The following is a 55,748-nucleotide window of genomic DNA, read 5'->3' on the forward strand; positions in this document are numbered from 1 at the left end:
CGCAGAACCTCAATGCGCGTCTCGACGAGTTGCGCCGCAACGTCACCGGGGCCGAAAGGAAAGTCGAGGATTTCCGCCGCGAGAACGGCTTGCTGTCCGCCAATGGCGAACTCGTCAGCAATCAACTCTCGAGCGAACTCAATACCCAGGTCCTCGAGGCTCAGCAGCGCTTCATCCAGGCCGAGACACGCTACAAGCAGATGAGTGCCGCGATCGCGCAAGGACACACGACCAGTGCCTCGGTCTTCGAGTCCGCCGACATGACGAACCTGCGCCAGCAGTATAACGCCCTGCAGCAACAGATCGGTGCGATGCAGCTCACCTATGGCGAAAGGCATCCGCGCCTGGCCGCGGCGCGCTCGGAGCGCGCCACGCTCGAAGCCGCCATCAACCAGGAAGCGCGCCGCATCGCCGAGCGCGCCAAGGCGGATTTCGATCGGGAACGCTCTGCACTCGGCACCTTGAGGGGCAAGGCCGACGACGAACAGTCGAACGTTTTCACCGATAACGATGCGCAGGTCCATCTTCGCGACCTGGAGCGCGACGCGCGCGCCAAGGCGGCGATCTACGAAACCCATCTGGCGCGTGCCCAGCAGATCACCGAGCGCCAGCAGATCGACACGACAAATATCCGCGTCATCTCGCGTGCCATGCCGCCGAATTCGCGCAGCTGGCCGCCCCGAACCTCGATCCTGCTCATCGCCGGTGCCGCGTTCGGTCTCGCGGCCGGTATCGCGATCTCGCTGGCGCTTGGCCTGTGGGGCTATGTTCGCGCCCCGCGACCCACGGCGGGATAGGAGCGACGCCGGCAATGACCAGCGCTGCCTATGCGGAGACCAGTGCGCCGGACGCGGTAAGGGCGCGCGTCGGCGCCTTCCTCTTCATGGCAATGTTTCTCTTTCTGTGGGTGTCGATCACGCCCTATGTCGATCTGACGGGAGAGGCGATCCTTGATCCTTCCGCCGGCAACTCCAACCGCCTGAACCAGATATTGGCGCTGCTGCTTTCCGCCGGGATGCTCGGCTATGGGCTGCTCCACCCGATGCGGGGTATCATCCTGCAGCCGCGCCTGCTCCTCTCCATCCTCTGTTTTTGGTTCCTCCTCGTCTCGCTGATCTCCGCCCATCCGATGCTCGGCATCAAAGGCATCGTTCTCTCGACGATCATGACGGTCAATGCCAGCATCTATCTGCTGCTCCCCGCGTCCGAGCGCCACTTTGCCAAGATGCTGGGGATCGGCAGCCTGATCATGCTGGGGTTCGCCTATTACGGCATTCTCTTCAAACCGACGCTCGCCATCCATCAGGCGTCCGAACTACGCGAGCCGATGAACTCCGGTCTGTGGCGCGGCCACTTTCCGCACAAGAACAGCGCCGCCTCGGCGATGGTGCTCGCCGCTTTCTTCGGGCTTTTCGTCGCGAGCACCTGGTCGCGCATGGCCGGTCTTGCGATCTTCGCGCTGTCGTTCCTGTTCCTCGTCAACACAGGTGGCAAAACCTCGACGGCGATGCTTCCGGCAATCCTGATTCTCGGCTGGCTTTTCGAAAAGATGCGGCCGCTGCGTGCGCTGATCGTCATCGGCGGCGTCGGCCTGTTCAATCTGTTCGCCGTCGGCTCGGCGGTTTTCAGGCCGCTCGGAGAGTTCATCAGCGGTCTTGGCATCGATGCGACATTCACCAATCGCTCCGACATATGGCGGTTCGCTTTCTCGGCGCTCGCCGAGCGGCCGTTGACGGGCTACGGCTTCCGGGCGTTCTGGCAGACGGAGGAGCTGGTCTATAGCGGCGGCTCGGTCGAGACCTGGGCGGTTGCGGCTGCGAACGGCCATAATTCCTATCTGGACATTGCGCTGACGACCGGGTTCCCGGGACTGCTGCTGACGCTCATCTGGCTCATTCTGCTGCCGCTTCGCGATATTTCCCGCATCGCACCCGGCCGCGAGCACGCGCCTCTGACGCGGCTCTATATCCGCATCTGGCTTTACACGATCTTCCACGCCGGTCTCGAAACCCTCTTCTTCGAAGGCGGAAGCTTCGTCTGGTTCACCTTCGTCTTTGCCGTCTACGGACTCCACCTGCAATCGAGTGCCGTGCTGGCCGAAGGTGCCGTCCCCGAAAACAGGAAGCGTGTCGCTCATGCGTGACGTGGAAGTAAAGATCGGCGCGTTTGTCGACCGGCTGGCCAACCGGGCTATCTGGCAGTTCGCCCGAGCGCGACGCACCTTGGAAACCGAGGCTCCCCTCGTTTCCTTCACCTTTGACGACGTGCCGGACAGCGCGCTTCACGAAGGGGCGGCGATTCTCGAGCGATACGACGTTCGCGGAACCTTCTATATCGCCGGTGGACTGGCCGGACGAGTGGAGGATGACCGGACGCTGATCACGGCGGAGGGATGCGCAGAACTGCTGGGGCGCGGGCACGAGATCGGCTGCCATACCTTCGCGCACCACCGGGTGCGCAGCGCCGGCGGCCTCGCCGCCGATCTCGACCGCAACGCGGCATACCTGAAGAGCGTCGGCGTCGCGTCGCCGGCGCGCAACTTCGCCTTTCCCTACAACGCCGCCTGGCCCCTGGCGCGCCCCGAACTGCGCCGGCGGTATCGATCCTGCCGCGCCGGCGGCGAGGCGATCAACCGTGGATCCGTGGATCCGCTGATGCTCAAGGCCGTCGAGATTCGCCAGCCCGAGCAGCATGCCCAGATGCTGACCCGATGGATCGACGACGTCGTTGGTGAGCCCGGCTGGCTGATTTTCTTCACACACGACATCGCGCCGCGCCCGACGCCCTATGGCTGCACGCCGGAAACCTTCGACCACCTCGTCCGCTATTCCGTCGAAAAGGGCTGCCGCGTGCTTCCGGTCGATGAGGCGCTCGACCGGCTCGATTGGTAGGGGGCCGCAATGCCTGAGGTCGAGAAATCCGGGAAGCGCCTGCTGGCGATCAACAACTACTTCTATCGCCGCGGTGGAGCGGAGGCGGTCTTCTTCGACCATATGAGCATGTTCGGCGAAATCGGCTGGGACGTCGTTCCCTTCGCCATGCGGCACGACAGCAATGAAGCTTCGCCCTGGTCCGACTATTTCGTCTCCGAGATCGAGTATGGCCGGCAGACGGGTCTGTTTCGCAAGGCAATTCAGGCGGCGAGTGTCATCTATTCGCTCGAGGCCCAACGCAACATCCGTGGGCTGATCGAGCACACGCGCCCGTCGATCGCGCATGCCCACAATGTCTACCACCATCTCTCGCCGGCGATCTTCTCCACCTTGAAATCCGCCGCCATTCCGGTGGTCATGACGGTTCACGATCTCAAGCTCGCCTGCCCCTCCTACAAGATGCTCCGTGACGGCAACGTCTGCGAAGATTGTCGCGACGGGAAGATCTACAACGTGCTGCGCCATCGTTGCGTCAAGGACTCCGTGCCCCTGAGCGCCGTGGTGCTTGCCGAAACGATGCTGCATCGGCTGCTTGGCCTTTACCGCGACAAGGTGGATCGGCTCGTCGTGCCGAGCCGCTTCTATCTGGAAAAGCTCGCCGAATGGGGCTGGCCGCGCGAGAAAATGGTCCACATACCCAATTTCGTCGATGTCTCCACCTTTCGCACCGATTGGCAGGAGGGCGACTATTTTGTCTTCGCCGGCCGCCTGGCGCCGGAAAAAGGATTGGCGACCCTGATCAGGGCGGTCGCCCTTTCGGGAGAGCGGCTGATCGTCGCCGGGACTGGCCCCGAGGAGGCGAGCCTTCGTCAATTGGCGGGCGAACTCGGCGCCGACGTGACTTTTGCCGGTTATCTCTCCGGCGAGAAGCTGCATCGCGTCATTGGAGAATCCCGCGCCCTCGTGCTCCCTTCGGAATGGTACGAGAATGCGCCGATCAGCCTTCTCGAAACCTATGCGCTGCAGCGCCCGGTTATCGGCGCGGCGATCGGCGGAATTCCGGAAATGGTGAGGGAAGGCGAAACCGGGCTGCTGGCGGCTTCCGGGAAGCCGGAAGATCTGGCAAGGGCGCTGCGCGCAATGGCGGCGCACTCACCGGCGGCGCGCCGCCGCATGGGGTCCGAGGGTCGTTCGTGGATCTCCAGCGAATTTTCCGCCGCGGCCTATCGGGCGAGGACCCTCGACCTCTACGCGTCGCTGGGCGTCGCCTGAGATGCTCCCCGTCGCAAGGCGTTCGGAACGCCGGTGCGGAAAGCCGGGGCCCGACGTCTGGTTTTTGGCCAGTCGCCTAAAAGTTTAGCGATCTTCTTACGCCGGCCGAAAGTGTTCTGCTCGTAAATGCTGTCCAAAGGGAAACTTCCGGGGCAGGACAACCATGAGCAGTCAGACTGCAGTCTCGCGAGACGCTCCGCAGCAGGCGAGAGGTTCGGCGGCGTCGGTCCGCACCGCTCGCGGCGGCGTCGAGCGGTTTCCCGAAAAGCTGCTCTCGGTCCATGCGCAGGGCGGTGCGACGACCGCGCTGCTCGAAGGGCCATCCTCCGGCCTCGGCGGCGTGGCATTGTCGCCGGAGGACCGCGACGGGTTTCACCGGTCCATTGCTGGGCGTCCGCGCGTGGTGATGCTGGGACTGCGCGGCATACCGGACGTGCAGGGTGGCGTGGAGAAACATGTCGAGATGCTCTCCACCCGGCTCGCGGCCCTCGGCTGGAGCGTCGATGTCATCGGGCGGCAGCGCTATCTAGCGAAATCCTCCTCCTACTCTTGGGGGGAGGTTCGCGTCTTCCCGCTCTGGGCGCCGCGATTGATGGCGCTCGAAGCCATCGTCCACACTTTCGTCGGCGTCTGTTTCGCTGCGCTGCGCCGCCCGGACGTCCTGCATATCCATGCGATCGGCCCCGCCTTGCTGGTTCCCCTGGCGCGGCTGCTGGGCTTGAGGGTCGTGGTCACGCATCACGGCTATGATTACGACCGGCAGAAGTGGGGCACCTTCGCCAAGCGCATGTTGAAACTCGGGGAGCGCCTGGGCATGCGGCTTGCGCATGGGCGCATCGCCATTTCGAAGGACATCGTGGAGACGATGGGTGAGCGCTACACCGTGCCGGTGGCCCTCATCCCGAACGGCGTTGCCATCGCGCCGTGGCGCGCCGGAACGGGCATACTCGACGAGTTCGGCCTGACGCGCCGCCGTTATGTCCTGCTTGCCGCGCGACTCGTTCCGGAGAAACGCCAGACCGATCTCATCCGGGCTTTCGCGAGCCTTGGCGATACCGGCGTCAAACTCGTCCTGGCGGGGAGCGCCGAGTTCGAAACGCCCTATGCGAATGAGGTGAGGGCGATGGCCGAAGCCGTGCCCGGTGTCGTTCTGACGGGCTTTCAGTCGGGCGACAGGCTGGCGGAACTGTTTGCCGAGGCGACACTCTTCGTGCTGCCCTCCAGTCATGAAGGGATGCCGATCGCGCTCCTGGAGGCCATGGCCCACGGCTTGCCGGTTCTGGCCAGTGATATCGTCGCCAATCGCGAGCTCGGCCTGCCCGACGACGACTATTTCCCGCTCGGCGATATCGACGCCCTTGCCGCCGCGATTGCCAGGAAAATCGAAAATCCGCCGAGTGACGACGAGGTCCGTTCGCAGGTCGCCCATATGGAATCGACCCACAGCTGGGCGAGCGTCGCACAGAAGACCCTTGCGATCTATCGAGCGCTAGCAAGATGAGCCCGCCGCAATGCGGCGAGGTAGCCGAGAGCATGAGGCAGCGGGTGATGGATTTGAGGCGGGCTGCTACGGTGCTCGCATGGCTCTTGTTGGCGCTGATCGCCTACTCGACGCTGTCGCCGATCGGCATGCGTCCGCATATCGGGACGTGGGTTCACGTCGAACGGTTTGGCGCATACGCGCTTTTGGGTTTCCTCTTCGCGACCGCCTTTCCGCGGCGGATCCCGCTTATTCTCGCCATGGTGTTCGGAGTGGCGGCCGCTTTCGAATTGCTGCAGATGCTGTCGGCGGATCGCCACGCGCGCGTAGAGGACCTTGCGGTCAAAATGGCCGGGGCAGCAGGCGGGGGCGGTGCGAGTTGGTTCGCCGCCCCCCACTGGCGGCGTTTGCGAGGCTGGCAAAGTAAACCAAAATTCAAACCATCGCCGGTAGAAAGTTCAGCTTAGTGCATTCTGGCGGCATGGGCGCGGCGAGCGGAAGCACGGCGCAGCCTTCCTGGGGGCCCCCTTGGCGATATCCGTTATTATCAAGACCTTGAATGAAGAGAAGCGTATTGCCGCGACGATCGAGAGCGCCTTGGCGGCGCTTCGGGGCATGGGCGGCGAAGTCATCGTCGCCGACAGCGGATCGTCGGACGCCACGGTGGAGATCGCCGCGCAATATCCGGTCGTCATAGCGCAGATCACCCCGCCGGCGCTTCCGAGCTGTGGGATCGGGCCGCAACTCGGCTTTCAATATTCGCGCCACGACCATGTCTGCCTCATCGATGGCGACATGCTGCTGGATGCCGGCTTTCTCGGCGAAGCGGTCCGCTTCCTCGCCGACAATCCGGGCATTGCGGGTGTGACCGGCCACGTCGAGGAGATGCACGTCGCCAACCTCGAATTTGCGCGACGCGTCAATCGCAATGCCCCTGAAAACCGTACGGGGTCGATCGACCGGATGAATGGCGGCGGTGTCTACAGGCGCAGCGCCATCGAGGATGTCGGTTACCTCTCGGATCGCAACCTGCACGGCTATGAGGAGTTCGATCTCGGCATCCGGCTGAGAAGCGCCGGCTGGGGTCTTCACCGCCTCGATCGGCGGTTCGTCCAGCACTTCGGCCACACGGTCAATTCCTACCGGCTGCTGGTTCGTCGCTGGAAGAGCAAATATCTCTATGGCATCGGCGAACTCCTGCGCGCTTCGCTCGGCAAGCCCTATTTCCTCCGGCTCCTGCGCGAGTTGCCGGAACTCAGGCTGTGGGGGCTCGTGCATCTTTGGTGGCTGTTCTGCCTTGGACTGATCCTCTTCCTGCCGGACAAGCTTGTCGCGCTCGGCGCTGTCCTCGCCATGATCGCAGGGGTCGTCGCGCTGGCGGGCATCAAGAAGCGTAGCCTCGGCATGGGGCTCTACACAGTCGTCGCCTGGTTCTTTCACGCGGCGGCACTGCCCGTCGGAATGCTTAGAAGTCGCCGGCAGCCCGGCGAGCCGATCGAGAGCCGTATTCTCGGAAATCCGGCGTGACGATGCGTTCATGGCTTGCCGCAGCGGCGATCTTCCTCGCTGGATTTGTGCAGTGGGCCGATGCCTCGGACCAATGGGTGCCCGTCCGCGACGTCTCGCTCGAGGTCCAATCGGGAAGTCCACTGGATTTCTCTACCGTTCTGCCGAACGGCGCGATCGACGCGGATCACCGCCTGGTTGCGGGGGAGGGCGGCCGCCTCGCCTATGCAAAATCGCCGGAAAAGCCGCTGCGGATGCTCTGCGCCTCGCTCGCCTGGAGCCCGGCCTCAGGCGGCTTTCCCGATCATGACGGTGCGGAGCGCTATGCGCGCCAGCTGGCGCTTCACGGCTACAACATCGCCCGGCTGCATTTTTCCGATGCGAGCCTGATGGTCGGGCGGCAGAAGGATTTCGACTTCGATCCGGAGACCCTCGACCGCATCCACTACCTGCTCGCGGCGCTGAAGCGCAACGGCATCTACTGGATCATCGACGGACTTTCGTCGCCGCGCGGCGCCTATGGCGGGTATGACGACCGCTGGGACGCAAACGGCGATCTCAAGCTGCGCCTGCACCTGGATGAAGGGGCCTCCGCGCATTGGAGGACGCTGCAGGAGAAATTCCTGGGGCGGGTCAATCCCTATACGGGCGTCGCCCCCATTCACGACGATGCCTTGGCGCTGGTGATCCTCGCCAACGAAAACGGTATCGAGTTCGACAGCGTCGTGCACGAGCGCCCGGGCGAGCCCGCCTATGACAAGGCGCTCGCTGGACCGTTCAACGACTGGCTTGCAAAACGCTATGGTTCCACCGACGCGCTTAGCCGGGCCTGGGAAGGGATTGACGACGACGAACGGCTGGAAACGGGCACGGTTAGGCTGCCGCCCGATCGCTATGCCGACAGCACCCGCATGCGTGATCTGCAGGCATTCTTCAGCGACGTCGAGCGGGCATCGGCCGCACGGATGAGCAAGGTGCTGCGCGATCTCGGCTATCGGGGCCTGATCAGCACCTACAACAACTGGCCGATCGTGCAGACCGCCCTGGGCAGGCGCGATCTCGAAGCGGTCACGATGAACACCTATCATGACTGGGTCGGTGGGTACGCGCCGGGCAGCGCCCTGCTGCAGGTGAGCTCCATCGCCGACGGCGCCAATTACATGCGGATGATTGCCGCCGCGCGCTGGCTCGGAAAGCCCTTCATCGTCAGCGAGTATGACCACCTCTTCTGGAACCGCTATCGCTACGAGGCGGGGCTCGTCATGCCGGCCTATGCGTCGCTGCAGGGCTGGGACGTGCTTTGCCGGCACGGCCACGGGCCGATCGTGCTAGCCTATGGCGAACCCTATCCGCACAAGAAGGCGATGCTTCCATATGCGATCGCGCTCGATCCGGTGGCGCGGGCCGGCGAAACGCTGGCCGCCCTTCTTTACCGGCGCGGCGACGTGGCGACGTCCGGCATCAGCATTCCTTTCGCCGTACGCGGCGAAGAGGACCTTGGCGAGGACATGCAGGCGCGCGAGCCGGAGCGCCTCACCGAACTCGCCTTGATCGGCGGCATTGGCCTCGCCCCTGCCGACCGTGTCGACGACGCGGTCGGCGTTGCGCAGCCGCGTATGCAGGGCGCTGGGGAAGTGCTGGCCGCGCTTCGCGATAGCGGCCCGCTTGCTCACGACAATCAGACCGACACGGAGCGCGGCATCTACGAGAGCGACACCGGGCAGATCCGGCTTGATCGCCGCGCCGGGCAGTTGCGGGTCTCGGCGTCGGCCACCGAAGCGGCGGCGTTCTCCTCGCTTCGGGAGCCGATCGATCTCGGCGTTCTCCGTATCGAGCAGGCGGATGGAGACGGGCTCGTCGCCCTGTCCGCGATCGATCGCCAGCCGTCGCTCGCTAAGAGCCGCCGCATGCTGCTGATCTTCGCGACCGACGCCCGAAACAGCGGGATGGTCTTCCGCGACAGCGAAGAAAAGGTCATCGAGGATTTCGGTACCCTGCCGGTGCTGGTCCGCAAGGGCTATGTCGATCTGGCGCTTTCGCGAGGGGCCGCCAGGTGGAAGATATCACCGGTCGGCCTGGACGGCGCCGTCTATCCGCCGGTGCGCAGCCGCGCAGGACCTGTCGCCTTCCGCCTGTCGAACGATACGCCCTATGGGCCGACGACCTATTTCCTCCTAGAACTCGAGGACGGCTAAGTTCGTTGCGGTCGCTGACCCGCGGTGGACGCGGACTTAGCGATTGCATTTCCCGGCCCAACCTGATTTTGGTCCCCCATCGGCGGGGCGGTCGAACGACGCGCATCGGCCGTAAGCCGCATGGAGTGTTGCGAAAGAATGGATAGCTTGCCCGAAATCGTCGGCAAGACCTGGTGGCCCGAGCCGGGCAGCCGCCTCGGTGCGACGTTCTTCGTGCGCGAAGCCTTTCCCTGGCTCGGACGCTATTTCGGCGATCGGCCACTCGCCTCGACGCTCTCGCCGCGGATCGACGGCATCGTCTCCTGGGGCGGGCGCATCCCCGCAAAGACGGCGATGGCGGTCGCCCGCACGCGGCGGCTGCCGCACTGGCACCTCGAGGACGGTTTCCTGCGTTCGGTGGGGCTCGGCAAGGATGGAGCCGCGCCCGTGTCGATCATCGCCGACGATCTGGCATTGCCGGTCGACGGCGGCAGGGCGTCGCGGCTCGAGCTGTTGATCGCCGAGGCGGCCGGCGGCGAACATGATGCGTTTGGCCGGCGCATCCGCGAGCGAATGGTCGAACACAGGCTTTCCAAATACAACAACCTGCCGCATTGCCCACCCTCGATCGAGCCGAGCAGCCGACGGCGCATCCTCCTCGTGGATCAGGTTTTCGGCGATGTTTCGGTGGGACGGGCGCTCGGCAGCCGCCGTTCGTTCGATCGCATGTTGGACGACGCGCTGGCGAGCGGCGCGCAATGCGTCGTGCGGACCCATCCGGACGTGATGGCGGGCTATCGCAAGGGCTACATGACGGAGCGCGCCGCCAGGACGCCCGGCGTCATCCTGCTCGCCGACAAGGTGTCGGTCGCCTCGATCCTCGACGTTGTCGACGAGGTCTGGACCGTTTCCAGCCAGGTCGGCTTCGACGCCCTTCTAAGAGGAATACCGGTGCGCTGCTATGCGGTGCCCTTCTACGGCGGATGGGGGCTGACCGACGATCGGGTGAGCACCGGGGCAGAATTCGCATTGGCGCGCCGTGCCGTCGCAAGGTCGACGGCTGACCAACTCACCGCTGCCGCGCTGGGGCTCTATCCGAGCTACCGCAACCCGGCGAACTGGGAGCCGATGGATGTCTTTGCGGCGATCGATCTCCTGGTCGATGCGCTGTACGGAGCCTGATCGCGCGACCGCGCCGATATCCAGTTTACGCAGTATTGCTTCGCTTTAATCCGCCCCTGAGGTGCTCTTAACCATTCTGCAATCATAGACTGCAACTAAATAGTGTGGCGCAGGCATGATTGCCCCTGCGGCTAAGGCCATTTGGCATCGCGGCAATGCGCGGTGCATGGCACCTGTTTGATACGTGCCGACGCCGACTTTCGGCTTGCGGATAGTAGATTTTTACATTTGCGAGGGATCCCTGCGGGGGCAGGCATATTCGGGGCACACATATGAAACTCAATATTGCACGCGGCATGATTGTGTTTGGCGGAATCATTGCGATCGGACTGTTGGTCTCGATCGGCATCAAGACATACGCTTTCGACAAACTGCGGGTGAACGGCCCGGTCTACACACAGATCGTCTACGGCAAGGATCTCGTTGCCGATATCCTTCCGCCGCCCTTGTACACCGTCGAGTCCTATATGTTGGCAATGGAGGCGATCTCCAGTCCGGAACTCGTTGCCAGGAACCAGGAGAAGATTGCCGCGCTGAAACGCGCCTATGACGAGCGGCGGTCCTATTGGAAGTCTTCATCGGCGCCCGATGTGCTGATGAAGAAGTTGGAGGACGAGGTGCTTGCTCGGGCCGATGTCTTTTGGCAGGTGTTGGAAAAGCAGTTCCTTCCTGCGCTGCAGGCAAACGACCTTGCCGGCGCCGGTCAGGCGCTGAACGCCTTGAAGGGCAGTTTCCACCATCACGAGATTGCCGTGAACGAGCTGGTGCAGATGGCGGTCGCTTTCCAGGCTGGCGAAGAAGGCGCCGCGGCCGTGGAGACCGACCGGCTTTCCATGGCGGCGACGACGAGCTCGGTCATCTCGGTCGCGCTGCTCGCCGCCGGCCTGTGGTACCTCCGCCGCCGTGCCGTCCAGCCGTTGGCTACGATGTCGTCCTATATGGAGACGCTGGCGGCGGGCGACTACAGCCGTGCCGTACCCTTCTCGGATCGCAGGGATGAGATTGGCGCGGTGGCGAAATCCGTCGCGATCTTCCGCGAGGCGGCCATCGAACGCCGCACCATGCGTGAACGCGCGGAGGACGAACGCCGCCGGCGGGAAGAGCAGGAGGCGGTTCTCCGCGAGCAGAGGGCAGTGGAGGAAAGGGACCGGCGAACCGTCATCGATCAACTCAGCGGCGGACTGCGACGTCTGTCGACCGGCGATCTGACGGCGCAGATCGAGGCCGGCTTTGCTCCGGACTTCGAGCGGCTGCGCAGCGAATTCAACGGCAGTGTCGAGCGGCTTGCCCAAGCGATCTCTGGCGTCTTGCTGGCAACCGGCCGGCTGCGTTCCGGTTCGTCGGAGATCGCCGGCGCCACCGACGATCTCGCAAAACGCACCGAGCACCAGGCGGCGTCGCTGGAGCAGACGGCCGCCGCCTGTGACGAGATCACCGCGACGGTGCGCAACTCGCTGGAGCGTGCGCGGGAAGCAAGCCTGGTGATGCGGACTGCCAAGGACGGAGCGGAACGCTCCGCGGCCGTCGTCCGCGATGCGGTCGCGGCGATGGAACGGATCGCCGGTTCTTCGACACGCATCCGGCAGATCCTCAATGTCATCGACGAGATAGCGTTCCAGACCAACCTGCTGGCCTTGAACGCAGGCGTCGAGGCGGCCCGGGCCGGCGAAGCTGGCAAGGGCTTTGCGGTCGTCGCACAGGAAGTTCGCGAACTGGCCGGCCGTTCGGCCGCTGCCGCGAGGGAAATCAAGCAACTTATCGAAACCTCGGCGCGCGAGGTCGCGGACGGTGTCGAACTGGTCAACCAGACTGGTTCGGCGCTGACGGGTATTGAAGGACATATGCTGCAGGTCAGCGGCCTGATCGGCGCCATCGTCACCGCGGCCGACGAGCAATCCTGCGCGCTCGACGGCATCAATGCCGCTTTGCAGCAGATGGACCAGGTCACCCAGCAGAACGCAGCGATGGTCGAGGAGACGAATGCCGCATGCCGCGCGCTCAGCGAGGAGGTGCTCGATCTCGACAGGATTGCCGAACGGTTTCAGGTGAGGGCGAATACCGGGCGGGCACGCCGCGCCGCTTGATTGCATCAGCGGCTCAATTAGGAAGAGTTGCTTATCGGAACAATCCGAAGCGGAGGCGCGCCAGGTTTCGGAAAGCGTCGCCAGCGGCCGGAAGGCGGCGGCACGTGCCAGCGGCAAGCCAAGCCGCTGGCACGTGCCCAGGGCATCATGCCCAAGGCTGCCCTGCACCCACGAAAAGGAGTGTAAGCGGACTGGGCGGCGTTAGGCTACAGTTCGAAGATCAAATCCATATCCGCATTGCGCAGGAGCTGTACGGTTAACGCATAATTGCGTGAAGGTCATGGGGCGCGCGTAAGGCATATAGTAAAACATCAACAATAGGATGCAATGTTTCTGACTATGTATTAAATCGTGTAATTCGGCCTAGAGAAGGCAAAGATGCGGCGCAAACGCGGTTGGTCTATGTTCGCATTGTGGCGACCGGATATCAGAAAATTACTAAAATCTTCTCCCATGTCGTTCGGAACGACTTATCCGGCGGAATGATGTCTGTTGGCGAAGACAAATTCCTCAACGAGTTCAACCCACTATGAAGCGACACCGTGCGGTCTGCATGAAGCTTAACTATAGGTGATCGTGTTGCCGTTTCGTGGCCGGATGAAGAAGTGTTGGTCATATTCGTAAGCGCCGCCGTCGGTGAAGCTTTCGAAAAGGCTGGAGAAGATCGTATCCAGTTTGTATTGGACACGCGTCACCACCAGCTGCACGTCCTCGGTCCTTAATTCCTCCGGCACCTCGACGGGTGAGTCCTGCCCTGCCGAAAGAGCGGTCGTGCCATGGGCGGCCGACCAGTTCACGGTCGCCTTGCCCTTGCTGTCAACGTCGATGACACAAAGAAGGATCGTGAGGTCGTCGGTGTCATAGGGCTGCACGATGCTGCTGAGGCCGTCGAGGATCGACTCGACGCTCGCCTCCGTCCAGCTGCTCTGCATGGCGATGATCTCGCTGCTCGTCGAGGCGATCTGATTGATCTTTCTCTGCACCGTCAGGCCCTGGCCGAGATCGACCAGCCCGGCGAGCAGCAGCAGCATGATCGGGAACAGGAAAGCGAATTCGATCGCGGAAGCTCCATCGCGGCTTCGCATACAATGCCGCGACAGGGCGACTATTCTCTTGGCGATCGGTGTCATGCGGGTATCCTCAGAACGGTTCGTTGCGCAGCAGGACGGAGGCGCCCATCAGGTAACTGCCGTCTGCGAGCGTGGAGCTCGATAGGGAGTAGAGACTGACGATCGGCTTCCAGGGGAGGAAAGCCTGGACCATCACGTAGTCGCTGCCCTTGCCGATTTCGAAGCCTTCGGTGATCGAGACGGCGCCGCTGCTGTTGAGCGCCTTCATGGCGCCGGGGGAGGAGGAGTCGGTGAGTGTATCGACGGCCACGAGCAGCTTTTCGCCGCAGTCGAGCACATAGAGCAGGTTGCCGCAGACCTCCGTCTTGAAGCCGGTGATGGTCATATTGCCTTCGGCCGCCTTGCCGGTCCTGATGATCCGGGCGGCCTTGTGAACCGCCGCATCGAGCGCCGAGTCGATGAAGAACATCGCCGCACATTCGAGAATGCCGAAGATGATCATGAACAATGGCAGCGCGAGAAGCGCGAATTCGATGGCGGCGACACCCGACCTGTCGCGCAGCAGCCGGCGCAGAAGCGTGAATCCCTTGCGTCTCGTCATTGGGTGAGCCGCACCGAGGTCAGATACTGGTTGAAGAGGGTGGAGAGCCCGGCGGTGATCTCGTCCTCGGAGGCGGCGGAGATGAAGAGATCGGACGAAGAGGCGCAGTCCTGCAGCGCGATCGGGATATAGTCAAGCCTGCTGGTGCTGCTGCTTACGCCGCTATGCAGCGTTCCGCCCCAAGTGGAGGTCCACTTGCTATTGGCCATCGTGTCGTCAAGCGTTGCGTTATAGCCCCAGTCGAGCGGGATGGCCAAATACTCGGTGTAAAGTACGGCCATCGTGGCCTCGTCGCCCTTGAGGTAGTCGCACCAGTCGGGGTTGAGCGGCGTGACTTTGCCCCAGTTCTTGCCGTACTTGTAGCGGATGCAGGTGCCGTTCTTGTATTCGGTACAGGTCCAGGTGACGTTCTTGATGACCCAGTCGCGATCTGACTGCACGCCGTCAGTCAGCAGCAGGACAAGCTTGAGTGGTTTGTCGGCCGAACTGCCGTCGTAAGCCGTCCCGACCTTGTTCTGCAGAGCCTTTAGCGCAGTCTTGAAGTCAGTCGAGGTGGTGGAGGTTGCGCTCGTCAGGCCGGCGTCATCGTCGGAAAGTTTCTTCCGCGCAGTGCTGGTGGAATAGGTCGGCGCGAGGACCTCGGTGGTGGTTTCTCCGAGACTGTAGAGACCAACCTTGATCCTCGCATGGTCCTCGTCCGCCGCGTCGACCATGTCGAGCACCTCTTCGACGGCGTCGAGCGCCACGTCGGTGCGAAGTCTTACGCCAAGGCTTTCGATATAGTCGTAGTAGGTCGACGCGATGACCGCCGCGGTTTTGTTCTTTTTGACGGGGTCGGCGGTGCTGTGACAAGCGAACTCGCAGTTGATATTCTTGTCGGCACGCAACATTGCCTGGTCTTCACTCGTTGCTGCGAGCAGCATGGATGGCGACTTATCGATGACGATGTAGACTTCGAGATAGGAAGTCGCCGGCCCCTCGATGGCGCTGACGACGCCGACCGGAACGGTCTTGATATCGGCCAGGGTCATCAGCGTCGTCGGCACCGTTCCGCTTGCGGAGGCCCTGATCGTGTGGCCGGTCTTGTCGACCTTGATTTCCGTCAGGTCATAGGTGGCGCTTTGCTTCTCGGACTGGGCGTCGAACCAATCCTTGATTTTGTCGGCGATCTCGTCCTCGTCGTATTCATCGATCTCCTTTATGGCGGCGACCAGCGCGGCGTCGAGGTCCGATTGCATTCTGCTCTGAACGTTGTAGGCGCGCGTATAGTCGAGGCCGGCCCCGACGGCGAGGATCATCGGAATGATGCAGATGGCGACCGTCAGGGCGACATTGCCGCCCCTGTCGCTGAGCATTGTTGCCATTCGGCTGGCGATCAGCTGACGGAGAAAGCCGAAATCGAGATGCATGTTTTGGTGACCAGCTCTGTTGCTTCGAGTGCTGATCGTGCTTGGGAAATATTATTCGGGTGTAAATTAGCGTCGTGTTTGGCTAGCCGATTGACGCGGCGCTATCCGGATAGCGCAGGAAACGACTGTTGAGGTGCGAGACCGTTCGGCCGGCAGTGCGGGTTCGCCGCGTGCGACCTGAACAACACGCCGCCTTAGCGGTTCACGTCGGAGGGTGGTGAAGGCGCAACGCCGATGCCGCGGCGGCTATGAAGCTTGGCGGTTTCGGACGGCGACTGGCCGAAGGCGTCATGGTAGACTGCGGAAAACCGGCCCATATGGGTGAAACCCCAGGCGCGCGCCACCTGCGCGATCGAGAGCGTATTGGCATCGTCGCAAAGGGTCTTGCGGACACCCTCCAGCCGCAACTGGCGCAGAAAATTCAAGGGCGTTGTGTCCTTGAACTGCTGAAAGGCCGTCTGCAGGGCACGCACGCTCGTGCCGGCCTCCCGGGCGATATCGGCAACGCTCATGGGTTCGGCGATATTGGCGACCATGTATTCGATCGCCCGTTTCAGGTTTCGGGGCACGGCAGGGGACATGGGTTTGTGCAATCGCGCGCTGTAGTTGTGAGGAAGCGATTCAAGAATCATGACCATTGCCGCCTGGAAAAGATGCGTGGTGGCGGTCGTAGAAGCGCGGTCTTCGCCCGCTCCGTCGAAACAATCCCACAGCAAACTTCCGAGCGCGGCGAGCCGCGAGCCGACGGCTGAGTCCATTTCTAGGGTCGCACAAAGGTCGATATCTTCCAGAACAGGAGCGTCGAGGAGTTGGCTGAGCTGGCCGACCATCGCCGATTTGTCGAAGGCGATGCCGATATGGCCGCGATTCTCGTGGATGGTCAGCTTCTCGAAGTGCGCCATGTTGCCGACCATCGCGGTTCCCGGGGTCGACAGGAGGCGTTTGCGGCCGACGTCGATCTCCATGGCGCTCGAATGCGGCAAGTAGAGCACGAAGGCGTCGGACGGCTGCGAGAATGTGACTTTCATGCCCGAATGGCACATGCCGGCCCAGATGCTGAAGGGCCCGGCAGAATAGTGCCGATCCTCGACCGAGATACGCCCGCCACCTTCCAGAGGCTCAGCCTTGGCGGGTGATAACGTCCTTGCATAGTGCTCGGACATTTCGTCGGCGTCTGCTTCGAGGATGCGGAACGCGGGACGATGATGAACGTACCTCATCTAAGTCCCGAAAAAGCGCCGGCGCAGTAGAGGGTAGCACCCCGGCTGGCATTTTTGCGTATCAGGATCACGTCACCTCCCTTTCAAGGGCGCTTGCCGCGTCTGCAATAGTCGTACAATTAAGCCCTATATTAGCTTTGCCGCAAACGGATATGTGACTGCTGATATCCAAAAAACGAAAATCGCAGCCGGATTTCGCAGGAATTGGCGAGCCCGTCGCCTGGAGGAAAGCTTCTCGCCGGTAGTCCTGCGGGATAGGTTGTCCAGATTCCGCCGCCCCACCCCTGGCGTGGTCTGAACGCCGGGATTTTCGGCCAGAGTCGGCAAGATCAAGATCGACCTCAGCGTCCGACCGATCGAAGGCGCAGACGGCGCGACGAAGGCCATGGCGGGCAACGTGGCAGACCGACTCATTCGGGGCTGGCCAATCGGCGAGCCGCAGTGTTCGGGCCTATCCGGCAAGCATTAATGGTCACCCGGCGACTCTCCTCGCAGACGGAAAGCGTCGTCTTCGGGATAAGCCGTGCGCTATGCGGATACTGGAAAGCTTGTTTCCATATGTCTTTTGTAAGCTGCCCGACATATTCAAGGAAGTCGTGAATTTAAGTTGAAAACTACTCTCGCCGGCGCTGGCTTCTACTGAGCGTGGTGTCGTGCGGGGCAAACGACGGCGCTTTGATCATTGACGCAGGGCGCCGCAAAAAGGTGGGAACAAGGACGAATGCAGGTCAGACCGAACAAGAAAGAACCCCGTGCAATAGACATCCATGTGGGCAACCGCATCCGCTTGCGTCGATTGGCCCTGGATTGGAGTCAAACAAAACTCGGCGAGGCGCTCGACGTCAGTTTCCAGCAGGTGCAGAAATACGAAAAGGGCCTGAACCGCGTTGGCGCCAGCCGCCTCCAGCGCGCTGCCGAGGTCCTCAGCGTGTCGGTCTCCTATTTCTTCGAAGGCGGCCCCGAAACCTCGAATGGCGGGGAGCAGAATGCCGCGGTGACCTCCAGCGACGAGATGCTGCAGTTCCTTGCGACCGAGGAGGGCGTGGCTCTCAATCGGGCCTTTGCCCGGCTCAACGATCCGCAGGTCCGGCGGAAGATCGTGGCGCTCGTCAAGGCCCTGGCACCTTCGGACGCCGCCCTGACACCAGCGATGGCCTTCGAAGAATAAGGCCACCGACTGCGGACAGCATCGCCTGCCGCAAGGCGCTCCAAGATGCGCTCCGCAGGTCCGGCCCCTCGGCCTACAGCGCCGTGCGTCTTTCCAGACGCACAAAGAGCGCTGCAGCACTTTGAATTGCTGCATGTTTTATCCTTAAATCGGCTGCGATTTAAGGAAACATGCAGTAACTTGGTCTGACCGCCTTGCCGCCGCGACGCTCCGCGCGGCGGTGCGGATTGCCGTGAAGGTCATTCGGCGGCAATCGGTGTGGGGTGGGCGGCGCGGTCCTCGAGAGCCTGCTTGTGCGGCTCAGCGGTTTCGCCTTCCGGCGCGCGTGCCTTGGGCTCCCTGCCGAAGAACAGCGCGTAGCCGGCCGGCAGCACCAGGATCGTCAGCACCGTCGCAACAAGGATGCCGCCCATCATCGCATAGGCAAGCGGTCCCCAGAACACGCCGCGCGAGATCGGGATCAGCGCCAGCACGGCGGTCAGCGCCGTCAGCACGATCGGCCGGAAGCGCCGTACCGCGGCGCCGATGATCGCCTCGGAGCGCTCCATACCGGCCGCAATGTCCTGGTCGATCTGGTCGACGAGGATGATCGAATTGCGGATGATGATACCGAGCAGCGCGATGACGCCGAGGATGGCGACGAAGCCGAAGGGGGCGCCGCTGATGAGCAAGGCTGCAGCCGCGCCGATGATGCCGAGCGGCCCCGTTGCCAGCACCAGCATCGATTTGCCGAAGTGCTGGAGTTGCGCCATCAGGAGGATGACGATGACGAGCAGCATGATCGGCGCCTTGGCGGCGATCGACGCCTGGCTCTCGGCGCTGTCTTCCGCACCGCCCTGAATATCGACCTTGTAGCTCGGGGCAAGATCGTCCCTCAGACCCTCCAGCTCGTTATAGATCTGCAGGGTTACGTCGTTCGGCTGGATGCCGTCGGGCAGCGTTGCGCGCACCGTGATGGTCGGCAGGCGATCGCGCCGCCATTCGATGCCTTGCTCCATTACCGGAACCACTTTGGCCACCTGGGACACCGGCACGAAGCTGCCGAAGTCGGTCGGCACATAGACCGAGTTGACGGCCGAGAGCAGCTGGCGGTTGCCGTCCGGCTCGCGCGCCACGATCGAGACGGTCTCTTCGCCGTCGCGGAAATCGTCGAGCGGCACGCCGGACATCGCCGCCTGCAGCATCTGGCGGATGCGCTGCGAGGTGACGCCCAGCGCCCGGGCGCGGTCCTGGTCGATAACCAGCTTCATCGCCGGCACCGGCTCCAGCCAGTCGTCATGGACCGCTCCGAGCAGCGGATTTTCGCGGAACTTCGCCTTCACCTGATCGGCGATACGGCGCACCTCCTGGCGATCCGGCCCCATGACCCGAATCTGCACCGGCCAGCCGGTCGGCGGGCCAAGGAAGAGGCGGTCGACCTTGGCGCGGATCGATGGGAAGTCTTCGGCGAGGATCGTGCGCAGCTTGACGATCAGCCTTTCGCGGGCAGTCTCGTCCTTCGCCATGACGAGCAGTTGCGCGAAGTTGGGGTTGCGGAGCTGCTGGTCGAGCGGCAGGAAGAAGCGCGGTATGCCTTCGCCGATATAGGTGGCGATGAAGCGCTTGTCCTCGTCATCCATCATGCGCGTTTCGAGCGCCTTGGCCTGCCTTTCGACTTCCTTGATGCTGGTGCCCTCCGGCAGCCAGAGATCGACCAGGATTTCCGGCCGCGACGACTGCGGGAAGAAGTTCTTCGGAATGAACTGGAACGCCCAGAGGCTCGTCATGAAGGTCGTGAGCGTCAGGACGAGTACTATGACGCGGTGGCGCACGGCCCAGCCGACGGTCGCCCGGAGGCGCCGGTAGAAGCGGGTGTCGAACGCGTCGTGATGGCTACCTGCATGATGGCGCTGCTTCAGGATCATGTAACCGAGCCAGGGCGTGAAATAGACCGCCACGAACCACGACACGACGAGAGCGATGCCAACGACGTAGAAGAGCGAACGGACATATTCGCCAGCCGTCGATTCCGCGAAGCCGACGGGGATGAAGCCGGCCGTGGTGATCAGCGTGCCCGTCAGCATCGGAAAGGCAGTGGAGGAATAGGCAAAGCTCGCCGCTTCGATTTTCACCAACCCTTCCTCGAGTTTCCGCTCCATCATTTCCACAACGATCATCGCGTCGTCGACGAGCAGGCCGAGCGCGATGATGAGCGCCCCGAGCGAGATGCGCTGCAGGTCGATGCCGAGCTCGTACATGAGCGCGAATGTGGCGGCGAGCACCAGCGGGATGGCGATGGCGATCACCAGGCCCGAACGCCAGCCGATCGACAGGAAAGAGACGACGAGCACGATGATCAGCGCCTCGAGGAGCGCGTGGCTGAATTCGCTGATCGCCTCGGTCACGACCTCCGGCTGGTTGGAGATCTGTTCGACCGATACGCCGTAGGGAAGGGCCGACTCGAAGCGCTCATAGGTTGCCTCCACCGCCTTGCCGACGTCAGTGACCTTGTGTCCCTTGGCCATGACCACGCCGATCTGCACGCTGTCGTGGCCGTTGAAGCGGAATTTGCGCGAATACGGATCTTCGAGCCCCGAAGTGACGGTGGCGATGTCACCAAGCCGGATCGTCTCGTTGCCGGCACGCAGCCTCAGCTCGCGAATGTCCTCGGCACGCCTGACGTCACCGTCGACGGAGATGCGAACCGAGCGAAAGCCCGTCTCGACGGTGCCGGCGGGATCGACCGTATTCTGTCCGGCGACAGCGTTGCGCAGGTCATTGAGTGTCAGCCCGCGGGCGGCGAGCAGCTTGGACGAAACGTCGATATAGATCTTCTGCGGCTGGTCGCCGAGGATGACAACCTTCTCGACACCCGGCGTCGTCAGGAGCATGTCGCGGCCTTCGGTCGCGAAGCGCTTCAATTCGGGGTAGCTGTAGCCGTTGCCGCTGATCGCGTGGAGCGTGATGAACGTATCGCCGAATTCGTCGTTGAAATACGGGCCGAGGACGCCGTCAGGCAGTTCGTTGGCAATGTCTCCTACCTTCTTGCGCACCTGGTAGAAGGCATCGGCAACATCGTCGGCGTTCGTGTCGCCCTCGATCTGCACGGTGATGACGGCGCTGCCGGCTCGGGTGTAGGAGCGGACGAAATCGAGATGCGGCGCTTCCTGCAGCTTGCGCTCGATCTTGTTGACGACCTGGTCCTGCATCTCCTCGATCGAGGCGCCGGGCCAGACGGCCTGCACGACCATGGTGCGGAAGGTGAATTCCGGATCTTCGCGCTGGCCCATGCGAACGAGGCCGAGCACGCCGGTAATGATGATCAGTCCGAACAGGAAACGCGCGATGCTCGGATGCCCGATCGCCCAGCGCGACAGGTTGAACGGTTTCTTTTCCCCGGTGGAGGCGTGCATCGGCGTATTTCCGTTCTGCTGATTGGATTTTATCGGACGATTTCGCGCGTCTCGGCGCGTGCGGACTGCTGCTCTGCCAGAGGCAGCTTGACCTTCAAGTCCTCGGCCATGAACTGCGTGCCGGCTGCAACGACGAGATCGCCCGACCGCAAGCCCTCGGCGATGCGCACCTGATCGCCGGCGTAGTCGGCGAGCCGGACGGGGCGCGCGTGCACGGTCGAGGCGCTGCGATCGACCACCCAGACGATGTCCTTCCCGTCCTTCTGTGCAAGCGTGCTGAGCGGAATGGAGACGAGGCTCTCGGAACTGGCGGCAGCCGCCTCGATGGTGGCAGTCATGCCGAGCAGGACGCGGGGATCGTTGGGCAGGCTGATGCGCACCGCGAATGTTCTGGATTGCCGGTCTGCACTGCCGGAGACTTCGCGCACCTGGCCGTCGAGGGTGAGCATGTCGTTGGACCAGAACCGGGCACTTACCGCCTTGCCCGGCTTGAACTCGGCAATATCGAGTTCCGGAACCGCAACTTCGATTTCCTTCTCGCCGTCGACGGCGACGGTTACCACCGGCGTGCCGGTGCCGACGACCTGGCCGACATCGGCATTGATCGCCGTCACAATGCCGCTCTGGTCCGACTTGAGGTCTGCATAGGCCACTTGGTTCTTCGCCTGGCTCAGGCTGGAGGCGGCCGCGTCGCGCGTGGAGATAGCCTGGTCGTAGAGAAGGGTCGCCTGGTCCAGCTCGGCCTTTGAGGAGAAGGATCTGGTGAAGAGCTGCGCGGCACGCTCTTTGGTCAGGGACGTCGTCTGCACCTGCTTCTCGGCGGCGAAGAGGGTCGCCTCGGCGCTCTCCACGGCAAGCTGATAGTCGGTCGGGTCGATACGAGCGAGACGATCGCCCGGTTTCACCCGGTCGCCGACATTGACGAGCCGCTCGGTGATCTTGCCGCCGACCCGAAAGCCGAGATTCATCTCGGTGCGTGCCCTCACTGAACCGGCGTAGTCGAGCCGGCGCGCCTCACCCGTGCCGGCAATTTCGACCACCTTGACCGGCCTTATGATCTCCTTCGTTTCCGCCTTTTCCTCCGAGCAGCCGGATACCGTGACGGTAAGTGCGACCACGGCTAGGACCTGGGCAAAGCGCGGCCGGTAGTAAGCTTTCGGTGAAAACATCGTTCGGACTCCAAATCCGTATTTGGCGGCGGCGGCGCCGCTCTTATTTCTTCAGCGCTCTGACGGCGAATTCGATCAGCTCGTCGGGGGTGGGGCGGTTTTCCTTGGCAAGACACTGGGCGACGATCTGCGGGTGGCAGAGGGTCACGATGCTCGCACCGAAGCATCGGGCTGCCACCTCCGGATCCTGCCTGGCAAACTCGCCGGCCTCGATGCCCTCGCGAATGATGCCGGCAAGAAGCTTGTCGATGCGGTCGATGTGTTTCTGGATGACGTGCCAGTCCCGCTCGATCGCCACGACGACCATCTCATGGACCTTCTGCTCGTCCAACATGGTTTCCACGGTGAGCTGGTGCTGGCCGTGAACGTAGCGCCGCAAGCGCTCCGAGGCGCTCAAGGGCAGGCGGGAAATCTCGTCGGCCTGCTGATAGCTCGCCGCGAGCATTCGGTCGCAAAGGGCCTGGTGGATCTCCGTCTTCGAGGCGAAGAAGCGGTAGATATTGGCGGGCGACATTTCGAGGTCACGCGCGATGTCGGCCACATTCGTCTTGCTGTAGCCGTAGTGCCGGAAAAGCCGCTCGGCGGATTCGAGGATACGGGCGATATTTTCCTGCTTGGTCGTGTCGATGCTGCTTTCTGCCGGTTCGGTCATGGGCTCGCACTCGTGATTAGTGACGATTTTTGAATTTCGTCAGTCATAATCCGATAGGCGGCACTTGTCAATTGCAGGCATTGGAGGAGGGGTTCGAAGTCGCTGTGCGCGCGAGCTCCGCCAGATCAGGGTGATCTAGGGTCCAGGGGATCGGTTCTAAATGATGGGAGCGGAATGCGGGCGAAGAACCACACTCGGGTGGAAACAGGAATGCTGCTTCCACCGAGGAGCGCCAGGCTACTTCTTGGGGAGGCCGCCAGCGAAGCAGCGCGCCAGCGTTGCGAGATAGCGCTCCGGCCGCCACGTCAGCAAGGCTTCACTGCCGAGCGATAGAGGATGGCGGCCTTACCTCTGGCCCTAAAGGAGGAAGTAGCCCTTCTGCAGGGTGACGGCGTCATCGAGGCGGATCGCGAAGTCGGCCGTCTTGTCGCCGTTCACGTCGCCGTAGATATAGGTGCCCGATGAAGCGAGGTCGTACCGCAACTCGCCCTTCTTGCCGCTGAATGCTGCGGTCCCGACGAAGGTGAACGCCTGGTTGCCGGTCGCGGTCGTGTCGGCATCAATGGCGGAGAGATCGATCCGGTCGGATTGCGAAGCGAGGAAGTCGTAAATAACGTCGCGGCCCGAAGTGGTGACGGTGCTTTCCGCCAGTGTTCTGAACGCGAAGATATCACCGCCAGCGCCACCGTAGAGCCTATCCGCTCCGGTGCCGCCATAGAGCGCGTCATTACCTGCATCGCCCACAAGCGCGTCATTGCCACTGCTGCCGTAGAGCTTGTCCGAACCAACGCCGCCGTAAAGCACGTCATGGCCGGTGTCTCCATTCATAATGTCGTTGCCGGCATAGCCGTACAGCTTGTTGGCCGCCTGATTGCCGGTAATCGCGTCGTTGCCGGCGCCTCCCAAGACGTTCTCGATCAGCGACCGTGTGTCGCCATGATAGAGCAGCGCATTGAAGATATTGCCCACGGCAAAGCCATCGTTGGAGCCGCCGCCGAGCCAGGCAAGTTGATCGGCACTGAAGGTCGAGGCCTTGCCCGGGCGCAAGTCGATCTTGAGGCCGGTCTTGTAGGCGGTGAGGTCGTAGGTATCGCTGCCACCGCCGTCCCATATGGTTGCGAAGATCCGATTGGCGCCAGGAGAGATGCCGACTGCTCCGTTCACGAGTGTGGCGCCGCTGCCGGGCGTCCACTTGTAGACCGTATTGCCGCTATTGGTGCTGAAATCCGCGCCGTACATTTCCTGCAGCGCAGCGATGTCGGCCATCATAAAGGTCTGCGGCGCGCCGTACTGTTCATAGGAGTAGCCGTAGCCGCCGACAAAGCCGCGATAGGTCATGATCGAATATTCGATCGAGTCGTATTGGGAAGGCAGAGCTTTGAAGGCGCCCTCTACTTCGTGGCCGTGCTTCAGGCCAAGTGCATGGCCGAGCTCGTGCAGCATCGTGTGCCACGCGTAGTTTCCGGCAACCGGTTTGCGATTATCGGCAACTGTGCCGGCATAGGTGGTGCCGAACCAGATGTCGCCGGCCTGAGCATAGTCGCCCGGCAGGTAAGCCCAGGCGGTTTCCGGCTCGTTCGACTGCGCAAACCGGACCGTCGCACTGGATGCGCTCCCGGAAGTGAAGTTGGCGTTCGTGAATCCCTCGACCGAAAAGCCGTCATTGGCGGTCGAACCGTAGTCCAGCTCCATGGCGAAGCGTGCGGCATTTATCTGCGCCGACGAAATCTGAGCGAAGCCGTTGTCCTTCTCGCCGCTGTAGCTATAGCTGCTGCTTGAGCCCGGAAAGGCATAGGTGATCGTGCCGCTCCAGGCGGAGCCCGACAGCACGCCGTCGATCAGACTGCTGCCGGTCGTATTCAAGGTTTTGACGGTCTTGCCGGTGCCGCTCATGCTAAATACCCATCAGAAAAGCGCGGGCCATTGCCTCGGCTTCAAAAAACGCAGATCGTGCCGGCGACGTTAGGGTCGGAATGCCTACGATTTGTGTAACGAACTGACTAAGATTGGAGAGAATCGTGCCGTTCCTGAGATTGCTGTCGTGCCTTGCCGCTGTGAGTCTGGCAGCAATAATCTCCGCTCCTACTGCATCAGGCACGACAAAGGCAAGCGGGGTGGACATGCAGAAGCCTCCGGATCACGAGGCGGCCGTCCGGTCGGAATTCGAGCGGGTCAAGGCGGAGAATACGGTGGAAGCCTACGAGCGCTTCATCCGCCGCCATCCGGATCATCCACTCGTCAAGGAGGCGGCAGAAGCGCTGGCGCGGCTCAAGTAGAGCGAGACTTGGCGCGACGTTCCGGGTCGGCTCACGCCCGCGGCCTCAAGTGGATGCCGGCCAGCGTGCAGCGGACCGATCCGCCGGCCCTTTCGATGGTCGGAATGTCGAGCGCCACGAGGGTCGCGCTTTCCTCTATGGCGGCGATCTGCGCCTCGTCCAAGGCGGCAAGCGCTGTTGCCGACAAGGCAAGGATGCGGCCCTGCTGCCCCTGGAGTTCGAGCGCGTTGCCGGCGAAGCGGGCGATCTGGTCGTTGGAAAGCGCGATCACCCGACGGCCCGAGCGCTCCAGCCGGGCGACAATCTCCCGCCGCCTTGCCGGATCCGTCAACATGCCGAGGCCGATCATCGCGAAGTCGGTGGCGACGCACATCAGCACATTGGTGTGATAGATCGGGACGCCGTCGCCGTCACGGGCGTCGAACACCATGGGTTCGAAGTTGAAGTGTGTCGAGAAGCGTTCGAGCGCGATTGGGTCGGTGCGGTCGGAGCGCACCGCATAGGCGACCCGGTCGATGTGGTCGAGAACCATGGCGCGGTGCCTTCGAGGAAGAGCCCGTCCGGTTCGAGGCCGGAATAGTCGATGACTTCCTGCACCCTGTACCGGGCTTTCAGCATCTCGACGACGTCGCTGCGCCGTTCGCGCCTGCGGCTTTCGGCCTTCATCGGATAGATTGCGACATGACCGCCGGCGTGGGTCGAGAACCAGTTGTTGGGAAAGACCGAATCCGGCGTTTCGGTGCCCATATCCTCGAAGAGATGAACGTCCACGCCATGGCTTCTCAGCGTCTCGGCGGCGCGGCTGATCTCGGCGAAGGCGAGCGGGCCAAGGTCCTCGCCCGCTGCCCATCGGGCCTGGAAGCGATTGTCGGCCGCCGTTTCGGTATTGACCGTGAAATGGTGCGGCCGCACCATAACGACCGCGGCGGGAGCCTGGATGGAATAGGTGGAGCGGCCGGGCATCATCGCTTTCTCCGCTTACTTGGCGCGCTGCAGCATACCGAACAGATCGCGCGGATCGTCCGGATCGGCGATCATGTCGAGATTCTGAAAGAAGTCGGTGCCGGAGAGCCGGTCGCGCACGTAGCGGAGCGCCGAAAAGTCTTCGATGGCGAAGCCGACGCTGTCGAAAAGCGTGATCTGCCGTGCGTCGCGCCGGCCCGATGCTGCGCCGGTAACGACCTTCCAGAGCTCGGTCACCGGAAAATCCGGCGCCATCTGCTGGATCTCGCCTTCGACGCGGGTCTGCGGCGGATATTCGACGAAGACGTCCGAGCGGAGCACGATGTCGCGGTGCAGCTCCGTCTTGCCGGGGCAGTCGCCGCCGATGGCGTTGATATGGACGCCGGCGCCGACCATGTTGTCGGTGAGGATCGTCGCGAACTGCTTGTCCGCGGTGCAGGTGGTGATGATCTCGGCGCCTTCGATCGCCGCTTGGGCGGATGGGCAGGCGATGACATCGAGGCCGGAACCCGCGAGGTTGCGCGCCGTCTTCTCGGTGGCGCGGGGATCGATGTCGTAAAGCCGAACCGTGTCGATGCCGCAGACCGCCTTCATCGCCAGCGCCTGGAACTCGGCCTGGGCGCCGTTGCCGATCATCGCCATGATGCGCGCGCCCTTCGGCGCCAGGTGACGCGCGGCCATCGCCGAGGTCGCGGCGGTTCTGAGCGCCGTCAGCAGCGTCATTTCAGTGAGCAGCACCGGGTAGCCGGTCGAGACTTCGGCAAGCAGGCCGAAGGCGGTGACGGTCTGGAGCCCGTCGACGATGTTCTTGGGATGGCCGTTGACATATTTGAAGCTGTAGACGGCTCCGTCGGAGGTCGGCATCAACTCGATCACGCCGTCACGCGAATGGCTGGCGACGCGCGGCGTCTTGTCGAAGCTCTCCCAGCGGCGGAAATCTGCCTCGATCGCATCCGTAAGCTCCGCCAGGACCGTCTCGATGCCGAGATGGTGGACGAGGTGCATCATGTTCTCGACGCTGACGAAGGGGACCATGGCCTTGGCGGACGGGAGCGGTGAAAGCAACGAGGTTCCTCCTGCATGTGCTGAATATTCCAGGATGTTAGAGTCAGGCGCCGCTGGTCGAAAGGGCAAAGCTGTGCTATTTTCGTCATTCATTTGAGCAGTTTTGCCAGTCGAATTGTGCAGATTGTCAGCATGGCATCGAAAGAGACGATCATTGCGAAATATACGCCGGATGATCTGGATCGCCGGATCATCGCGCACCTGCGCGTCGACGGACGCGCTTCGCTTTCCAAGCTTTCAGATGCGCTCGGCGTCGCGCGTGGCACCGTGCAGAACCGCCTGGACCGTCTGATCGAAACCGGCACGCTGATGGGCTTCACGGTGCGCGTCCGCGAGGACTACGACCTCAACACCGTACACGCGGTGATGATGATCGAGGTCGTCGGGAAATCGACGACACAGGTGATCCGCAAGCTGCGCGGCATCCCCGAAATCCACACGCTGCACACCACGAACGGCAATTGGGATCTGGTCGCCAATATTCGCGCCGCGAACCTCTCCGAATTCGACCGGATCCTGCGCGAAGTGCGGATGATCGACGGCGTGGCCAACAGCGAAACCAGCCTGCTGCTAAGCAGCGTTTAAGCGGTTCTCACGAAATCGGTGATTGAAAGCCAGGCCCGCGCTCATTAGTTTCCGGCCGCAATCAACTGAGGCCGTCGGGGATGTTCGCGTGAAGAGAGACCGTCGATTTATTCTACTGCTGGCCTCCCTGGCAACTTTTCCTTCGGCTGCCAAGGCGGACTGGCAGGCGATCGAGAAGGTCAAGAGCTACACGATTGCCGGCCAATCCGGCCCTGAGCTCTACGCCTCGATCGGCGAGCGCGGTCCGAAGCTTGGGCCAACGCGCGCCATCGCACATACGAGCTTCAAGCTCACCTGGTCGCGAAAATACGAGGTCCAGGGCGATGCCTGCGTTCTCGTTTCGGCGCTGCCGAAGCTTGCCATCACTTACACCCTGCCGAAACCCGCCAAGCCATTGCCGCTCGCCACACGGGAGCACTGGGAGGCGTTCATCGCCGGGGTCCATAAGCACGAGCTGGTGCATGGCGATTTCATCAAGGAGATGGTCAACAAGATCGAGGCCGCGACCGTCGGGCTCACGGTTCCGGCCGACCCGCAATGCCGAAAGATCAAGACCGAAATGACCAAGCGGCTGGGGGCGCTGTCCAACGCCCAGCGCCAGCAGAGCCGCGATTTCGACCGTGCGGAACTCAACGACGGCGGCAATATTCACCAGCTCATCCTCGATCTGGTGAACGACGGATAGAGGCTTCCCCCGGCTAGACGCATGGTGCTGTAGGCCGCAATAGACACACGTAAAAAGCTGGTGACGGCCACAAACACGCCCCCGAATTGTCTCAATGGAGTTGAACTGTGCCGCGGCGTTACACCCGCGCGTCGCCCATCGTCCGTGGCGATGCGGGCCATCCATTGCTGAATTTGTTGTCGGAAGGGCGAGCCTCGTCGCCGGTCCGAGAAGGGAGTATGCATGAACACGAATCTTGTCGCGGCTCTTTCCGCAGCGTCGCTGTCTCTCGCCGGCATGGCCGTCCACGCAGCCGACCTCACGCCCTATCGGCAGCAACCTGCGCCGCCGGCACTGGACGAGCAAGACGGCGTCAAGATCGGTTATCTCGAATGCGACATCGGCGGTGGTGCCGGCTATGTGCTCGGCTCGTCGAAGGAGATCGATTGCGTATTCCGCTCGCTGGGCGGCGATGAGATCGAGGATCGCTATACGGGCGAAATCCGCAAACTCGGCGTCGATATCGGCTTTACCATGCGCAGCCGGCTGCTCTGGGCCGTATTCGCGCCGACGGCCGGATACCACCACGGCTCGCTGAGCGGCCTCTACAAGGGCGCGACCGCCGAGGCGACCGTCGGCGCCGGCGTGGGTGCCAATGTGCTCGTCGGCGGCACGTCCGGATCGATCCACCTCCAGACGGTCAGCGTGACCGGCCAGCTCGGGCTGAACGTCGCCGCCGCCGGCACGTCCATGACCCTCAACTCCGTCAATTGAGCTGGCGGCGCGTTTGCTGAAGTTACTTACCGAGGACTATTCGATCACGGTGGTTAGGATCAGAAGGATCGTGATCGAAGACACTTCGAGGTGACACATGATTGCTCTCGATCCCCTTGAGCTTCTTTTCGGTGGCATGGGCAAGCTCGGGCCCGGCAGCGACGCCCACACGCTGCAGGCGCTGCGCAGCCTGCCGAAAGGCCATTTCGACCTGGTCGTTGATGCAGGCTGCGGCGCAGGTCGGCAGACGCTGGTGCTCGCCACGGCGCTCGGCGTCACGATCCACGCCGTCGACTCCCACCAGCCGTTTCTCGACGAATTGCGGCGGCGCGCCGAGGACGCCGGCGTCGGATCGCGGATCCAGGCACATTGCATGGACATGAGCGACATACCGGCCGTCTTCTCTTCAATCGATCTGCTCTGGTCGGAGGGGGCCGCCTACAATATCGGCTTCGCCGACGCGCTTGCGCGGTGGGCGCCGGCACTGCGATCTGGCGGCTTCGTCGTCGTCAGCGAACTCGCCTGGCTGAGCGACGCGGCTCCGGCCGCCGCCCGCGACTTCTTCCGCGCCGGCTATCCCGACATGAAGCTGACCACCGAAAACATCAGGCTCGCGCAAGAAGCGGGCTATCGTATGTTGGGCACGCATACCCTGCCGCGAGCGGCCTGGATCGACGACTACTACGAAGTGCTGGAGCCGCGCGCCACGACCCTCGCCAGTCATCAGGATGCCGCGGTGAGGGCTCTCGCCCAGGAGACGTTGAAGGAGATCGAGGTCTTCGAAACGGCCGGCGACAGCTACGGCTATGTCTTTTATCTGCTGCAGCGATCGTGAAGGTTGCGCTTTCCGTGCTCTCCCGGCGCGCCGCGGTCGTCTCTTGTCGCCGAACGCCAGAAGAAGATCAGCATGGCGGCGGTCATTGCAGCCAGGCAGTACCAGGTCACGGCGTAGACGAGGTGATTGTTGGAGAAGGCGACTCGCGTCAGTCCGCCGACCGGAAGACCGCCGGGATTGGGCGTCGCATCGGCGTCGATGAAGTAGGGCGCAACGCCGGAGAGGCCGCGCGCCGCCGCGATGGCGCCGACGTCCCGGGAGTACCAGCGCTCCTCCCGAGGCTTATTGGAGCGCAGCAGCGAGCCTTCCGGCTCATCCATGCGCATCAGGCCAGTGACCGTCGTGTCGCCTGTTATCCGACCCGGTGACTGTGTTGCCGGTGCGCGCTTCTCCGCCGGGACGAAGCCGCGATTGACGAACACCGTCGTGCCGTCGTTAAGCGCCAGCGGCGTCATCACCCAGTAGCCGGCGCCGAGCTCGGTCGCGGCATAGACCAGCGTTTCCTTGTCGTTGAGGAAACGGCCGCGGACCCGCACGCGCCGGTATTCGTCGCGTGCCGCACCGACATTCGCCCAGTCGCTGTGAGACGGTGGAGGGACGGGCGTTGCGTGGATGCGTTCCTCGACCCGGGCGATCAGGTCGAGTTTCCAGGAGAGGCGTTTGACCTGCCATGTCCCGAGCGCCAGCAGGCCGGCGACCAGCAGGAGCCCGATGACGCTGAGGATCGCGAGCGACAGCCGGGAGCGTGGTGGAGGCGCACTTTCGGGATTGCTCACGGCGTGTTGTCGACTGAAAGGGGGAGGTGAAAATGCGTGCCGCTTGTATCAGCGCCGCCCCTCATCCGGCTGCCGCCACCTTCTCCCCGCAGGCGGGGAGAAGGGATATGCAGCACCGTTCTTGCCCCCTCTCCCCGCTCGCGCGGAGAGGGCTGGGGTGAGGGGCGAAGCTGAGGCCCCTTTGTCACGGCATGTTCTTCATCATCTCGGGGCTCATCGGCATCATGTTCTCGTCGAGATGGTGCATGACCCAGAGCGAACCGGAGAGCGCGATGGCAACGAGGACGATGGTGAAGATCAGCGCCATCATCGTCCAGCCGCCTTCCGATCGGGTGTTCATGTGCAGAAAGAAGATCATGTGCACGACGATCTGGATGGCACCGAGCGCCATGATGATGACGGCCGTCAAGACCGGGCTCTCGAGGACGTCGGCCATCACCAGCCAGAAGGGAATGGCGGTCAGGATGACGGAGAGGACAAAGCCGGTCACATAGCTTTTGAACGTGCCGTGGCCAGCCTCGTGGCCGTGGCTATGGCCATGATGGGCTTCAAATGCATCCTCATGCGAAGGTGCGTGCGTGCTCATCCGAGAACTCCCATCAGATAGACGAAGGAAAAGACGCCGATCCAGACGACGTCGAGGAAGTGCCAGAACATCGACAGGCACATCAAGCGGCGCTTGTTTTCCAGGATCAGCCCGCGTTTTGCCACCTGGGCCATCAGCACGAACATCCAGATGATGCCGGAGGTGACGTGCAGGCCGTGCGTGCCGACGAGCGTGAAGAAGGAAGACAAGAAGGCGCTGCGCTGCGGTCCGGCACCTTCGTGGATCATGTGCGCGAATTCGTAGAGTTCGAGCCCGACGAAGGCGATTCCGAAGAGGGCAGTGACCGCCATCCAGACGAGCGTCGTATTCTTTTTCGCCTTCTCCATCTCCAGCATGGCGAAGCCGTAGGTGATCGACGAGAACAGCAGCATCGACGTGTTCACGGCGACGAGCGGCAGGTCGAAGAGATCGGCCGGCGACGGTCCGGCCGCGTAGTTGCGGCCGACCACGGCATGGGTGGCGAAAAGGACCGCGAAGATCAGGCAGTCGCTCATCAGATAGAGCCAGAAGCCGAGCATCGTGCTCCCTTCCGGATGATGCTCTTCCTCGAGGTAAAAGGTCGGTGCCTTGCCTTCCTGCAGGGCTTGATCGGCGTGAAGCTCAGTCATGATCCTACACCTCGCTGGCAAGCAGTTCGGTGCGCTTGCCCTCCGTTTCGGTGACGACGTCTGCCGGGATGTAGAAGTCGCGGTCGTAGTTGAAGGTGTGGCCGATCGCGATCGCGACCATGGCGAGGAAGGAAAGGCCGGCAAGCCACCACATGTACCAGATCATCCCGAAGGCGAAGGCGACGCTGATAGCGCCGAGGATGACGCCGGTGCCGGTGTTCCTGGGCATATGGATCGGCTTGAAGCCGGAGAGCGGGCGGCTGGCACCGCGCTTCTTCATGTCCCACCAGGAATCCTGGTCGTGGACGACCGGCGTGAAGGCGAAATTATAGTCCGGCGGCGGCGACGACGTCGACCATTCGAGCGTCCGGGCGTCCCAGGGGTCGCCGGTCGTGTCGCGCAATTCTTCGCGTCTGATGAAGCTGACGACGAGCTGGACGAGCATCGACAGAATGCCGAGGGCGATCAGGAAGGCGCCGAAGGCGGCGATCAGGAACCAGATCTGCAACGACGGATCCTCGAACTGGCTGACGCGGCGGGTCACGCCCATCAGGCCGAGCACGTAGAGCGGCATGAAGGCGAAGTAGAAGCCTGTCAGCCAGAACCAGAAGGACATCTTGCCCCAGAACGGATCGAGCCTGAAGCCGGAGGCCTTCGGGAACCAGTAGACGACGCCGGCCATCAACCCGAAGACGACGCCGCCGATGATGACGTTATGGAAATGGGCGATCAGGAACAGCGAGTTGTGTAGCACGAAATCGGCCGGCGGCACGGCGAGCAACACGCCGGTCATGCCGCCGATGACGAAGGTCACCATGAAGCCGACCGTCCAAAGCATCGGCACCTCGTAGCGGATGCGGCCGCGATACATGGTGAAGAGCCAGTTGAACATCTTGGCGCCCGTCGGGATCGAGATGATCATCGTCGTGATGCCGAAGAAGGCGTTGACGCTGGCGCCCGAACCCATGGTGAAGAAGTGGTGCAGCCAGACGATATAGGAGAGGATGGTGATGACCACCGTCGCATAGACCATCGAGGCGTAGCCGAACAGCCGCTTGCCGCAGAAGGTGGCGACGACTTCCGAGAAGATGCCGAAGGCCGGCAGCACCAGGATGTAGACCTCCGGATGGCCCCAGATCCAGATGAGGTTGACATACATCATCGGGTCGCCGCCGAGGTCGTTGGTGAAGAAGTTGGTGCCGACGTAACGGTCGAGGGTAAGCAGCGCCAGCGTCGCGGTCAGAACCGGGAAGGTTGCGACGATCAGCACGTTGGTGCAGAGCGAGGTCCAGGTGAAGACCGGCATCTTCATCATCGTCATGCCGGGGGCGCGCATCTTCACGATCGTGGCGATGAGGTTGATGCCCGACAGCGTCGTGCCGATGCCGGCGACCTGCAGTCCCCATATGTAATAGTCGACACCGACGCCGGGGCTATAGTCCGCCCCGGAGAGCGGCGGATAGGCAAGCCAGCCGGTGCGGGCGAATTCGCCGACGAACAGCGACAGCATGATGATGATCGCGCCGGCGGTCGTCATCCAGAAGCTGAAATTGTTGAGGAACGGGAAGGACACGTCGCGGGCGCCGATCTGCAGCGGTACCACGAAGTTCATGAGTCCAGTGACGAAGGGCATCGCCATGAAGAAGATCATGATGACGCCGTGCGCGGTGAAGATCTGGTCGTAGTGATGCGGCGGCAGGTAGCCCTCCGAGCCGCCGAAGGCCATTGCCTGCTGCAGGCGCATCATGATCGCGTCGGCGAAGCCGCGCAGCAGCATCACCAGCGCGAGGATGACATACATGATGCCGATCTTTTTGTGGTCGACGCTGGTCAGCCAGTCGCGCCAGAGCGTTCCCCAGAACCGGTAATAGGTGATCAGACCGAGGAGCCCGATGCCGCCGATGACGACGGCGATGAATGTCGCGACGAGGATAGGTTCGTGATAGGGGATCGCCTCGAGGGTCAGCCGGCCAAAGACGAATTTCAGGAGATCTGGATCGGAGAACATAGGGAAACCCGTTCGTTGGTGTCCTTGCGACGCTGAAGGCGCCGGGTTCAGTTTCTAAGCTGCGCCGGCGCCGGGTCGCTGCCCTCTTGCATGTCCGGCATCGAGTGCCCCTCGTGTCCTCCCATTCCGGGCATTTCGTGCTGCATCGGCTCGTTCGTGCCTTCCGGCTGCTCCTCGCTACGCGCCGGCGTGCCGGTCGCCGGGAAGGTTGCCGCCGGCGCGCCTTCTTCGGTGGCGTGCCTGTTGTCGTATTCGAGACGGTCGTGGTTCTTGAAACTTTCCTTGCCCGCGCCGCCCATCGCGTCGATGTGCATCATCTCGTGCATGCACATCTTGCCGGGTGTCGCGCACATGTTGAGGATCGCCTCGTAGAGGCCCGCTTCGACGGTTGCGAAGTAGCGCACCGGTTCCCGCTCGCTCGGCTTTTCAAGCTTCAGATAGGCATCGCGATTGAGCGCCGTTCCCTGCGACTTGACGCGTGCCACCCAGGCATCGAAGCCCTGCCGGTCGACGCCGTGGAACTTGAAGCGCATGTGCGAGAAGCCGTCGCCGCTGTAATTTGCCGAGAAGCCCTCGTACTCGCCCTGCTTGTTGATGACGGCATGCAGCTTCGTCTGCATGCCGGGCATAGCGTAGATCTGGCCGGCAAGCGCCGGAATATAGAACGAGTTCATCACCGAGGACGCGGTGATCTTGAAGTTGATCGGCACATCCACCGGCGCCGCGAGTTCGTTGACCGTCGCGATCCCCTGATCGGGATAGAAGAACAGCCATTTCCAATCGAGCGCGACGACCTCGACAGTCACCGGCTTGACGTCTGCCGGGACAGGCCGCGCCGCATCGATCCGGTCCAGCGGCCGATAGGGATCGAGCTTGTGGGTGCTGATCCAGGTGACGGCGCCGAGTGCAATTATAATGGCGAGAGGTGCCGACCAGATCACCACTTCCAACGCCGTCGAATGATGCCATTCCGGATCGTACGTCGCGGCCGTGTTTGCCCGGCGGTATCGCCAGGCGAAGAGAAGCGTCAGGAAGATCACCGGTACGATGATCAGCAGCATGAGGATCGTCGAGATGACGATGAGATCGCGCTGCTGCGCGGCGATGTCACCCGAGGGGGCCATGACCACCATGTCGCACCCCGCAAGCAGCAGGAGCGGCGGCAAGAGGGCGATGTGGCGGGTTAACTTCAGAAATCCTGGCACGTCTCTGAGCCCTTTCTGATGACGACCGCCCTGCGACTAAAGTAGGAGGGGATCAAGCGGTATGAGGTTTTTGGTCGCACCGCAGCAATCTTGTGCATTGCAGCGGGAAGTCGGGGCACGTCGGCTGCCGGTAGTCCTGTCCCGGAGGACCGGAATTTTTACTACGGCAAGCCGCAATTTCGCAATTCAACACTTGATATGATCGGGCGATTGATCAACATCCCCTGTGAGAGGCGCAAGGCAAAGCGGCTCCGAGCGGTGGGAGGCCTTTTATGAGCAGTGTGTCGCAACAGTCCCTCGGGCCGTCGTCTTCCTCGATGGAGCGCGACGCGCGGCGCATTCACGACGACAGGCCCGTTTCGGCTGGCAACATCGCGATCGGCGTCGTCATCGGTCGCGCCGCCGAATTTTTCGACTTCTTCGTCTATGGCATTGCCTCCGTTGTCGTCTTCCCGCAGCTATTCTTTCCCTTTGCGCCCGACCAGTTGACCGCAACACTTTATTCCTTCGCCATTTTCGCACTGGCCTTTGTCGCCCGGCCTGTCGGCTCTCTCGTCTTCATGGCGATCGACCGGACCTACGGTCGCGGCGTCAAGCTGACCATCGCCCTCTTCCTTCTCGGCGGCTCGACGGCCTCCATCGCCTTCCTGCCGGGCTATGAGACGCTCGGCGTCTGGGCGATAGTCATGCTGGCGATCTGCCGGCTGGGGCAGGGCTTTGCGCTCGGCGGCGCCTGGGACGGGCTCGCCTCGCTGCTCGCGCTCAACGCGCCGCAGCACCATCGCGGCTGGTACGCGATGATCCCGCAACTCGGCGCGCCGATCGGCTTCATGCTGGCGAGTGCGCTCTTTGCCTATTTCCTGATGTCCCTTTCCGAGGCCGACTTCCTCAGTTGGGGATGGCGCTACCCGTTCTTCGTCGCCTTCGCGATCAATGTCGTGGCGCTGTTCACGCGGCTGCGCCTTGTGATGACCAAGGAATTCGGAACCCTTCTGGAAGAGCACGAGCTGCAGGCAAGGCAGGTCACCGAAGTGCTGCGATTGCATGGGCGCAACGTGCTCATCGGCGCTTTCGTGCCGCTTGCAAGCTTCGCACTCTTCCATCTTGTCACCGTCTTTCCACTCGGCTGGGTGGAGATCTATACGGATCATGGCGCCAGCTCGTTCCTGATGGTGCAGTTCCTGGGGGCGATCTGCGGCATCGTTGCGATTGTCGCCTCGGGGCTCATCGCCGATCGCATCGGTCGCCGTTACCACCTCGGCGTCTGCGCCGTGCTGATCGCCATTTTCAGCTTTGTCGCCCCGATGCTGCTCGAGGCTGGCGTAGCCGGCAGGAACGCATTCGTGCTCGTCGGCTTCAGCCTCCTGGGCCTGTCTTTCGGCCAGGCCGCCGGTGCTGTCGCATCCCGTTTCGGCCGGGCCTATCGCTACACCGGGGCGGCACTCACCTCGGACCTGTCGTGGCTGATAGGCGCGGGCTTCGCGCCGCTGGTGGCGCTGGGTCTGACCAGCCGTTTCGGCTTGGCTTTTGCAGGCTACTACCTGCTTTCCGGCGCCCTCTGCACCATTGCCGCGCTGATCTTCAGCAAGACGCTGGAGATCCACAACGATTAGGCTCAGACGGGGTATTCGGTCTGAGCCGAACGTCGCGAGGTTTTGGACAGAGCTGCTGCGCGTCGCGATTTGACGGCATGCCCGCCCGGAAGCGGCGTGTTAAACTCCTGGTTCGGTGAAACGGCGGGGTCCGCTCGGGCCCGAAAGGAGAACATGCCGACCCCTGACAGTAGCCTGTTCGATTTCCTCGGAATCATGGCGGTGTTCTTGCTGGTGGCCGCGAACGGCTTCTTCGTCGCGGCCGAATTCTCGCTGGTTTCGGTTCGGCGGAGCCGCGTCGCGGAGCTGGTGACGCAGAAACGGATCAATGCGACCGCTCTTCGACGTGCCGTCGACCATCTGGATTCCAATCTCGCTGCAACGCAGCTCGGCATCACAATCTCGTCGCTCGCCCTCGGATGGATCGGCGAGCCGGCTCTCGCCCATCTGATCGAGCCGTTGCTGGCAGTCCTGCCACAGTTATGGGCCAAGGCCGGATCGCATGCCATCGCGTCGGTGATAGCCTTTGTGATCATCACCGCGCTCCATATCGTGCTTGGGGAACTGGCGCCCAAGAGCCTGGCGCTGCAGCGCAGTGAGGGCACGGCGCTTGCTGTCGTCCGACCGCTTGGTCTTTTCCTGTTTCTGCTTCGACCGGCAATCCTGGTGCTGAATGGCCTCGGCAATCTGGTGCTGCGTCTGGCCGGCTTGAGCCCGGGAGCCGGCGAGGCCTCGCTGCACTCGCCTGCGGAACTCAAGCTTATCGTCGCGGAGAGCCATCAGGCGGGGCTTCTCGACGAAGCCCAGCAGGAACTGGTCCAGCGCATCTTCAGCATCGGCGATCGCCGGATATCGGATTTCATGACCCCGCGCGTCGATGTCGACTGGATCGATGCCGACGATCCTCCGGCGGATGTTTTAAAGACGGTCCGGGACTGTCGGCACGAGCAGTTGCTGATCGGCAGGGGCAATATCGACGAGCCGATAGGGATGGTGCTGAAGAAGGACCTGCTCGATCAATTGCTCGACGGCAAGCCCGTCGACCCCTTCGGCGTCATTCGCGAACCGTTGATCCTGCATGAGGCAACACCGGTTTTCCGCGTTCTCGAGCGGTTCAAGTCCGCACCCGTCCGCCTCGCGACGATCGTCGACGAATATGGAAGCCTCGAAGGCATCGTCACGCAGACGGATCTTCTGGAGGCGATTGCCGGCGACCTGCCGGACATAGAGGCGGAAGAGCGGACGGTGATCGAGCGCGAGGACGGTTCTCTTCTCATCGACGGGATGATGTCGGCCCATGACGCCTTCGACAGACTGAAGCTGCACGACCGGCCGCAGGACGGCGGCTATCACACGATCGCCGGTTTCGCGCTGCACATTCTCGGGCATCTGCCCGATGTCGGTGAATGCTTCGAGTTCGATGGCTGGCGGTTCGAGATCGTCGACATGGATGGCAGGCGGATAGACAAGATCCTGGCGACGAGTCTCGTCGAGCCGGAATAAACATCCCCCAACGCGGTGAGGTTTGCGGAACATAATTCGATCTCGCCGGTTCCGAGGGCCCCGATATCACCGATGGCCGGGGCGCGGAATATTGCAAGATCGACGCGTTTGCGGCCGTCCGGCTCGCGTGAGCGGAGGAAGACGAGATGCCTGCAAAATCGAAGGCGCAACAGAAGGCGGCCGGCGCTGCACTCGCCGCCAAGCGTGGCGACATGAAAAAAAGTGAGCTCAAGGGAGCCTCCAAGAACATGGCCGAGTCCATGAGCGAAAAGGAACTCGAGGAAATGGCGTCGACCAAGCGCAAGGGCAAGAAGGAGCACGTTTCGAAGTCTTGAGCGCGCTCTCGATGCCTTGTTTGCCGCCCCGGTTCTGGCGTCGCCAATCTTCTGGTGGTTAAGATCCGCCCCCACTGGCGATTGAAAAAAGGTTACAGATTCAAGTGGATACGGTTTTCGTGTCGGATTCGTTTTGGTGATTTACACGGGGAACCCGGGACCATATTTTAGGTTCGGCATCCCGGTAAGAAGGACGGACGAATGAGCGAAGCCAAAGCCAGCGCAGGTGCGGACGCAGACATGGCCGTCGAGGAGCGGATCGCATTCCTGTTGGGCAAGATCGAGAAGGAGGCGGTGCCGCAACGTCTGCTTGAACTGGCGCAGCAGTTGCAGGAAGCGCTCAACGCGCGAAAGAAGTAACCGGGCCTGGTGCATATTTCTTTAGATCGTCGCCGATCTAGGGATGAAAACATGCAGCAATTCAAAGTGCTGCAGCGACCTTTGCGCGTCTGGACGGGCGACGCTGTAGGCGCGCAACGATGGTTCAATTCAAGGGGTTCCCGTGCATCTGCACGGTCAATTCGTCGCGAGCGCGGCTTAACCTGCTCTTGATCGTTCCGATCGCGCAATCGCAAATATCGGCTGCCTCTTTGTAGCTCATGCCGAACCCGGCAACGAGCACCAGGACTTCGCGGTGCTCGGGAGAAAGATACCCCAAGGCCGTCCGAAGCTCACCGTTGAGCACACACCACTCCTGGGAGGGAGCGGTCGGGATCGGCAGTTCCGCGCAGTTGATGCTTCCGGGGCCTTCGCGCGTGCGGATCTTGTATTGCGTACGGAAAGCATTGCGCATGATCGTGAACAGCCAGGATTTGAGGCTCGTGCCCGGCGCGAACTGATCGATGCTGCGCAGGGCGCGAAGCAGCGTTTCCTGCACGAGATCGTCAGCCTCGAATGACGCCGACGTAAACGTCCGGGCAAAGGCCCGCAACGCCGGTATCAGGTCGACGACCTGCTCTTCAATTTGCGGTAATGGCTGCGACGCGTGACCGGCGGTGGCAGGCATATCGAATATCGCCCTTTTGGCCGTGAGTATTTCTTGGTGACGCGAAGGAAAATGCCTGTCCGCGGTTTTGGTTCCTAGCGAGACGTCACAATTCACGGCGTTTGGTATCGGAACAGCGCTGGCATCGCCCGTTGGCCACGATCCCGATATCTTTGGTTGGCACAAACGGCGCTTGCGAGGAGGGCCAAACGGCTTGCGGGAACCAAACGCCGTCGCACCCGGTTAGGTGGGCCTTAGGAAGGAGAAAATCATGAAGAAGTTTGCCTTGATTTGTGCCGCCCTGTTGCTCCCCGTATCGGCGGTCGCCCAAACGACCGTCGTCCTGCCGGGCGAGGTCAGGACCTATGTACTGGAGCAGCAAACGCCGTCCGTCGTATATGAGGGCGAGGTCGTCGTTGGACAGCCCCTGCCGGAAACCGTGGAGATACATACGATCCCTGATCAGCCGGATTTTGCATACGCGATCGTCAACGAGAAGCGCGTGATCATAAATCCGAAGACCCATACGGTCGTGGAGGTCCTCCAGTAAATTTGAGAGCGCGGCATGGCGGACTGCCTCCATGCCGCTTTTCCTGACGGGCCAGCCTGCCAGGGCATCCCGATTTCCATCGTCTCCGCCCCCCGCCTGTCCTGAGCAAAGCCGAGCAAATTTGTGGGAACCGCACTGTCTGTTGGCGCGTTAACGAAGAGTCCGCGGTTTTAGCCGCGCAGGTCCACGTCAACAGAAGGGATTGAATTGTGCGACAACGAGTGAAGAAAATGCGTCCGAGATTTGCCCGGCCGCCTGAAAATCCAAATCCCGGCAAGAAGGCGCCGCGGAATGCATGGCAACCGCAGGTTACCGTGCCGCATCAGGTCGATCTCCCCCTCAAGAAATCGCCGGATGAGGAAATCGCGGTGCCGGCCTCGGTCAATGGCAGGAGCCTCGTAGATGGCCGGCCCTGAAGACAAGGCGCCTGTAGACAGGGCCTCCTCAGACAAGGGCATGCGCGTCCGCGACGTGATGTCTCGCCAGGTCTATACGGTTTCGCCGACGGACACGGCGCAGTCCGTCGCCCGGCTGATGAAGGAGACCGGTGTCGGCGCATTGCCGGTGGAGGTTCCGGGGGTTGGCACGATCCTCGGGATCGTCACCGATCGCGACATCCTTGTCTCGGTCGTCGCCCAGGCGCTGTCGACATCGACGGCGGTGTTCGAGTTCATGACGGTGGCGGCGGAATCCTGCGAGGAGGGAGACAGCATCCTGCTCGCCGCTCAGAAGATGCACGATCTGAGAATACGGCAGCTTGTGGTCGTGGACGAAAAGCGTCACGCCGCCGGTATCATCGCGCTGGCGGATATCGTTCGCGTGAGCCCGGAACTTGGAGAACTCGTGCTTGAGGGCATGTCCCGCCACCGCGAACCGGAAGACCAGCAGCTTGAAGGAATGTCGCCATGCCCGGCCTGACGCAGGACCGCCTGTGGAGCGAAGCGGTGATCCTGGAAGCGCCGAACCGGGTGCTTCGGGTGCAAAGCACCCGGGATGCGTTTCTTTGCCTCAAGAACCATTGGCCGCTGCCGGACGGCGATGGCAGCGCCAGGAGCGAGGCGCTCGTCATCTGCGACCGCGTGATCGAGGGGCAGGATGAGCCGGACGTCGCCCGCGCTGCCTTCATCAAGGCGGCCGAGGAGGCGCATTTCGCCGTCCACAGCTGGATGGGCAATGAAGGTGCCTGATCGGGGCGTTCTATGAAAACCGGTCGATGATCATGTCCTGCTGTCGGACCGATTTCGTTCGACGGCAGGCGCCTCGTAACGGCGTGCGATGGCGGCCTGGACTTCCGCCTGGAAGGCGAGGACCTGGCTGCGGATTTGGTCTTCGCCCAAGCCAAGTTTCAAGAGTTCGTCGGCAAGCTTCCGGCACTCTGTTTTCCAGAATTGCAGAGCGGCATTTCCGTGGACCCGATCGAGTTCCCGAGCACAGCGATCGATCTCGCCGGTGCGCGCCTCGAGAGGAAATGCGACGATCCCGCCGGCTTTGAACACACTCGTCCGCTCGTTGACTTCAGCTTCCATCGAATCACCCCGCACTCACCTTATGCAAAGCTCTATCGGCAAGATGGTTAACGATTCCTTCGCCGGAGGGCGGCCCGGCCGCTCCGAGTTGGGCCGTGGCCGCGCGCTGGCGAAGACTACGATTATTTCTCATCATCGGGAACAATCTGGAGCGCTTCCAGTTTAGACCCCGGAACGCGCGGAACAGTTCCCTCTCCGCACACCCCTACGGATCCGGGCGTTCCATCGCTGATGCGGTATGGCCCCGCCCTCCCGGCGGGGCTTATTGTTGGGGCAGTGACAATATTCTAGCGCAACAGCCCCTGTCCGCCATCGACCCAAACGGGGCTGCCGGTAATATGCCGCGCCTCGTCCGAGACGAGGAAGCGGATGACTTCGGCGACGTCCTCGCTGCGTCCGGGCTTGCCACCGGTAATTGGAACCTGTCCGACCGGCCACTCGACCGGTATCGCCGTTTCCTCTTCGCGGCGCAGGCTTGTATTCTCCGAAATGCTGGTGTCGATCTCTCCCGGGCAGACGGCATTGACGCGGATTTGGTGCCTTGCGAGTTCCAGAGCCAGTTGCTGGACCATCGCGACCTGGGCAGCCTTGGTGGCCGTATAGGCCGTGGCGCCCGGTGTTGTGAACGTTCGCGTACCGTTTATCGACGAGACGACCACGATGGCGCCACCGCCGTTTTGTTTCAGATGCGGGACTGTCGTGTGCAGGGTAAGGAAGGTGCCCCGGAGATTGACGGCGATCGTCTCGTCCCATTCGAATGGCTGCAGGTCGTCGATCGGCGCCCAGACGCCGTTGATCCCGGCGTTGGCGACGATGATGTCGAGACCGCCGAAGGCGGAGACGAGTGCATCCACCGCCTTGCGCATGGGGATTTCTTCGGAGACATCGGCCTCGAGAACGAGCGCCTCGCCGCCCTGCGCACTGATTTCAGCGGCCACCTCTTCGAGTTTGAGCCGCGTGCGGCCCAGCACGCCCACCTTTGTGCCGTTTGCAGCAAGCATGCATGCCGTGGCCCTGCCGATGCCGGACCCGGCTCCGGTGACAAGCGCGACAGACGAGCGGCCGGCCATGGCTAGTGCTTTTTCGCGCGGTCGGTCGGGATCGTGGAAGCCGTCACCGAAACGGGATCGCTGGCCGGGAAGCTGTCCTCGAGGCCCTCGTCGGGCTGCCGTTCCATCTCGTCGGTATCCTTGTTGAAGCGAGCGCTGCGGCGCATGTTCGGTTGGCCTGTCTGGCTCTCGCCGTTGTCGAGATCCTTGGTCTCGGTGTTGGCGAGTTCCATCATCACCTCCTTGGCGCGCTCCACCGCATTCATCCGGTTGAGGCTGCGGCTGGCGTCGTTGCGGAGCGATACGGAGACGATTTCACCTCCCTCACCGACGAATTCCACGGTGAAACCTGCTCTTCCGCCCTGTTCCGGAATTACCTGTGTGCCGACAACGTGCATATGCTCATCCTCCTGCCGCGCTTCCAACCCGCGGCGAATGACGCCTCATTCACCGGGCGGAAGCCGGCTTGCGTTCCTGTGTTCCTTTGCCTTCAGGCAAACGGCCCTGGTTGTTTTTGGTTCCACCGACTGTGGGTTGGCGTTACCGGGCGCCGGCCCGTTTCGTCTGCCGACCGGCCGCCTCGGTAATCTTCCTGTGCAGCGCCTTGTCGTCCTCGTTCGCCGCATGCTCCTTCAAGATTTCGCTGAGGCGTTTCAGTTCCCCGTCATCGAGTTTCTCAATCCCGATGAAGCGGTTCTCGGCCCCACTCGTCAGGATCAGCTCATCCAGCTTCGCCTGGAGCGCGGTGCCATCGCGATTCTGCGAATTCTGGAGAACGAAGACCATCAGAAAGGTCACGATCGTCGTGCCGGTGTTGATGATGAGTTGCCATGTCTCGGAAAAGCCGAAAAACGGTCCGGCGATGGCCCAGAGAGCGATCGTTGCAACCGCGATCACGAAAGTGACCGGCTTGCCGGAGTATTCCGCGACGGCTGTTGAAAATCTGCTGAAGCTATTCGCCATCCGAGAGACCCGTCCTTGCTTGCGATGATAAGCGAATTGTCCCAGTGCCTGGCCCGGAGCTATCCGGCAGGTGGGATTCCGCTTCACCTCGGTTCGCTGTAAATGCCTGAAACCAAAAAAGAGTTCCCGGAGGACGATTTCGCATCGCTGCATCGGGAGGAGACTGGCATATTGGGCGCACGAGAAGGCGGGTTGCCGGTGGGACAAGTCGAAAAGCGGGCATGCAGGGCGGCAGGTAATCACTCCGCGCGCCGATAAGCATCGCTAGCGACGTCCTGCCCCGTCTCCGCGACGATGGTCAGGAAGGCCTCGCGGGAAGCGGCGAGGAAAGCGGCGCGGGCGTCCTCGGGTCTCTTTCGGTGCTTCAGCGCCGCGTTACAGGCGCGCACCGCGCAGCCGTAATAGGCACCCTGCCGTACCGGCCATTCGCTTTGCAGGCATTTCATCGCGTCGAGCGGCCCGACGACGGTGCGGCATTTGCCGTTCAGCATGTTGAGGCTGACCGGCTTGTCCCATGGAATCTCAAGCATGGCTTTCCTTTCGCACCTACAGGTTAAGACGCGCAACGCAGGTTCGAGGCCTTGGCCGTGTCTCTATTGGCTGCGAATCGATAGGTGTGCCTCCTCCGCCGCCTTGATGAAGGCCCTGCGGGCTTTCTCGGTCTTGATCTTGCCGTCCAGTGCCTGGAGGCAAGTTCGTTTGGCAGCGGCGAGCGCGCGGCCATCGCGTTGCGGCCAGCGCGACAGCAGACATTCGACGGCCTCCCGCGTACTTTTCACGGACCGATATCCACCCGTTTCGCCGAGCTCCAATTCGACGCTCTTGTCCCACCAGAAACAGTGCATGACGCCTTGCCTCGCAGCTGGTTGCCGGTGGAAATCAAACTGATCGAGCCGGCGTTTGGTTCCCTTGCGCCAGGCGGAGGCGAGTGGAGGGGGATGATACCACTCCCCTTGACGCAGGGCACGATGTCGCTAAGTAAGGAAACGCTCCCGCTCTCAGACATCGGATCGCGGGAGGAACATTGGTGCCGGGCCCCTCTGGCGAGAGTTTTTTACGGCGCTCTCGTGATGTCGGTACCGCCAGCAAATCAGCCGGCGGAAAATCGCTACCATGAAAATTCAACTCATGCCTCACGCATGTGGCCGTTCGGCCGTGCGTTCTTTCCTTCCCAGCAACCTCCCATTCACAAACGCGACGAGCTCGCGGGCAGGGGAGGTTCGTCAATGACACAGTCACACCCGCAAACAGCCACACTTGATTACTTCAAGTGGGCCTTTCTCACCACGGCCGCCGGCCTCGTTCTCGGCGCCTGGGTCGGTTGGCAATCGACCGGCACCATCAGCGGCATGATGACGGTCTTCTTCGTCTGTGCCGTGCTTGCTGTCCTCGAAATCTCCCTGTCTTTCGACAATGCCATCGTCAACGCCAACAAGCTTAAGGGCATGACACCGGTCTGGCAGCAGCGGTTCCTCACCTGGGGCATCATCATCGCTGTCTTTGGGATGCGCATCGTCTTTCCGTTGTTGATCGTGGTGATCGCGGCAAATATCGGGCCGATCGACGCGGTCATCCTGGCTGCGGCACGTCCGGAGGAATACTCCCGCATCATGCACGATGCGCATCTGCCGATTGCCGCTTTCGGCGGAACGTTCCTGATGATGGTCGGGCTCAACTATTTCTTCGACCATGAGAAGGACGTGCACTGGATCGCCTGGATCGAGCGCAAGATGGCGCGTTTTTCGACCATTAGGGGCATCGAGATCGCTTTCGTGCTGGCCCTCATCCTCGGCTTCTCGACCTTGCTCGAGGGAGAAGAGGCGGTCGCCTTCGTCCATGCGGCGGTTTACGGCCTGCTGACGTTCCTCGTGGTCGAGATCGTCGGTGGCCTCCTGGACGCTACGGAGCAGACCATGAGCGCTGCGGCCAGGGGTGGTTTCGGCGCCTTCCTCTATCTGGAAGTGCTCGATGCCAGCTTCTCCTTCGACGGTGTCATCGGCGCCTTCGCCTTGACCCAGAACCTGTTCATCATCGCCATCGGCCTTGGCATCGGGGCGATGTACGTCCGCTCGATGACGGTGATGTTGGTCGAGAAGGGCACGCTCAGCGAATACCGTTACCTGGAGCATGGCGCCTTCTATGCGATCCTGGTCCTTTCCGTGGTGATGTATTTCCAGACGCTCGTGCATATTCCGGAGGTCATCACCGGGCTCGGCGGCGCGGGTCTCATCGGCCTTTCGCTCTGGTCGTCTATTCGCCACAACCGGCGCGAGGAGATCATGGCGGGCGAGCCCGAACGGCGGCTGCACGCGTAGATCTCATCGCGACTGTCGGAATAAACGGCCCGGCAATCCCTGCCGGGCCGTCTTGCTTTGGCCGTAGAGACGGCTCCGAACGAGCAGGGGCAAACGCCAGATCTAGATCCTTCTTCCTACTTTCTTTGCCGGAAAAGGGTCACAGTTTCGGGCGAAGGGCTCGGCGAGCCGGGCGCCGCCCGGCAGATATCCGGAAACGACGCGGAGGAAGGCTATTGAACGCCAGTCCGAACGATCTTGCACTGATTGCCGTCATGCGCCGGTATTTTCTCGTGAAGGACGAGACGAATGCTTTGAAGCAGCGGCTGGAGGCCGCCCGCAAGGATGCCGGTGAAGAAATCGACCGCTTCTACGATCCGCGGCTGAACGCACCCCATGCCGACGATATCCTGGCCTGGCATCGGCTTCGGAAGGAGCAGGAAGAGTTGATGAGCCTTGCCGCGCAATGGGGACGAGGCGGCAGTATCGAGGCCTGTCATATCGAGATGCAGGCGCCGGCGCAGACCGTTCAGATGCTGGGCATCCACGCCCTGACGGACTGACGGGCGGCCGTGCAGCAGCGCTCGCGAAGGACGTCGGCCGCGCGGGCGAAGCTCTCAAGCCCTATGGGCAAAGCAGAAAACACTCGCGCCCGGGGCGGGCGCGAGGTTTCCGAAGGTGGCCCGACGGACTATTGCGCCGGTGCAGGCGTCGCGGGCGCGGGCGTGGCCGGCGCCGGGGTAGCCGGTTCCGGTGTCGCAGGCGCGGGCGTGGCTGGCGCGGGCGTCGCTGGTGCGGGCTCTGGCGCCGCAGGCGCGGGAGCGGGTTCTGCCGGGGCAGGTGCCGGTGGCGTTTCGGCTGTCTGTTCGGTGCCACCCGGCATCAGGAAGATTACCGCGAGGATGACAATCGCGACCACTATGATACCGATGATCACGTTTCTGTTCATTGAGTAGTTCCTCCGATACTGGAGACCATCTTGGGTTGACGAGTCTCGACTCGATTATTGGAGCGGCCAGTTTGCTTTGCAATCAGAGATCAGTGAACGCGGCCCATCATCGCCCTTGATTAGGGTGATTCGCAACCCAGTTGCTTGATTCAGGCTCGTGCGCACCCCGCTGACGGTGATGGCGGACTGACATCCGACGCGGAAGGCAGATCGCGGATGAGCGATGCGGCGCGGGCTCGATCTGTGCCTCGGGGCCGGTTCGCTTGCCTCGCGCTGCTGCCGTTCGCACCAAAGCATGACCCAGGTCCTGTCCCTAGAACACCGCCAGATACCTCAGCAACGACAAGACGCCGATGATGATCACGATGGCTTGGACGATCTGCTTGGTGCGCCCGTCCAGCGGAAGCCGGTTGACGAGGTAGAGCACCAGGATAACGACGAGAAACGTCACAAGCACGCTGATCAGTAAGGACATGTATTTCCGCTCCTGTTGCGTTGGCTTACCAAGCTATACCTATGGGAGTGGACGCGGAAGAAAAGGGCCGCGTCCACAGATCGCATCCATGCATGCGAAGCCCCGCGGGCCAGTTGTACCGGGCCGAGAGCTCGTGATCCAGAAACGTGGTGCGTCGTGAGCGGCGCGCTAGTCTTCCCGTCCGCCGCAACCACTTGAAGATTGTCCGACACCAAAAGACATGAGAAAACGTTTTCTCATGTTGACATGGCCCATGAGAAAAGGTTTTCTCACCTTAACCTAGGTGAGGAGCCGATTTGACGACGCAGCGGGCCAAAAGCGGGCGGGTAACGATCCACGATCTGGCACGGGAAGCCGGTGTCAGCGTCTCGACGGTGTCGAAGGCGTTGAACGACAACGGCCGCATGGCCGCCGAGACGCGGGCGCGGATCAAGCGGATCGCTACCGAAATAGGCTTCCGGCCGAACGCTCTGGCGCGCGGGCTGCTCTCCAGCCGGTCGTTCACCATCGGGCTCTTGACGAACGACACCTATGGCCGTTTCACCCTGCCGGTCATGGCGGGCATTTCGGAGGCATTGGTCGATCACGGCGTCTCGGTCTTCCTTTGTGCGATCGAAGACGATCCGGCCCTCGGCAAGGTCCATGTCGACGCCATGCTGGACAAGCAGGTGGATGGCATCATCGCGACAGGCAAGCGGATCGACAGGTCTCTCCCGGTCGATCTCGCGGGCCTGCCGGTGCCTGTCGTCTATGCCTTTACCGCGGGGGCTCCCGAAAGCGTGACGCTCATGGCGGACGACGCGCAGGGTGCGGGCCTTGCAACGGCCTGGCTCAAGAAGCTCGGCCGTCGGAGGCTCGTGCATATCACGGGGCCCGAGGATTTCGTTTCCGTCCGCGAGCGCGCCGCCGCCTTCTCAAGGGAGGCGGGCGAGGATGCGTCGGTGCTTTACGGCGTCTGGTCCGAGCGCTGGGGACACGAGGCGATCGCCGATCTCTGGAGTGCCGAGGAAGGCCTGCCGGACGGCATTTTCTGCGGCAACGACCAGATCGCCCGCGGGGTGATCGATGCCCTCAGGGAGCGCGGCGTCAAGGTGCCGGACGACGTTTCCGTCATCGGTTACGACAATTGGGAAATCCTTGCCGAACAGACGCGCCCGCCGCTGACGACGGTCGACATGAATTTGAAGGAACTCGGCAGGGAGGCCGGGTTGATGGTGCTTGCGCTCGCGGAGGGACGCCCGACCGAGCCGGGCTTGCGCAAATTGCCCTGCAAGCTGGTCGTCAGGCACTCCTGCGGTGGAGCCGGTAGGCCTGAATAGACGCGGCGGTCGAGGCCGGCGGGATGAGGAGAGGGAGCCTGCATTCAAGCGGCTCCGGTCAAGAGGAGGAATGGAAAGTGTTGAAAAGATTGCTTGCCGCAACGACGCTTGCCTACGGGCTGGGGCTCTCCGTTGCTTCTGCAGAAACGATTAGCATGTGGGTTCGCACCGGCATCGGCGACTCCTTCAAGGAAGTCGTCAAGGCCTACAATGCCAAAGGTGAGGACAAGGTCGAGCTGACCGAAGTGCCGTTCTCCGAGCTTGTGCAGAAATACGCGACCGCCATCGCCGGCGGACAGGCGCCGGACGCGCTGTCGCTGGACCTGATCTACACGCCCGCCTTCGCAGCCGCGGGCCAGCTCGAGAATCTGACCGACTGGGCGAAATCGCTGCCCTATTTCAACTCGCTGTCGCCGTCGCACGTCAAGCTCGGCACTTACGAGGACAAGGTCTACGGCCTGCCGCTTTCGGTCGAGACGTCGATCTTCGCCTGGAACAAGGAGCTCTACCGCAAGGCCGGCCTCGATCCGGAAAAGGCGCCGAAGACCTGGGAGGAGATTACGGCCAATGCGGAGAAGATCCGCGCGCTCGGCGACGACACCTACGGCTTCTACTTCTCGGGCGGCGGCTGCGGCGGCTGCATGATCTTCACCTTCACGCCGCTGGTCTGGGGGGCGGGTGCCGACATCCTATCCGCCGACAGCAAGAAGGCCACACTGGATACGCCTGAAATGCGCAAGGCGGTCGATATCTATCGCAACCTCGTTGCCAAGGACACGGTCCCCGCGGGCTCCGCGAGCGACAATGGCGTCAATTTCCTGACCTTCACCAACGGCAGGATCGGCCAGCAGAGCATCGGTGCCTTCGCGATCGGCACGCTGGTCACCCAGCATCCGGAGATCGACTTCGGCGTCACGCTGATCCCCGGCGTCGACGGCAAGCCCTCGTCTTTTGCCGGCGGCGACAACTTCGTCGTCACCAAGGGAACGCCGAAGCTGGAGACGGTCAAGAAATTCCTCGAATACATCTATTCGATGGACGGCCAGAAGATGATGGCGAAATATGGCAGCCTGCCGACCCGCGGCGATATCGCCGGTGAGGTTCTCGCAGGGCTCGATCCGCGCCTCAAGGTCGGCATCGAGGCGATCGCCGTCGCCAAGACGCCCTATACGCTGCAGTTCAACGACCTGATCAACTCGTCGAACGGCCCGTGGGCAACCTTCATCAATGCGGCGATCTTCGGCGACGACGTGGACGGCGCCTTCTCGAATGCGCAATCCGAGATGCAGTCGATCATCGACGCGGGCCAATAACCCGCACCGCTGGGAGGGCAATTTGCCCTTCCAGCACCCGCAACCGGATCGAAGAAACCACTCATGACGATGTCGGGCATCGCATTTCCATCGCCGCGTCGCCGCAAGAGGAAGCAGTCGGGCTGGCGCGGCCTACTCTACATCGCCCCGGCAATGGCGCTGGTCACCATGTTCTTTGTCCTACCGGTGCTCTTCACCGTCTGGATGAGCCTGCATAAGTGGCCGCTGCTTGGGACGCCGGCCTGGATCGGGCTCGGCAACTATGTTCGCATGGTAAGCGACGCGCGCTTCATGACGGCGCTCGGCTTTACGGCGCATTATACGATCATCGTCACAATCGCGATCTTCGCCGTCGCCTTTCCGCTGGCGATTTTCGTCGAGAAGCAGCGGCCGCTGATTTCCGTCTATCGAACGATCATCTTTCTGCCGGTGGTCGTCGGTCTCGCCTCGGCCTCGCTGCTCTGGGTGTGGCTTGCCAATGTCGACAGCGGCCTCTTTACGCCGCTCATGCAGCGGCTCGGGCTGACCAATGGCCGCATCAACCTGCTTGCAACATTCGACGCGGCCTTCCTCACGATTATCGCCATGGTCGTCTGGAAGATCGCCGGCTTCACCATGATCATTCTCGTCACCGGCCTGCAGGCCATACCGACCGAGCTTACGGAAGCTGCCCGCATCGATGGAGCCGGGCGCTGGCAGCGGTTCCGCTACCTCACGCTGCCGCTGATGCGTCGTACCATGGCGCTGGCGTTGATCCTGTCGGTCACTGGCTCCATCCTCGCCTTCGACCAGTTCTATATCATGACGAGCGGGGGGCCGCAGAACCGCATGATCTCCGTGGTCTATTACATCTTCAACCAGTCCTTCGTGTCCTTCAATCTGGGCTACGGCGCGGCGCTGTCGATCGCGCTGCTCGCGATCCTGGTGGCCATCAGCGTCGTGCAGCTCTGGCTGCTCAAGGTGGGAGAAGACCGCCCATGAGGACCCGAAGCGAGATCCGTGCCCGCAAGGCGACGTGGGACAGGCTTGCCTATCATGGCATCGGTATCGGCACGGCCTTCTTCTTCCTTGCGCCCTTCGTAGTCACGTTTCTGTCGTCCTTCCGCCCGAACAGCGAATCCGGCACGCCGCCGCTGCCGCCATGGCCGCGTTCCGGCATCAGTTTCGATGCCTATCGCGCGCTCGATGGTTTCGGTTCCGGCATCTGGCAGCACATGTTCAATTCCTTGGTGGTATCGATCGGCACGGTTCTGCTGACGGTCGCCGTCAGCGTGCTCGCCGGCTATGGCTTCTCGCGCTATCGCTTTCCGTTCAAGAACGTTCTCTTCGTGCTGGTCATCGCGACGCTGATGATCCCGTTCCAGTCGATCTTGACGCCGCTCTTCATCATTCTGGCGCGGCTCGGCCTCAACAATTCGCTCTTCGGTCTGATGCTCGTCTATGTGACGCTGCAACTTCCCTTTTCGGTCTTCATGATGCGCAACGCCTTCGATGCGGTGCCGAAGGAGATCGAGGAAGCCGCCCGGATCGACGGCGCCCGCGATCTCCGGCTTCTTGTCCGGGTCCTGCTGCCGCTTGTCATGCCCGGCATTGCGACCGTGTCGATCTTCGCCTTCCTCAATGCCTGGAACGAGTTCTTTGCGGCCCTGGTACTGCTCTCCAGCAACGACAACTATACGCTCCCGGTGCTGATGACCGCGGTGCGCGCCGGCCGCCTCGGCGCGATCAACTGGGGCGCGGTCCAGGCTGGTGTCGCCGTCATGGTCGTCCCCTGCCTCATCGTCTTCCTACTGCTGCAACGCTACTACATGCGCGGGCTGATGGCCGGCGCGGTCAAATAACGAGAGAAAGGCACATCATGAGCAATAAGGACCGTCAGTTCAGGCCCGTGGCCGTACCCGATGTCCGGGTCGGGGGATTCTGGGGCAAGTGGCAGGATGCCGTCTGCAACGCCACGGCCGAGATCCTGCTCGACCGTTGCGTCGAGGCGGGCATGCTGCAGGCGCTCGATGTGAGCCGCCCGAACCCGGGTATCATCATCCCCATCCAGCCCTGGGGCGGGACGACGCAGATGTTCTGGGACAGCGACTTGGCGAAGTCGATCGAAACCATTGCCTATTCGCTCTACCGCCAGCCCAATCCGCGGCTGGAGGCCAGAGCCGATGAGATCATCGACATGTATGAACGGCTGCAGGACAAGGACGGCTATCTGAACACCTGGTTTCAGCGGGTGCAGCCGGATCGGCGCTGGACCAACCTTCGCGACCATCACGAGCTCTATTGTGCCGGGCACCTGATCGAGGCGGCCGTTGCCTATTTCCAGGCGACCGGCAAACGCAAGCTGCTCGATGTCATGTGCCGCTTTGCCGACTACATGATCGGCAAATTCGGCCACGACGAAGGGCAGCTTCCCGGCTATTGCGGCCATCAGGAGATCGAATTGGCGCTCGTCAAGCTGGCGCGCGTCACCGGGGAGAAGAAGTATCTCGATCTTTCGAAGTTCTTCATCGACGAGCGCGGCCGGGAGCCGCACTTCTTCACGGAGGAGGCGATCCGCGATGGGCGTTCGCCGAAGGATTACATCCAGAAGACCCACGAATACAGCCAGTCCCATGAGCCGGTGCGGCGGCAGAAGAAGGTCGTCGGCCACGCGGTCCGCGCCATGTACATGTATTCGGGCATGGCCGATCTCGCCACCGAGTACAAGGACGACACACTCACCGATGCGCTGGAAACACTGTGGGACGACCTGACGACGAAACAGATGTATGTGACGGGCGGCATCGGACCCTCCGCGAAGAACGAAGGTTTTACCGACTATTACGACCTGCCGAACGATACCGCCTATGCCGAGACCTGCGCCTCGGTCGCCCTGGTCTTCTGGGCGAGCCGCATGCTCGGGCGCGGACCGAACCGGCGCTTTGCCGACATCATGGAGCAGGCGCTCTACAACGGGGCTCTCAGCGGGCTTTCTCTCGACGGCAAGACCTTCTTCTATGACAACCCGCTGGAGAGCGCCGGCAGGCATCATCGCTGGAAATGGCACAACTGCCCCTGCTGCCCGCCCAACATCGCCCGGCTCGTCGCCTCGGTCGGCGCCTACATGTACGGCGTGGCGGCCGACGAGATCGCCGTCCATCTCTACGGGGAGAGCACTGTGCGGCTGGAGTTCGGCGGCTCGGATGTTACGTTGCGGCAGGTGACCAACTATCCATGGGACGGCGCTGTTTCGATTAAGCTCGACCTCAAGGAGCCGAGGCAATTCGCGCTGTCCCTGCGCATTCCGGAATGGGCAAACGGTTCGCGCCTCTCGGTGAACGGCAGCAGCATCGACCTCGATGCGGTGATCGTTGATGGTTATGCCCGCATCGAGCGCGAGTGGGCCGATGGCGACGCGGTTTCGCTCGACTTGCCGCTGCCGCTTCGGCCGCAATACGCCAATCCGAAGGTCCGGCACGATGCCGGCCGCGTGGCGCTGATGCGCGGACCGCTGGTCTATTGTGCAGAGGAGGTCGACAATGGCGGTGAACTCAACGCGATCGTCGTGCCGGAGGAACTGCCCGAGGCGAGGACGGCGATCCTGGAGGATCTCGCCGGTGCAGTTGCCGTCGAACTGCCGGTCGAGCGCGAGAGCACGGCGGACTGGGGGACCTCGCTCTATCGCGCGACGCCGGCGGCAAGAAGCGCCGCGCGGCTGCGGCTGGTGCCATACCACCTGTGGGACAATCGCGAGGCCGGCGAAATGCTCGTCTGGTTGCAAGCCGAAAAGCGTGGCGCGTAGATGAGGGAACTGGACAGGATCGGTGTAGCGCTCAACGGGGTGCGCAAGAGCTATGGCGCATTGCAGGTCGTTCACGGCATCGATCTGACGATCCGGGACGGAGACTTCGTCGTCTTCGTCGGCCCGTCGGGTTGCGGGAAATCGACGCTCTTGCGCATGATCGCCGGGCTCGAGGAGGTGACCGACGGCGAGATCGCCATCAAGGGGCGCGACGTGACGGATCTCGACCCCTCAGAACGCGGCATCGCCATGGTCTTCCAGTCCTATGCGCTTTATCCGCACATGAGCGTGCGCGACAATCTCGCATTCGGACTGAAGATGGCGCGGACCGACCGGGCGGAGATCGAGCGGCGCGTCGGGCAAGCCGCCGAAATTCTCAAGATCGCCCACCTGCTCGACCGGCGGCCGGGGCAATTGTCGGGCGGCCAGCGCCAGCGCGTGGCAATCGGCCGGGCGATCGTGCGCGAGCCGGACGTCTTCCTGTTCGACGAGCCGCTCTCCAATCTCGATGCCGAGCTGCGCGTTTCGATGCGTGTCGAGATCGCGCGGCTGCATCGCGAACTCGGCAACACGATGATCTATGTGACGCATGACCAGACGGAGGCGATGACGCTCGCCGACCAGATCGTCATCCTGCGCGACGGCAGGGTCGAGCAGACCGGCACGCCGCGCGACGTCTATGAAAATCCCCTCAACACCTTCGTCGCCGGCTTCATCGGCTCGCCGCGCATGAACCTCTTGGATGCGGAATGGCGAGGCTCGGGAAAGGTGCGGCTTGCCGACAGTGAGATTGAGGCATGCCTGGACTCGCTTCAAGCTGGCGAAAGGATCGTCGTCGGCATGCGGCCCGAGCATATCAGGATCGTCGCCAGCGGACCGGATGCGGTCAAGGCGACCGTGGAATTCACCGAATATCTCGGCGGCACCCGTTATGTCTATTGCAAGCTCGGCGATGCGCAGAATGTCGTGGTGGAACTGCGGGAAGGCGATGACATTCCGTCAGGATCGACGGTATGGCTGACGGCGCCCTCCGAGCGTAGGCGGTATTTTGGTGCCACGGGCGCGCGGGTCGGCTGAACCTTGAGGGGAGACGGCGCGGGAGGCGCATCAAGCATGGCCGAAGCGCGCATCCGCGTGTCAAGAATGCGCAACGTCGCGATAGCCGGTTGGAATTCCCGCAGCCTCATGGCACCTGGCAAGGCCTTCCAGCCAGCGCGCCAGGTCCTCCGGGATTTCTGCATGACCGCCTTCCATGGCCTCGACCCAGGAGAACTGGCATTGGAGGGCGGATGTGAGTTCGATCGTCGTCCACCTCAAACTGGCGAGGCATTCGGCAAAACGTTCGGGCGTCATCGATTACATCTTCGTTCGAATACTGGCACGCCGAATTGGCGCCGCCCCTGTCTATCGACTGCTCTGCCGTAGTGTGGGTTCCTTTGGTAACAGGCTGGTGGCAGGCGCGCTCAGGCCTTGCCGCTGCGCATTGTTTGCGAAGG

57 protein-coding genes and 1 pseudogene (2 of these 58 only partly in view) are annotated in these 55,748 nt (G+C 62.4%); 32 read left to right on the top strand and 26 right to left on the bottom strand.

Annotated elements, in window-relative coordinates:
- From N181_RS19120 to N181_RS19165, 10 genes are all read left to right on the top strand, one after another.
- On the top strand, positions 1 to 797 hold the 3' portion of the coding sequence (locus N181_RS19120; RefSeq protein ID WP_037392360.1) for a GumC family protein. It extends 796 nt beyond the left edge of the window; the window shows 797 of its 1,593 coding nt (coding positions 797-1,593); its start codon lies beyond the left edge, outside the window; its stop codon occupies positions 795 to 797.
- A 14-nt stretch (positions 798 to 811) separates the two neighbouring features.
- A complete protein-coding gene (locus N181_RS19125; RefSeq protein ID WP_014331427.1) occupies positions 812 to 2,143 on the top strand; it encodes an O-antigen ligase family protein in 1,332 nt (443 codons plus the stop codon).
- Positions 2,136 to 2,891, top strand: coding sequence for a polysaccharide deacetylase family protein (locus tag N181_RS19130; RefSeq protein ID WP_060563661.1), 756 nt, complete (start codon positions 2,136 to 2,138; stop codon positions 2,889 to 2,891). Before N181_RS19125 ends, N181_RS19130 begins: the two co-directional genes overlap by 8 nt.
- Positions 2,892 to 2,900: 9 nt before the next feature.
- Positions 2,901 to 4,145 carry a glycosyltransferase family 4 protein gene (locus N181_RS19135; protein WP_037428646.1) on the top strand — a complete coding sequence of 415 codons (1,245 nt, stop codon included), beginning with the start codon at positions 2,901 to 2,903 and terminating at the stop codon, positions 4,143 to 4,145.
- A gap of 163 nt (positions 4,146 to 4,308) precedes the next feature.
- Positions 4,309 to 5,646, top strand: coding sequence for a glycosyltransferase family 4 protein (locus N181_RS19140; RefSeq protein ID WP_080579002.1), 1,338 nt, complete (start codon positions 4,309 to 4,311; stop codon positions 5,644 to 5,646).
- Between the two features lie 32 nt (positions 5,647 to 5,678).
- Entirely contained in the window at positions 5,679 to 6,092 is a 414-nt protein-coding gene (locus N181_RS19145) for a VanZ family protein (RefSeq protein ID WP_050994576.1), read from the top strand.
- A gap of 61 nt (positions 6,093 to 6,153) precedes the next feature.
- Positions 6,154 to 7,152 carry a glycosyltransferase family 2 protein gene (locus N181_RS19150; protein WP_037392376.1) on the top strand — a complete coding sequence of 333 codons (999 nt, stop codon included), beginning with the start codon at positions 6,154 to 6,156 and terminating at the stop codon, positions 7,150 to 7,152.
- 2 nt (positions 7,153 to 7,154) lie between these two features.
- Positions 7,155 to 9,326: a hypothetical protein gene (locus tag N181_RS19155; protein ID WP_037428648.1), complete on the top strand. Its 2,172-nt coding sequence runs from the start codon at positions 7,155 to 7,157 to the stop codon at positions 9,324 to 9,326.
- Positions 9,327 to 9,464: 138 nt separating this feature from the next.
- On the top strand, positions 9,465 to 10,487 hold the full coding sequence (locus tag N181_RS19160; RefSeq protein WP_037428650.1) for a capsular polysaccharide export protein, LipB/KpsS family: 1,023 nt from the start codon (positions 9,465 to 9,467) through the stop codon (positions 10,485 to 10,487).
- A gap of 272 nt (positions 10,488 to 10,759) precedes the next feature.
- On the top strand, positions 10,760 to 12,571 hold the full coding sequence (locus N181_RS19165; protein ID WP_037428653.1) for a methyl-accepting chemotaxis protein: 1,812 nt from the start codon (positions 10,760 to 10,762) through the stop codon (positions 12,569 to 12,571).
- Positions 12,572 to 13,131: 560 nt separating this feature from the next.
- On the opposite strand, the gene N181_RS19170 is transcribed toward N181_RS19165, so the two are convergent.
- The 4 genes from N181_RS19170 to N181_RS19185 form a co-directional block, all read right to left on the bottom strand.
- Positions 13,132 to 13,701 carry a TadE/TadG family type IV pilus assembly protein gene (locus tag N181_RS19170; protein ID WP_060563663.1) on the bottom strand — a complete coding sequence of 190 codons (570 nt, stop codon included), beginning with the start codon at positions 13,699 to 13,701 and terminating at the stop codon, positions 13,132 to 13,134.
- A gap of 10 nt (positions 13,702 to 13,711) precedes the next feature.
- Positions 13,712 to 14,242: a TadE/TadG family type IV pilus assembly protein gene (locus N181_RS19175; RefSeq protein WP_037434907.1), complete on the bottom strand. Its 531-nt coding sequence runs from the start codon at positions 14,240 to 14,242 to the stop codon at positions 13,712 to 13,714.
- The gene (locus tag N181_RS19180) at positions 14,239 to 15,651 is read right to left on the bottom strand and encodes a TadE/TadG family type IV pilus assembly protein (protein WP_037434906.1); all 1,413 of its coding nucleotides are present in this window, start codon (positions 15,649 to 15,651) and stop codon (positions 14,239 to 14,241) included. The genes N181_RS19175 and N181_RS19180 overlap by 4 nt, the downstream gene beginning before the upstream one ends.
- A gap of 194 nt (positions 15,652 to 15,845) precedes the next feature.
- Positions 15,846 to 16,871, bottom strand: a complete 1,026-nt coding sequence (locus N181_RS19185) for a helix-turn-helix transcriptional regulator (protein ID WP_037428656.1) — start codon at positions 16,869 to 16,871, stop codon at positions 15,846 to 15,848.
- Positions 16,872 to 17,592: 721 nt separating this feature from the next.
- On the opposite strand from N181_RS19185, the gene N181_RS19190 reads away from it, so the two are divergent.
- Positions 17,593 to 18,039 (top strand): helix-turn-helix domain-containing protein, encoded by a 447-nt coding sequence (locus N181_RS19190; protein WP_037428658.1) that lies wholly within the window; start codon positions 17,593 to 17,595, stop codon positions 18,037 to 18,039.
- Between the two features lie 239 nt (positions 18,040 to 18,278).
- Here N181_RS19190 and N181_RS19195 read toward each other — a convergent pair whose 3' ends face one another.
- From N181_RS19195 to N181_RS19215, 5 genes are all read right to left on the bottom strand, one after another.
- On the bottom strand, positions 18,279 to 21,431 hold the full coding sequence (locus tag N181_RS19195) for an efflux RND transporter permease subunit (protein ID WP_060563669.1): 3,153 nt from the start codon (positions 21,429 to 21,431) through the stop codon (positions 18,279 to 18,281).
- Positions 21,432 to 21,460: 29 nt separating this feature from the next.
- A complete protein-coding gene (locus N181_RS19200) occupies positions 21,461 to 22,600 on the bottom strand; it encodes an efflux RND transporter periplasmic adaptor subunit (protein ID WP_060563670.1) in 1,140 nt (379 codons plus the stop codon).
- Positions 22,601 to 22,643: 43 nt separating this feature from the next.
- The gene (locus N181_RS19205; RefSeq protein WP_060563672.1) at positions 22,644 to 23,252 is read right to left on the bottom strand and encodes a TetR/AcrR family transcriptional regulator; all 609 of its coding nucleotides are present in this window, start codon (positions 23,250 to 23,252) and stop codon (positions 22,644 to 22,646) included.
- A 357-nt stretch (positions 23,253 to 23,609) separates the two neighbouring features.
- Positions 23,610 to 25,145, bottom strand: coding sequence for a M10 family metallopeptidase C-terminal domain-containing protein (locus tag N181_RS19210; protein ID WP_060563674.1), 1,536 nt, complete (start codon positions 25,143 to 25,145; stop codon positions 23,610 to 23,612).
- A 1-nt stretch (position 25,146) separates the two neighbouring features.
- Complete coding sequence (locus tag N181_RS19215) at positions 25,147 to 25,374, bottom strand: hypothetical protein (protein WP_060563680.1); 228 nt, start codon at positions 25,372 to 25,374, stop codon at positions 25,147 to 25,149.
- Here N181_RS19215 and N181_RS34080 point away from each other — a divergent pair.
- Positions 25,373 to 25,528 carry a hypothetical protein gene (locus tag N181_RS34080; protein ID WP_080579734.1) on the top strand — a complete coding sequence of 52 codons (156 nt, stop codon included), beginning with the start codon at positions 25,373 to 25,375 and terminating at the stop codon, positions 25,526 to 25,528. The genes N181_RS19215 and N181_RS34080 overlap by 2 nt on opposite strands.
- 31 nt (positions 25,529 to 25,559) lie before the next feature.
- Here the strand turns inward: N181_RS34080 and ctlX are convergent.
- A pseudogene (ctlX, locus tag N181_RS19220) lies at positions 25,560 to 26,494 on the bottom strand (citrulline utilization hydrolase CtlX).
- Between the two features lie 12 nt (positions 26,495 to 26,506).
- Positions 26,507 to 27,556, bottom strand: a complete 1,050-nt coding sequence (locus N181_RS19225; RefSeq protein WP_060563682.1) for an ornithine cyclodeaminase — start codon at positions 27,554 to 27,556, stop codon at positions 26,507 to 26,509.
- A gap of 132 nt (positions 27,557 to 27,688) precedes the next feature.
- Here N181_RS19225 and N181_RS19230 point away from each other — a divergent pair, with 132 nt between their 5' ends.
- The 4 genes from N181_RS19230 to N181_RS19245 all read left to right on the top strand — a co-directional run bounded on the left by N181_RS19230 (position 27,689) and on the right by N181_RS19245 (position 30,414).
- Positions 27,689 to 28,141: an Lrp/AsnC family transcriptional regulator gene (locus tag N181_RS19230; RefSeq protein WP_014331450.1), complete on the top strand. Its 453-nt coding sequence runs from the start codon at positions 27,689 to 27,691 to the stop codon at positions 28,139 to 28,141.
- Positions 28,142 to 28,229: 88 nt separating this feature from the next.
- Positions 28,230 to 28,826, top strand: a complete 597-nt coding sequence (locus N181_RS19235) for a DUF922 domain-containing Zn-dependent protease (RefSeq protein WP_037392406.1) — start codon at positions 28,230 to 28,232, stop codon at positions 28,824 to 28,826.
- A gap of 222 nt (positions 28,827 to 29,048) precedes the next feature.
- Positions 29,049 to 29,579, top strand: coding sequence for a DUF992 domain-containing protein (locus N181_RS19240; RefSeq protein ID WP_060563684.1), 531 nt, complete (start codon positions 29,049 to 29,051; stop codon positions 29,577 to 29,579).
- Positions 29,580 to 29,676: 97 nt separating this feature from the next.
- Positions 29,677 to 30,414: a class I SAM-dependent methyltransferase gene (locus N181_RS19245; protein ID WP_081319011.1), complete on the top strand. Its 738-nt coding sequence runs from the start codon at positions 29,677 to 29,679 to the stop codon at positions 30,412 to 30,414.
- Here the strand turns inward: N181_RS19245 and N181_RS19250 are convergent.
- The 5 genes from N181_RS19250 to cyoA all read right to left on the bottom strand — a co-directional run bounded on the left by N181_RS19250 (position 30,393) and on the right by cyoA (position 35,618).
- Positions 30,393 to 31,190, bottom strand: a complete 798-nt coding sequence (locus N181_RS19250; RefSeq protein WP_060563689.1) for an SURF1 family protein — start codon at positions 31,188 to 31,190, stop codon at positions 30,393 to 30,395. The two genes, N181_RS19245 and N181_RS19250, sit on opposite strands and share 22 nt — an antisense overlap.
- 184 nt (positions 31,191 to 31,374) lie before the next feature.
- Positions 31,375 to 31,776, bottom strand: coding sequence for a cytochrome o ubiquinol oxidase subunit IV (cyoD, locus tag N181_RS19255; protein ID WP_014331455.1), 402 nt, complete (start codon positions 31,774 to 31,776; stop codon positions 31,375 to 31,377).
- Positions 31,773 to 32,405 (bottom strand): cytochrome o ubiquinol oxidase subunit III, encoded by a 633-nt coding sequence (gene cyoC / locus N181_RS19260; protein WP_060563690.1) that lies wholly within the window; start codon positions 32,403 to 32,405, stop codon positions 31,773 to 31,775. The genes cyoD and cyoC overlap by 4 nt, the downstream gene beginning before the upstream one ends.
- A gap of 4 nt (positions 32,406 to 32,409) precedes the next feature.
- Positions 32,410 to 34,413, bottom strand: coding sequence for a cytochrome o ubiquinol oxidase subunit I (gene cyoB, locus N181_RS19265; protein WP_060563692.1), 2,004 nt, complete (start codon positions 34,411 to 34,413; stop codon positions 32,410 to 32,412).
- Positions 34,414 to 34,460: 47 nt separating this feature from the next.
- Positions 34,461 to 35,618 carry a ubiquinol oxidase subunit II gene (cyoA, locus tag N181_RS19270; RefSeq protein WP_060563693.1) on the bottom strand — a complete coding sequence of 386 codons (1,158 nt, stop codon included), beginning with the start codon at positions 35,616 to 35,618 and terminating at the stop codon, positions 34,461 to 34,463.
- A 272-nt stretch (positions 35,619 to 35,890) separates the two neighbouring features.
- On the opposite strand from cyoA, the gene N181_RS19275 reads away from it, so the two are divergent.
- The 4 genes from N181_RS19275 (at position 35,891) to N181_RS34085 (ending at position 39,408) form a co-directional block, all read left to right on the top strand.
- Positions 35,891 to 37,231 carry an MFS transporter gene (locus N181_RS19275; RefSeq protein WP_060563695.1) on the top strand — a complete coding sequence of 447 codons (1,341 nt, stop codon included), beginning with the start codon at positions 35,891 to 35,893 and terminating at the stop codon, positions 37,229 to 37,231.
- A 153-nt stretch (positions 37,232 to 37,384) separates the two neighbouring features.
- Positions 37,385 to 38,713, top strand: a complete 1,329-nt coding sequence (locus N181_RS19280) for a hemolysin family protein (protein ID WP_060563696.1) — start codon at positions 37,385 to 37,387, stop codon at positions 38,711 to 38,713.
- A 146-nt stretch (positions 38,714 to 38,859) separates the two neighbouring features.
- Positions 38,860 to 39,048 carry a DUF3008 family protein gene (locus N181_RS19285; RefSeq protein ID WP_014331461.1) on the top strand — a complete coding sequence of 63 codons (189 nt, stop codon included), beginning with the start codon at positions 38,860 to 38,862 and terminating at the stop codon, positions 39,046 to 39,048.
- Positions 39,049 to 39,249: 201 nt separating this feature from the next.
- Positions 39,250 to 39,408: a hypothetical protein gene (locus N181_RS34085; RefSeq protein ID WP_014331462.1), complete on the top strand. Its 159-nt coding sequence runs from the start codon at positions 39,250 to 39,252 to the stop codon at positions 39,406 to 39,408.
- Positions 39,409 to 39,532: 124 nt separating this feature from the next.
- Here the strand turns inward: N181_RS34085 and N181_RS19290 are convergent, their stop codons facing one another.
- A complete protein-coding gene (locus N181_RS19290) occupies positions 39,533 to 40,054 on the bottom strand; it encodes a sigma-70 family RNA polymerase sigma factor (RefSeq protein ID WP_014331464.1) in 522 nt (173 codons plus the stop codon).
- Between the two features lie 250 nt (positions 40,055 to 40,304).
- Between N181_RS19290 and N181_RS19295 the strand changes: the two genes are divergently transcribed.
- The 4 genes from N181_RS19295 (at position 40,305) to N181_RS19310 (ending at position 41,770) form a co-directional block, all read left to right on the top strand.
- Positions 40,305 to 40,583, top strand: a complete 279-nt coding sequence (locus tag N181_RS19295) for a DUF1236 domain-containing protein (RefSeq protein ID WP_014331465.1) — start codon at positions 40,305 to 40,307, stop codon at positions 40,581 to 40,583.
- 230 nt (positions 40,584 to 40,813) lie between these two features.
- On the top strand, positions 40,814 to 40,999 hold the full coding sequence (locus tag N181_RS34295) for a hypothetical protein (protein WP_037454389.1): 186 nt from the start codon (positions 40,814 to 40,816) through the stop codon (positions 40,997 to 40,999).
- Positions 40,986 to 41,501, top strand: a complete 516-nt coding sequence (locus tag N181_RS19305; protein WP_014331467.1) for a CBS domain-containing protein — start codon at positions 40,986 to 40,988, stop codon at positions 41,499 to 41,501. The genes N181_RS34295 and N181_RS19305 overlap by 14 nt, the downstream gene beginning before the upstream one ends.
- The gene (locus N181_RS19310; protein WP_014331468.1) at positions 41,489 to 41,770 is read left to right on the top strand and encodes a DUF982 domain-containing protein; all 282 of its coding nucleotides are present in this window, start codon (positions 41,489 to 41,491) and stop codon (positions 41,768 to 41,770) included. The genes N181_RS19305 and N181_RS19310 overlap by 13 nt, the downstream gene beginning before the upstream one ends.
- 30 nt (positions 41,771 to 41,800) lie before the next feature.
- On the opposite strand, the gene N181_RS19315 is transcribed toward N181_RS19310, so the two are convergent.
- The 6 genes from N181_RS19315 to N181_RS19340 form a co-directional block, all read right to left on the bottom strand.
- Entirely contained in the window at positions 41,801 to 42,109 is a 309-nt protein-coding gene (locus tag N181_RS19315) for a DUF6074 family protein (RefSeq protein ID WP_014331469.1), read from the bottom strand.
- Positions 42,110 to 42,396: 287 nt separating this feature from the next.
- Positions 42,397 to 43,179: an SDR family oxidoreductase gene (locus N181_RS19320; protein WP_060563698.1), complete on the bottom strand. Its 783-nt coding sequence runs from the start codon at positions 43,177 to 43,179 to the stop codon at positions 42,397 to 42,399.
- 2 nt (positions 43,180 to 43,181) lie between these two features.
- Complete coding sequence (locus N181_RS19325) at positions 43,182 to 43,556, bottom strand: hypothetical protein (protein WP_060563699.1); 375 nt, start codon at positions 43,554 to 43,556, stop codon at positions 43,182 to 43,184.
- A gap of 142 nt (positions 43,557 to 43,698) precedes the next feature.
- Positions 43,699 to 44,121, bottom strand: coding sequence for a low affinity iron permease family protein (locus N181_RS19330; RefSeq protein ID WP_014331472.1), 423 nt, complete (start codon positions 44,119 to 44,121; stop codon positions 43,699 to 43,701).
- A gap of 239 nt (positions 44,122 to 44,360) precedes the next feature.
- Positions 44,361 to 44,651, bottom strand: coding sequence for a DUF982 domain-containing protein (locus tag N181_RS19335; protein WP_014331473.1), 291 nt, complete (start codon positions 44,649 to 44,651; stop codon positions 44,361 to 44,363).
- Between the two features lie 63 nt (positions 44,652 to 44,714).
- Positions 44,715 to 44,966 carry a DUF982 domain-containing protein gene (locus N181_RS19340; protein WP_014331474.1) on the bottom strand — a complete coding sequence of 84 codons (252 nt, stop codon included), beginning with the start codon at positions 44,964 to 44,966 and terminating at the stop codon, positions 44,715 to 44,717.
- 381 nt (positions 44,967 to 45,347) lie between these two features.
- Between N181_RS19340 and N181_RS19345 the strand changes: the two genes are divergently transcribed.
- Positions 45,348 to 46,436 (top strand): DUF475 domain-containing protein, encoded by a 1,089-nt coding sequence (locus tag N181_RS19345; RefSeq protein WP_014331475.1) that lies wholly within the window; start codon positions 45,348 to 45,350, stop codon positions 46,434 to 46,436.
- Between the two features lie 215 nt (positions 46,437 to 46,651).
- The gene (locus tag N181_RS19350; RefSeq protein WP_014331476.1) at positions 46,652 to 46,978 is read left to right on the top strand and encodes a hypothetical protein; all 327 of its coding nucleotides are present in this window, start codon (positions 46,652 to 46,654) and stop codon (positions 46,976 to 46,978) included.
- 699 nt (positions 46,979 to 47,677) lie between these two features.
- On the opposite strand, the gene N181_RS34090 is transcribed toward N181_RS19350, so the two are convergent.
- Positions 47,678 to 47,839: a Thivi_2564 family membrane protein gene (locus N181_RS34090; protein ID WP_014331478.1), complete on the bottom strand. Its 162-nt coding sequence runs from the start codon at positions 47,837 to 47,839 to the stop codon at positions 47,678 to 47,680.
- A gap of 296 nt (positions 47,840 to 48,135) precedes the next feature.
- Here N181_RS34090 and N181_RS19360 point away from each other — a divergent pair, with 296 nt between their 5' ends.
- The 6 genes from N181_RS19360 (at position 48,136) to N181_RS19385 (ending at position 55,329) form a co-directional block, all read left to right on the top strand.
- Positions 48,136 to 49,158: a LacI family DNA-binding transcriptional regulator gene (locus N181_RS19360; RefSeq protein ID WP_014331479.1), complete on the top strand. Its 1,023-nt coding sequence runs from the start codon at positions 48,136 to 48,138 to the stop codon at positions 49,156 to 49,158.
- A 77-nt stretch (positions 49,159 to 49,235) separates the two neighbouring features.
- Complete coding sequence (locus N181_RS19365; RefSeq protein WP_060563701.1) at positions 49,236 to 50,471, top strand: ABC transporter substrate-binding protein; 1,236 nt, start codon at positions 49,236 to 49,238, stop codon at positions 50,469 to 50,471.
- Between the two features lie 63 nt (positions 50,472 to 50,534).
- Entirely contained in the window at positions 50,535 to 51,452 is a 918-nt protein-coding gene (locus N181_RS19370) for a carbohydrate ABC transporter permease (protein WP_060563702.1), read from the top strand.
- Positions 51,449 to 52,312, top strand: a complete 864-nt coding sequence (locus tag N181_RS19375) for a carbohydrate ABC transporter permease (protein WP_060563704.1) — start codon at positions 51,449 to 51,451, stop codon at positions 52,310 to 52,312. The genes N181_RS19370 and N181_RS19375 overlap by 4 nt, the downstream gene beginning before the upstream one ends.
- A 17-nt stretch (positions 52,313 to 52,329) precedes the next feature.
- Positions 52,330 to 54,252: a glycoside hydrolase family 127 protein gene (locus N181_RS19380; protein WP_060563705.1), complete on the top strand. Its 1,923-nt coding sequence runs from the start codon at positions 52,330 to 52,332 to the stop codon at positions 54,250 to 54,252.
- The gene (locus N181_RS19385) at positions 54,253 to 55,329 is read left to right on the top strand and encodes an ABC transporter ATP-binding protein (RefSeq protein WP_060563707.1); all 1,077 of its coding nucleotides are present in this window, start codon (positions 54,253 to 54,255) and stop codon (positions 55,327 to 55,329) included.
- A 60-nt stretch (positions 55,330 to 55,389) separates the two neighbouring features.
- Here N181_RS19385 and N181_RS19390 read toward each other — a convergent pair whose 3' ends face one another.
- Both N181_RS19390 and N181_RS19395 read right to left on the bottom strand, forming a co-directional pair.
- Complete coding sequence (locus tag N181_RS19390) at positions 55,390 to 55,605, bottom strand: hypothetical protein (protein ID WP_060563709.1); 216 nt, start codon at positions 55,603 to 55,605, stop codon at positions 55,390 to 55,392.
- A gap of 110 nt (positions 55,606 to 55,715) precedes the next feature.
- Positions 55,716 to 55,748, bottom strand: the 3' portion of a protein-coding gene (locus tag N181_RS19395) for an AraC family transcriptional regulator (RefSeq protein ID WP_081319012.1). 942 nt of this gene lie beyond the right edge of the window; only the last 33 of its 975 coding nucleotides appear in the window; its start codon lies off the right edge, out of view; its stop codon occupies positions 55,716 to 55,718.

This window comes from Sinorhizobium fredii USDA 205 (genome assembly GCF_001461695.1).
In the GTDB taxonomy this organism is placed as follows: Bacteria; Pseudomonadota; Alphaproteobacteria; order Rhizobiales; family Rhizobiaceae; genus Sinorhizobium; species Sinorhizobium fredii.

Excerpts from the sequence above, each read along its gene's own strand:
- N181_RS34295 (WP_037454389.1), top strand. The coding sequence starts at position 40,814 with ATGCGTCCGAGATTTGCCCGGCCGCCTGAAAATCCAAATCCCGGCAAG.
- N181_RS19230 (WP_014331450.1), top strand. The coding sequence starts at position 27,689 with ATGGCATCGAAAGAGACGATCATTGCGAAATATACGCCGGATGATCTG.
- N181_RS19165 (WP_037428653.1), top strand. The coding sequence starts at position 10,760 with ATGAAACTCAATATTGCACGCGGCATGATTGTGTTTGGCGGAATCATT.
- N181_RS19205 (WP_060563672.1), bottom strand. The coding sequence starts at position 23,252 with ATGACCGAACCGGCAGAAAGCAGCATCGACACGACCAAGCAGGAAAAT.
- N181_RS19140 (WP_080579002.1), top strand. The coding sequence starts at position 4,309 with ATGAGCAGTCAGACTGCAGTCTCGCGAGACGCTCCGCAGCAGGCGAGA.
- N181_RS19145 (WP_050994576.1), top strand. The coding sequence starts at position 5,679 with ATGAGGCAGCGGGTGATGGATTTGAGGCGGGCTGCTACGGTGCTCGCA.
- cyoD (WP_014331455.1), bottom strand. The coding sequence starts at position 31,776 with ATGAGCACGCACGCACCTTCGCATGAGGATGCATTTGAAGCCCATCAT.
- N181_RS19240 (WP_060563684.1), top strand. The coding sequence starts at position 29,049 with ATGAACACGAATCTTGTCGCGGCTCTTTCCGCAGCGTCGCTGTCTCTC.
- N181_RS19310 (WP_014331468.1), top strand. The coding sequence starts at position 41,489 with ATGCCCGGCCTGACGCAGGACCGCCTGTGGAGCGAAGCGGTGATCCTG.
- cyoC (WP_060563690.1), bottom strand. The coding sequence starts at position 32,405 with ATGACTGAGCTTCACGCCGATCAAGCCCTGCAGGAAGGCAAGGCACCG.
- N181_RS19325 (WP_060563699.1), bottom strand. The coding sequence starts at position 43,556 with ATGCACGTTGTCGGCACACAGGTAATTCCGGAACAGGGCGGAAGAGCA.
- N181_RS19155 (WP_037428648.1), top strand. The coding sequence starts at position 7,155 with ATGCGTTCATGGCTTGCCGCAGCGGCGATCTTCCTCGCTGGATTTGTG.
- N181_RS19320 (WP_060563698.1), bottom strand. The coding sequence starts at position 43,179 with ATGGCCGGCCGCTCGTCTGTCGCGCTTGTCACCGGAGCCGGGTCCGGC.
- N181_RS19185 (WP_037428656.1), bottom strand. The coding sequence starts at position 16,871 with ATGAGGTACGTTCATCATCGTCCCGCGTTCCGCATCCTCGAAGCAGAC.
- N181_RS34090 (WP_014331478.1), bottom strand. The coding sequence starts at position 47,839 with ATGTCCTTACTGATCAGCGTGCTTGTGACGTTTCTCGTCGTTATCCTG.
- N181_RS19315 (WP_014331469.1), bottom strand. The coding sequence starts at position 42,109 with ATGGAAGCTGAAGTCAACGAGCGGACGAGTGTGTTCAAAGCCGGCGGG.
- N181_RS19160 (WP_037428650.1), top strand. The coding sequence starts at position 9,465 with ATGGATAGCTTGCCCGAAATCGTCGGCAAGACCTGGTGGCCCGAGCCG.
- N181_RS19375 (WP_060563704.1), top strand. The coding sequence starts at position 51,449 with ATGAGGACCCGAAGCGAGATCCGTGCCCGCAAGGCGACGTGGGACAGG.
- N181_RS19195 (WP_060563669.1), bottom strand. The coding sequence starts at position 21,431 with ATGCACGCCTCCACCGGGGAAAAGAAACCGTTCAACCTGTCGCGCTGG.
- N181_RS19295 (WP_014331465.1), top strand. The coding sequence starts at position 40,305 with ATGAAGAAGTTTGCCTTGATTTGTGCCGCCCTGTTGCTCCCCGTATCG.
- N181_RS34085 (WP_014331462.1), top strand. The coding sequence starts at position 39,250 with ATGAGCGAAGCCAAAGCCAGCGCAGGTGCGGACGCAGACATGGCCGTC.
- N181_RS19200 (WP_060563670.1), bottom strand. The coding sequence starts at position 22,600 with ATGTTTTCACCGAAAGCTTACTACCGGCCGCGCTTTGCCCAGGTCCTA.
- N181_RS19380 (WP_060563705.1), top strand. The coding sequence starts at position 52,330 with ATGAGCAATAAGGACCGTCAGTTCAGGCCCGTGGCCGTACCCGATGTC.
- N181_RS19305 (WP_014331467.1), top strand. The coding sequence starts at position 40,986 with ATGGCCGGCCCTGAAGACAAGGCGCCTGTAGACAGGGCCTCCTCAGAC.
- N181_RS19180 (WP_037434906.1), bottom strand. The coding sequence starts at position 15,651 with ATGCATCTCGATTTCGGCTTTCTCCGTCAGCTGATCGCCAGCCGAATG.
- N181_RS19215 (WP_060563680.1), bottom strand. The coding sequence starts at position 25,374 with ATGTCCACCCCGCTTGCCTTTGTCGTGCCTGATGCAGTAGGAGCGGAG.
- N181_RS19290 (WP_014331464.1), bottom strand. The coding sequence starts at position 40,054 with ATGCCTGCCACCGCCGGTCACGCGTCGCAGCCATTACCGCAAATTGAA.
- N181_RS19280 (WP_060563696.1), top strand. The coding sequence starts at position 37,385 with ATGCCGACCCCTGACAGTAGCCTGTTCGATTTCCTCGGAATCATGGCG.
- N181_RS19330 (WP_014331472.1), bottom strand. The coding sequence starts at position 44,121 with ATGGCGAATAGCTTCAGCAGATTTTCAACAGCCGTCGCGGAATACTCC.
- N181_RS19335 (WP_014331473.1), bottom strand. The coding sequence starts at position 44,651 with ATGCTTGAGATTCCATGGGACAAGCCGGTCAGCCTCAACATGCTGAAC.
- N181_RS19135 (WP_037428646.1), top strand. The coding sequence starts at position 2,901 with ATGCCTGAGGTCGAGAAATCCGGGAAGCGCCTGCTGGCGATCAACAAC.
- N181_RS34080 (WP_080579734.1), top strand. The coding sequence starts at position 25,373 with ATGCAGAAGCCTCCGGATCACGAGGCGGCCGTCCGGTCGGAATTCGAG.
- N181_RS19285 (WP_014331461.1), top strand. The coding sequence starts at position 38,860 with ATGCCTGCAAAATCGAAGGCGCAACAGAAGGCGGCCGGCGCTGCACTC.
- N181_RS19345 (WP_014331475.1), top strand. The coding sequence starts at position 45,348 with ATGACACAGTCACACCCGCAAACAGCCACACTTGATTACTTCAAGTGG.
- N181_RS19210 (WP_060563674.1), bottom strand. The coding sequence starts at position 25,145 with ATGAGCGGCACCGGCAAGACCGTCAAAACCTTGAATACGACCGGCAGC.
- N181_RS19340 (WP_014331474.1), bottom strand. The coding sequence starts at position 44,966 with ATGCACTGTTTCTGGTGGGACAAGAGCGTCGAATTGGAGCTCGGCGAA.
- cyoB (WP_060563692.1), bottom strand. The coding sequence starts at position 34,413 with ATGTTCTCCGATCCAGATCTCCTGAAATTCGTCTTTGGCCGGCTGACC.
- N181_RS19125 (WP_014331427.1), top strand. The coding sequence starts at position 812 with ATGACCAGCGCTGCCTATGCGGAGACCAGTGCGCCGGACGCGGTAAGG.
- N181_RS19190 (WP_037428658.1), top strand. The coding sequence starts at position 17,593 with ATGCAGGTCAGACCGAACAAGAAAGAACCCCGTGCAATAGACATCCAT.
- N181_RS19370 (WP_060563702.1), top strand. The coding sequence starts at position 50,535 with ATGACGATGTCGGGCATCGCATTTCCATCGCCGCGTCGCCGCAAGAGG.
- N181_RS19275 (WP_060563695.1), top strand. The coding sequence starts at position 35,891 with ATGAGCAGTGTGTCGCAACAGTCCCTCGGGCCGTCGTCTTCCTCGATG.
- N181_RS19390 (WP_060563709.1), bottom strand. The coding sequence starts at position 55,605 with ATGACGCCCGAACGTTTTGCCGAATGCCTCGCCAGTTTGAGGTGGACG.
- N181_RS19130 (WP_060563661.1), top strand. The coding sequence starts at position 2,136 with ATGCGTGACGTGGAAGTAAAGATCGGCGCGTTTGTCGACCGGCTGGCC.
- N181_RS19170 (WP_060563663.1), bottom strand. The coding sequence starts at position 13,701 with ATGACACCGATCGCCAAGAGAATAGTCGCCCTGTCGCGGCATTGTATG.
- N181_RS19245 (WP_081319011.1), top strand. The coding sequence starts at position 29,677 with ATGATTGCTCTCGATCCCCTTGAGCTTCTTTTCGGTGGCATGGGCAAG.
- N181_RS19175 (WP_037434907.1), bottom strand. The coding sequence starts at position 14,242 with ATGACGAGACGCAAGGGATTCACGCTTCTGCGCCGGCTGCTGCGCGAC.
- N181_RS19385 (WP_060563707.1), top strand. The coding sequence starts at position 54,253 with ATGAGGGAACTGGACAGGATCGGTGTAGCGCTCAACGGGGTGCGCAAG.